Source organism: Micromonospora saelicesensis (genome assembly GCF_900091575.1).
Classification (GTDB): domain Bacteria; phylum Actinomycetota; class Actinomycetes; order Mycobacteriales; family Micromonosporaceae; genus Micromonospora; species Micromonospora saelicesensis.
On the sequence record NZ_FMCR01000001.1, the window covers coordinates 57,672 to 115,122 of the forward strand.

Consider the following 57,451-nt stretch of genomic DNA (forward strand, 5'->3'; position numbering starts at 1 on the left):
GGCCGGGGCGGTCTTCTTGCTGGCCGCCTTCGCCGTGGTCGCCTTGGTGCCCGCCGCCTTGGCGGTGGCCGCCTTGGTGCCGGTCGCCTTGGCCGTGGCGGTGCTGGTGGTGGCCTTCTTAGTCGCCACCGTGGCCTTCGGCACCTTGCCGCTGGCCACCATCTCCTTGAACCCGGCGCCGGGGCGGAAGGTCGGGACTGACGTCTTCTTGACCTTCACCGCCTCGCCGGTACGCGGGTTGCGCGCTGTTCGCGCGCCACGCACACGCTTTTCGAATGCTCCGAATCCGGTGATCGCCACCTTCTCGCCCTTGGTGACCGCCGCCTGGACCTCGGTGAGGACCGCGTCGAGCGCGGCCGTCGCCATCTTCCGGTCCCCCAGGCGAACGGCGAGCGCCTCGATGAGCTCGGCCTTGTTCACGACTTCCTCCCGATTGTGCAACTGACTCGTTGCGAGCCATTCTGCGCGCACGGTATGCCCTGTGCTGTCGGGACACAAACATTCGGTAGAAAAAAGCCCTTGTGTCGTAACGGATTCACCCCCACCGGATGGCCCGATGGGGGTGAAATCCGCTGTGCGAGCGGCCTAACGGCTATGCCACGGAGGGCAGGAACGGCAGTCGCCGGGCCTCGTAGGAGTCGATGTCGGCGGCGTGGCGGAGGGTGAGTCCAATGTCGTCGAGGCCTTCCAGGAGGCGCCAACGGCTGAAGTCGTCCAGCGGGAACGACCAGCTCGCGTCCCCCGCCCGGAGCTGGCGGGCGGTCAGGTCGACGGTCACCGCAGTGGTGGGATCCGCCTCGACCAGGTCCCACAACTCTTCGACGGCTTTCAATTCCAACTCGACCGGCAACAGACCTTCCTTGAGGGCGTTGCCACGGAAGATGTCACCGAAGCGCGGGGCCACCACGGCGCGGAAGCCCCAGTCCCGTAGCGCCCACACGGCGTGCTCCCGGGAGGAGCCGGTGCCGAACTCCGGGCCGGCGATGAGGATCGACGCCCCGGAATAGTTTTCATCGTTGAGCACGAATGCCGGATCTTCCCGCCAGGCGCTGAACAGCCCGTCGGCGAAGCCCGTCCGGGTCACCCGCTTGAGGTACACGGCGGGGATGATCTGATCGGTGTCCACGTTGGACCGGCGCAGCGGCACTGCGGTGCCGGTGTGGGTGGTGAACTTGTCCATCTCGTCGGTCCCTTCTACAGGTCGGCGGGGGCGGCCAGCCGGCCGACCACGGCGGTGGCGGCGGCCACCGGCGGGGAGACCAGGTGGGTACGCCCGCCCCGGCCCTGACGGCCCTCGAAGTTGCGGTTCGAGGTGGAGGCGGAGCGCTCCCCCGGCTTCAGCGTGTCGGGGTTCATCCCCAGACACATGGAGCAGCCGGCGAACCGCCACTCGGCCCCGGCGTCGGCGAAGACCTTGTCCAGCCCCTCGGCCTCGGCGGCCTCGCGCACGGCGGCGGAGCCGGGCACCACGAGCATCCGTACGCCGTCGGCGACCCGGTGGCCACGCAGCACGTCGGCGGCGGCCCGTAGGTCCTCCAGGCGACCGTTGGTGCAGGACCCCACGAAGACGACGTCGATGGGCAACTCCCGCAGCGGGGTGCCGGGGCGCAGGTCCATGTACTCCAGGGCCCGGCGGGCGGCGGTGCGCTCCGAGTCGGTGGTGAACTCCTCAGGGTCCGGCACCGGGGCGCTCAGCGGCGCACCCTGCCCGGGGTTGGTGCCCCAGGTGACGAACGGGGTGATCCGGCTGGCGTCCAGGGTCACCTCGGCGTCGAAGCGCGCGCCCTCGTCGGTGGGCAGCGTCCGCCACCACGCCACCGCCGCGTCCCAGTCCGCGCCCTGCGGCGCGTTCGGTCGACCCTTGAGGTACGCGAAGGTGGTCTCGTCCGGCGCGATCATGCCGGCCTTGGCACCCCACTCGATGGACATGTTGGCGATGGTCATCCGCCCCTCCATGGAGAGGGCGCGGATCGCCTCGCCGCGGTACTCGACGATGTGCCCACGACCTCCACCGGTGCCGACCTGCGTGATCAGCGCGAGCACCAGGTCCTTGGCGGTCACGCCGGGCGCGAGCTGGCCGGTGACGTTCACGGCCATCGTCTTCGGCCGGCTCTGCGGCAGCGTCTGGGTGGCCAGAACGTGCTCCACCTCGCTGGTGCCGATGCCGAAGGCGAGCGCGCCGAAGGCGCCGTGGGTGGCGGTGTGCGAGTCGCCACAAACGATCGTCAGGCCCGGCTGGGTGAGACCGAGCTGCGGGCCGATCACGTGCACGATGCCCTGGTTGTCGTCGCCGAGCGGGTGCAGTCGCACCCCGAACTCGGCGCAGTTGCGGCGCAACGTCTCGATCTGCGTACGCGACGTGGGGTCCGCGATGGTGAGCAGGTCACCACGGCGGAGGCGGAACGCCGGGTCGGCGTACCCGGTCGGGGTGTTGTGGTCCTCGGTCGCGAGGGTCAGGTCGGTACGACGCACCCGGCGCCCGGCGAGCCGCAGCCCGTCGAACGCCTGCGGGCTGGTCACCTCGTGCAGCAGGTGCAGGTCGATGAAGAGCAGGTCCGGCTCACCAGCGGCGGACCGTACGACGTGCGCGTCCCAGACCTTCTCGGCCAGGGTCCTCGGCTCAGGAGTGACTCCCACCATCTGGACATCCTAAATTCTGGGAGGTAAGTTTCGGCTTGTGGGACACAGTATGAGCGGTGTCGGCGTTCTCGACAAGGCGGTGGTCATCCTGGCCGCCTGCGTGGACGGCGCCAGCCTGGCCGAACTCGTCGAACGCACCAAGCTGCCCCGGGCCACAGCACATCGCCTGGCCCAGGCCCTGGAGATCCACCGAATGCTGGTGCGTGACACCCAGGGCAGATGGCGGCCCGGCCCCCGGCTGGGCGAGCTGGCCAACGCCGCACCGGACGTTCTGCTGACCGCCGCCGAGCCGCTGCTGGCCGCGCTGCGCGACGCCACCGGTGAGAGCGCGCAGCTCTACCTGCGCCGCGCCGACGAGCGGATCTGCGTGGCGGCGGCGGAACGCGCCAGCGGTCTACGGGACACCGTTCCGGTCGGCTCGGTGCTGCCGATGACGGCCGGCTCCTCGGCCCAGATCCTGCTCGCCTGGGAGCCGCCGGAGGCGGTGATGCCGCTGCTGCCGCGCAGCAAGTTCACCGGCCGCACCCTCGCCGAGGTACGCCGTCGCGGCTGGGCGCAGAGCGTCGCCGAGCGGGAGGCCGGTGTGGCGAGCGTCTCCGCCCCGATCCGCGACCGCACCGGCCGGGTCATCGCCTCGGTCAGCATCTCCGGCCCGATCGAGCGCCTGGGCCGCCGCCCCGGCGAACGCCACGCCATGGCCGTAGTAAGAGCCGGCCAACGCCTGTCCGGCCTCTAACCCACCCCACCCCACCCCACCCCACCCCCGCCCCCTCCCCCCACCCCCACTCCCCCGCCCACCCTCGCCGACCTCGGTGATCAAGAGCTTTGCGTCACGACGCGCCGAAGCTGGTGACGCAAAGCTCTTGATCACCGGGAGCAGGGGCGAGCAGGGTGGGTGGGGACGGGGTTGGGTTGGGGTGTGGGCAACGAGAAAGGCTCATCTCGCGGGAGCGAGATGAGCCTTTGGTTGTAGCCCCGACCGGATTCGAACCGGCGCTACCGCCTTGAGAGGGCGGCGTCCTGGGCCGCTAGACGACGGGGCCAGAACTTTTCCGTTCACCACCCTCGCGGGCGGTGCGAATGTAGTCTAGCGGCACCGTACCCGGGCACGAGCGCGGGGTGCGCTGTCACCCGAGGGCCCGACGGAGGCCGGAACGGGCCCGGTGGCGGACACGAAACAGCCCGCCTCACGAGGTGAGACGGGCTGTGCACGCTGTAGCCCCGACCGGATTCGAACCGGCGCTACCGCCTTGAGAGGGCGGCGTCCTGGGCCGCTAGACGACGGGGCCAGAACAACTTTTGCTCCCCCACCTTACCGGTGGAGGAGCTGCACTCTACCGAAGACCACCCTCCGCCCCCGAGGGGGCGGAGTCGAACTCCGTCAGAATCCAGCGTCTGGAAATTCTCGCGAATTCCAGCAGCGCTGGGGTACCAGGACTCGAACCTAGACTAACTGAACCAGAATCAGTCGGGCTGCCAATTACCCCATACCCCATTGGCCCCTTGCGGCGCCGGGAGTGAACTTTACCCTCCCGGTGCCGGCAGGCCAAATCCGATCCCCCCGAACCACCCGTGAGCTGCGGAAACAGGGGCATCAGACGGATCAGGCGACGGGCACCACCGGGTTGGTGAGCTCGCCGATGCCGTCGATCCGCACGGTGACGGTATCCCCCTCGACAAGCGGGCTAACCCCGGCTGGAGTGCCGGTGAGAACGACGTCGCCGGGCAGCAGAGTCATGACGTGCGAGATGTACGACACCAGGCCCGGCACGTCGAAGACCATGTCCTTCGTCCGGCCGAGTTGGCGTACCTCCATCTCCTCCGGGTTGCGACCCACCTCACACCGGATCTCGAGGTCGGAGACGTCCAGCCCGGTGGTGATCCACGGGCCGATCGGGCAGAACGAGTCGAAGCCCTTGGCCCGGGTCCACTGCCCGTCCGAACGCTGGAGGTCCCGAGCGGTGACGTCGTTGGCGCAGGTGTAGCCGAAGATGGCGCGTTCGGCGGCGGCGCGGTCGGCGCGGCGCGCACCCGGCGCCCCGATCACGACCGCCAGCTCCGCCTCGTGCTCGACCTGCTTGGAGAAGATCGGCAGCCGGATGGCGTCCCGGGGGCCGATCACCGAGGTGGACGGCTTGAGGAAGAGCAGCGGCTCCTTGGGCACCTCGTTGCCGAGCTCGGCGGCGTGGTCGGCGTAGTTGCGGCCGACACAGACGACCTTGCTGGGCAGGATCGGCGAGAGCAGCCGTACGTCGGAGAGGGCCCAGCGGGCCCCACTGAAGGAGAGATTGCCGAACGGGTGGCCCTCGATCTCGGCGATGGTCAGGCCCTGTGGCCCGGCCTCCGCTTCGCCTTCGACGGCACCGAACGACATTCCCTTGGCATGGGCGAAACGAGCGATACGCACCCGGCCAATCTAGCGCCGCCGGCGCCCCAACCGGCCAGGACCGGCCGCCGGGTGTGCTCAACCCGTCAGCGCGCGGCACCCTACCGGAGCTGGAGGTGACCGGGGCGGACTTCTCGACTTCGTACCCGCACGGAGGCGACCCGCCCCTAGCGTCGGCTCCGGAGGTTCGTTCGTATGCCTGCATCGACACGACACCACAGAGCCCTCGCAGTGTTCGTGCACTGCCTCGGCATCCTCGCCGCCGTGCCGGCCCTGCCGTCGGCGGCTCCGGAGGCGGCGGCCGCGCCACGACCACCGGCCGCCACGCCACAACCAACGGCGGCCGCACCACCACCGGCCGCCACACCAGCACCAGCGGGAACCCGGCCGCCGGTGGCGATGGTCGCGCGCGTGACCGAGCCCACCCCGCCCTCGGCGCCACCGGCGATGGCACCACCGACCCGGGCACCGGCGTCGGCGCCCCCGCAACAGGTCACGGTGGCGGTGGCGACGGAGAGCAGCCCGGCACCGAGGTACCGGATCCAGGTGCGCAACGTGAGCAACTCGCCCCTGGAGACCACAGTGCGTCAGGAACTGCCGCCCGGTGCGTCGACGACCGCGATCAGCGGTGGTGGCCGGTCCACCCCGGCCGGCGGATCGGCCACCGAGGTGACGTGGCGGTTGCGGCTGCCCGCGCACAGCACCACCACCCTGGGCACCGCGCTCGCGGCGACCGCGCCGGGCCGGCCGCTGACCGCGCCGACCTGCGCGTTCACCAGTGACGGCAGCCGGCCGTACGACTGCGCCACGGCCACCTGGCAGGCGGCAGCGGCACCGGCGGCCGAGGTGACCGAGGCACCGCCGTGGCGCCGCTACCCGGTGCTGCTCGGCGGACTGGCGGTCCTGCTGCTGATCAGCGCCGCCCTGGTGTGGGTGTGGCGACGTCGGCGCGGGCGTCGGGTGACGGCTGCCGCGCTCTCCACCGGCGGCGGCGCCGAGGGTGGCCGCGGGACGGTCTACCCCCGCCCGGCAGCCCCGAGTCCGTTGCGGCGTCGGCGTACCCCGCCGGTCTGGATGTTGGTGGGCGCCGCCGTCGTGGTGCTGGCCGGTGTGGTCGGCACCGCGGGTTGGACGGCGACCCGGCAGGTAGCGGCGATCGACACGCAGAAGCAGCCCACCAGCGGCGCGTGGGTGGGCACCGGGGTCACCGGGTCGCTGGGCGTGCCGCTGCGCGAGTCGGCGTTCGAGTTCACCGTGTACCGGATGACCTGCGGTGCGCCCGGCACCGCCGGGAAGACCGACGGCGGCGGTGCCGGGCCGGCCAACGGGCGACGCTGCGAGGCCACAGTAGGTGTGCGCAACGTCACCGGGGACCACCAGCCCTGGCACAGCGAGCTGCAACGGGCGTACCTGCCCGGCGGGCGTTGGGTGAGCGCCGACGAGTCGGCCACCCGGACGGCGAACCTGGGTCGGGACGTCTTCGCCGACCCGATGGCGGCGGGCACCCGGATGGTGCTCCCGCTGGTCTTCACCGTCGACGGGCGGGAACCGCCCCAGCAACTGGAGCTGCGCAGCGGGGTGTTCTCCGCCGGGGTCCGGGTGCAGATGCCCTGACCGGTGTGCGGGCGGCGGTCGTACCCTGGGGTGCGTGACCGCCGCCCTCGCCCCCGCCGTGCTCGACGCGACGCAGTGGCAGGCCCGTCGACGGGCCCACGAGGAGCGGGTGGACGTCTGGCTGACCCCGCACCTGGCCCGGCGGCGACGCGGTGAGCGGCATCCGGTGGCCGACTTCCTGTTCACCTACTACTCGCACCGCCCGGCCCAGCTTCGGCGCTGGCATCCGGGGCCCGGGGTCGAGCTGCGCGACGCCGATCCTGCCGAGTTCGGCCGCGACTACCGCGCCGGCGCCGCGGGGGTCACCCTCGACACCGAGGGGGTACGCGCCCGGCGCGGCGAGTCGATCGCCTGGATCCGCTCCCTGCTGGAGGCGACGCGTGGACGGGCGGCGCACTTCGGCTGCTTCGGGATGCACGAGTGGGCGATGGTCTACCGGCAGACCCGGGAGGAGTTGCGGCACAACGCCTGGCCGCTGCGGCTCAGCGCGGAACGCACCGCCGAGGTCGTCGAGGAGCGGGGCGTGCGGTGCAGCCACTTCGACGCGTTCCGGTTCTTCACCCCGCCGGCCCGCCCGTTGAACCTGCTCACCCCGACCCGGGAGACGCAGCACGCGCACGAGCAGCCGGGCTGCCTGCACGCCAACATGGACCTGTACAAGTGGGCGTACAAGTTGTCGCCGTTGGTGTCCTCTGAGCTGGTGGCCGACGCGTTCGACCTGGCCCGGGACATCCGCACGCTGGACATGCGGGCCAGCCCGTACGACCTGGCGGCACTCGGCTACCCGCCGGTGCGCGTGGAATCCCCGGACGGCCGGGCGGAGTACGCGGTGGCCCAGCGCGGGTTCGCCGAGCGGGCCGCCGTGCTGCGCGACCGGCTGCTCGCCGCCGTGCCGGACTAGTCGCCGTCGGGGATCAGTCGTCGTCGGCGCGGCGGTCCCGCTTGCGCTGGGACTGGCGTTTCTTCTCGGCCAGCCGGCGTTCCTTGGCCCCACGGGACGGGCGGGTCGCTCGGCGGGCCGGCGGCGGGGGCGCGGCGGCCTCCCGCAGCAGGGCGGTCATCCGTGCCCGGGCCGCCTCCCGGTTGGCCAGCTGGGCCCGGTGCTCGCTGGCGGCGATCGTCAGCACCCCGTCGACCAGGCGGTTGGCCAGCCGGGCCAGCGCCCGCGGCCGCAGCCACTCGGGCACGGCCGGCGAGTTCGCCACGTCGTAGCTCAGCTCGACCCGGGAGTCCGCGGTGTTCACACCCTGCCCGCCCGGCCCCGACGAGCGGGAGAAGCGCTCCCGTAGCTCCCCGGCGGGGACGACCCACCGGTCGGTCACCCGCAGTCCGTCGTCCACGCCCCGAGGCTAACCCGCGACGACCCTCCGGGGGTCATCGGTGCGCAGGCTCACTCTGCGTCGGGGACTGGGTGGGCGCCGGCCCGGCGCTCTCCTCGTCGGATCCGACGGCCGCGTACGCCACCGCGCCGAAGAGCAGCACCCCGATCACCGCGGCCTTCACGACGACGCCGCGGATCAGCGACCAGGCGCCCCGGCGGGCACCTGGCACCGATTTCTTGACGGTCTGGTAATCGTTCCACCCGCGTCGTGCCCGGGCGTACGCCGACCCCACTGCACATCCGATGACCAGGCCCACCAGCAGGAGGACCGTGAGAAGAGGACGCTCCACCTCCGCCAGTATCCATACCGAGCGTAATATTTCCATGGTCCGATGCCATCCGGCCGGATATCTGACAGTGGCGGCCCCCGTCAGGGGCGTCCGGGCAGCTCAGCCGCCCTTGCCGATGATCGTGTCGGCGGTCTGCTGCACCTGGTCGATCGGGATGGCGAACCCGATGCCGATCGAGCCGTTCCCGTCGATGGTGGCGATGGCGGTGTTCACCCCGACCACCTCCCCGCGCGCGTTGACCAGTGGCCCACCGGAGTTGCCGGGGTTGATGGACGCGTCGGTCTGCACCGCGCTGTGCCGGTTGTTGCCGAGCCGCACCTCCCGGTCGAGCGCGCTGACGATGCCCGCGGTGACCGTTCCGGCCAGACCGAGCGGCGACCCCACAGCGAGCACCGGCTCACCGACCCGGGTCGCGCCGGGCTTGGCCAGGGGCAGCGGGGTGAGACCGGCCGATGCTGGCACCTTCAGCACCGCCAGGTCGCTGCGCGGCTCCCGTCCGACCACCTCGGCGGAGAACCGGCGGCCGTCCGGCAGCTCCACGGTCACCGGCCCGCCACCCCCCTTGGCCAGGATGTGGTCGTTGGTGATCAGGTGCTGCTGGTCGTCCACGGCGAAGCCGGAGCCGGTCGCGGACCCGCTGGTCGCGCCGCCGGCCAGCACCGACACCACCCCGGGTACGGTCCGCTCGGCCGCGGTGACCAGCTCGGCCGGCACCGGGGCGGCGGACGCCGCAGCCGGGCCCCCAGCCCCGTCCCGGCTGGCCACGACGCCGCCGGCGAGAGCACCGGAGACGGCGGAGACCGCCACCACGGCCAACACGGCGAGCAGCCGCCCGGGCCGTCGCCCGCCCGGGTCGCGCTCGGGCGCGTCCCACCACCCGCGCCCGTCCGGGTCGAGTTCCGGTGAGATGAACCAGGGACCGCGCGGTTCGCCCAGTCCGGTCTGCACTGCCATGCGTACTCCTCACTGTCGACGTCGGTTGTGCGTGGCGGTCAGGGCAGCCGGGAGAACCAGCGCATCGAGCCGGCGGCGGCGCCCATCGCGAACACCAGTCCGAGGCCGATGAACCGGGCCGAGATGTCCTGCCGCTCGGTGCGGTAGCCGACCGAACTGCCGATGTCGTCGTAGACGGCCCGCAGCTCGTCGGTGGTGCTGGCCTCGTGGAACATGCCGCCGGTCTCCTCGGCGACCGCCTTGAGGGTCTGTCCGTCCACCGGCACCTGGATGGGCCGTCCACCTCGGTCGACGAACCCGGACGGGGTGCCGAACGAGATCGAGTGCACCGGCACCTCCGCCTTCACCGCTTCCGCGGCCGCCTCCATCGGGTCCATCCCGGAGGTGTTGGCGCCGTCGGAGAGCAGGATGACCCGGGCGGGTGGGGTCTCCTTCGCGGCCTCGCTGTCCAGGCTCTTGACCGCGCCGAGCGAGGTGTTGATGGCCTCGCCGATCGCGGTGCCCTGGACACCGGTGATCCCCTCGGCGAGCCGGTCGATCCCCTCGTCGAGGGCGTCCCGGTCGGTGCCCGGGGGCACCAGCACGGCGGCGCTGCCGGCGAACGCGACGAGACCCACGTTGAACTCGTCGGGCAGGCCCTCGACGAAGCGCCGGGCGGCCTCCTTCGCCGCGGCCAACCGGTCCGGTTCGACGTCGGTGGCGAGCATCGACGTGGAGACGTCCACCGCCACCATCACCGTGGCCCGTTCCCGGGGCACCCGGACCTCGGCGCTCGGTCGGGCGAAGCCGACCACGAGCAGCGCCAGCATGGCCAGGAAGAGCCCGGCCGGTACGTGCCGACGCCAGGCGGGCCGCTCCGGCGCCACCCGGTCCAGCAGCCGCAGGTTGGTGAAGCGGACCGCGTACCGACTGCGTCGCCGCTGCATCACCAGGTACGCGACGACCAGGGCGAGCACGCCGAGCAGCAGCCAGAGCCGCAGCGGCGACTGCCAGATCACGCGGCACCTCCCCGGGGCCGGCCGACCGGCGCGGCGGCCAGCCGGCGCTGGGCGTGCACGTGCCGGACGATGTCCGCGCTCCAGTCGCCGTCGGTGCGCAGCGGCAGATGGGTGGCCCCGCTGCGGCGCAGCGCCTGGCGGACCTGTTCGCGTTGGGCGGTGGCGGCCTCGGCGTACCGTTCGCGCAGCCCACGGTCCGATGTGCACACCTCACGGTGCCGACCGGTCTCCGGGTCGACGAGCGTGATCAGGCCGACGTCCGGTAGTTCCAGCTCACGCGGGTCGGTCACCTCGATCGCCAGCACCTGGTGCCGGACGGCCAGCCGGCGCATGGTCCGCTCCCAGGGCGCTGTCTGGCCGGGGTCGTCGGGCAGGCCGTCGAGGAAGTCGGAGACCACCACGACCAGCCCACGCCGGTTGGCGATCCGGTGCAGCGCGTCGAGGCCGTCGGCCAGATCGGGCGGTCGAGCCGCCGGCCCGCGCCCCGGCCGATCGGTGGGCGCGGTGGCCCGGGGGGCGGCGAGCAGCGCGCGGAGCAGGGAGAGCAGATGGGTACGCCCGCTGCGGGCCGGGAAGCGGCGTACCCCGTCGGCGCGCAGCACCTGGGCGCCGAGGCGGTTGCCGACGCCCGCGGTCAGGAAGCCGACCGCCGCGACGGCGGCCACCGCCAGTTCCCGTTTGTCCAGCTCGGCGGTGCCGAACTCCATGCTGGCGCTGCCGTCCACGAGCAGCCAGGTGGTCAGCTCCCGGTCGGCGTCGACCTGCCGGACGTGCGGCACGGCGGTCCGGGCGGTCACCGCCCAGTCCATCCGGCGGACCTCGTCCTCGCCCGGCCGGTATTCGCGACTGCCGGAGGGTTCGCTGCCGGGACCGGGCAGCAGACCACGGTACTGGCCGTGCAGCAGGCCGTTGAGTCGACGGGTGACGGTCAGCTCCAGGCGGCGCAGGCGCTGGTCCGGGGCCAGCTCGGCCAGGCCGGGGTCGGCGGGCGCGACGGTGGCGCGTCTCATGCCGCCGCCAGATCCGGTGTCTGCTGCGGGTGTCCGGTGGTGGCCAGCCGGGGCGGCGGCACCGCCTCGACGAGGCGTCGCACCAGGCTCTCGGCCGACACCCCGTCGGCCACCGCGTCGAAGGAGAGCACCAGCCGGTGGGCGAGGACGTCGACGGCGAGCTCACGGACGTCCTCGGGCAGCACGTACTCCCGACCCCGCAGCAGGGCCTGTGCCCGGGCGGCCGCGACCAGGCCCAGGGTGGCCCGGGGGCTGGCCCCGTACGCCAACAGCGGGGCGATCTCCGGCAGCCCGAACCGGCCCGGGTCGCGGGTGGCGAGGATGAGCCGCACCACGTACTCGGCCAACGCGTGGTGGACGAAGACCCGCTCGGCGTGGATCTGGAGGTCCCGCAGCCGTTGCGCGTCGAGCACCTGGCGCGGGGTGGGCCGGTCGGTGCTCATCCGGTAGAGGATGGCCAGTTCGTCGGCGTCGCTGGGGTAGTCGACCACCACCTTCATCAGGAACCGGTCACGCTGTGCCTCCGGGAGCTGGTAGACCCCCTCGGACTCGATCGGGTTCTGAGTGGCCAGCACCAGGAATGGTTCCGGGACCGGCCAGCTGCGCCCGCCGATGGAGACCTGCCGTTCGGCCATCGCCTCCAGCAGCGCCGACTGGACCTTGGCCGGAGCCCGGTTGATCTCGTCGGCCAGCACGAGGTTGGCCATGATCGGGCCCAGCTCGACGTCGAAGGTCTCCTTGGACGCCCGGTAGATCCGGGTGCCGACGATGTCGGAGGGCACCAGGTCCGGGGTGAACTGGATCCGGGAGAAGGTGCCGCCGACCACTGTTGCGAGGGTCTGCGCGGCCAGTGTCTTGGCCACGCCGGGTACCCCCTCCAGGAGGCAGTGTCCGTTGGCGACCAGGGCGGTGAGCAGGCGTTCGACGAGGCGATCCTGCCCGACGATCACGCGTTTGACCTCGAAGAGGGTCTGTTCCAGCTCGATGCCGGTCGGCTCCGGATCGACCGGGCTGGGCATGCTGGCCAGGGTGTCCGAGATGTCCGTCACGGTGCTTGCTTCCCGGGCACACGCTCGGCAAACGTGGGATTGTGCGGCCCGGACCGGCCCGGAGTGGCCGGAATGGGGATGAGCCGCGCGGAAGGGTGACGACCGTCGCGAGCCTGCCGAGGGGCGGACAACTGGCGGGTGACCGACCAGGGAGTGGCCGAGCGGGTACGAACCGGTCGAGGACGGCCCTCGTGGACCACCGACCTCGCGGCGGCGCCCGTCGACCGCGTTGATCCACTGGGGTTTACGGAAGTCGGGGTGTCCGCACGCTCAGGACACCCGGACTCACCGTAAAGCCGAGTGGATCAACGCCCGGACGGGCTGGCCGAGGTGCGGCCGGAGGGTCCGCACGCCGAGCGGACCGGGTCCGGCCCCCGCGCCACAGGCGACGGGGGCCGGATGTCGGGCCGATCAGGCGAGGTGGACGACCAGGTGGAAGCCCAGGTCCGTCGGAGTGCCGGCCGAGGTGCGGGTCTGGACGAAGACCGCGTTGGGCGTGCTGAGCCGGGGCGCGACCGAGATCTCACCGGCCGGCGGAATGCAGCAGGCGTCAGCCCGGCCGATGGTGGCCACGATGACGCCGGCCGTGACGTTGTGACCGAAGATCACCTCGTACTGACCGGTGCCGTACTTGATGACGGTGCCGGTGCCGCGCGCCTTGGTGCCGTTGGAGTTGACGACGACGATGGTGGTGGAGGCGACGAGCGTCGAGTTGGCCTTCAGCGCGGCCTTCGCCGTGCGGGCCGACTCGGCGGTGACCGGCGGTTGGGCGTTGGTGCCACGCGCCGCCGGCTGGACCGTTTCCTGTGGGGCCAACGCCTGCGGCTGGGCGATAGCGATGCCCCCGCCAGCGAGACTGAGCCCCAGGACGGCGAACGTTACCGCCGCCACCTTACGTCGGAAGGATGTGCTCATGACAGGTCCCCCTTGTGTGACCGTGCGAATTCGGCCGACCCGCGGGGCGGGACGGATGACTGCCCATAAATAGGCGTACGACGACAGTTGGGCGGGGGAAAGCTGCCTCACTCACACCCGACGAGATTGATTTCTCAACAATCCGCATCCCCTCTGAGCTGCGGTTACTACTCAGAGTTGCGTCGTTTAAGCCAGATGGAACGTAGCACCGCAAAAAGCCACCAGTCAATAGTTGATCTCGCTTTTCCGGGGTGTCAACCAACTGTCAGATAATTGTGAAATGTGAGCGCATCGCCATTCATGAAATGGGTTCGTCGGACCCGACTACGATCATCGTCGTGATCGTCGACGCTCCACCCGCGCACCGGAACGCTCGGCTCGGCACGGTGCTCTGCTGGCTTGCCGTCGTACCCACCGCCCTCTGGGCGGCAGCCCGACTGCTCGGCCTGGACCGGGGGCCGTTGGTGCAGGCGCTCGCCTTCACGCCGTACGTCGCGGGAGTCAGCGTCCTGGTCCTGGCCCTCGCGCTCGCCCTGCGGCGCTGGTGGCCGGCGGCGCTCGCGGCCCTGGCGGCGGTGGCGTTGCTCGGCACCGTCGCACCTCGGGCGCTGGCCAGCCCGCAGCCGGCGGCGGCCGGGCCGACAGTGCGGCTGCTCACCGCCAATCTGCTCGCCGGCGCCGGCGACGCGCGGACACTGGTGGAGCTGGTCCGGCGACACCAGATCGACGTGCTCACCGTGCAGGAGTTCACGCCGGACGCGCAGGCCGCCCTGGATCAACTCGGCCTGGCAACGCTGCTGCCACACCGGCAGCTCAACCCGGTGATCGGCACCGCCGGTTCCGGGCTCTACTCGCGGTGGCCGATCACCGACGGCGGCGTCCGGCGCAACCTCGACGGTTGGGGCTTCACCCAGGCGTACGCGACGGTCTCCGTCCCCGGCGGGCCCCCGGTCCGCGTCGAGTCGGCCCACCCCTCGGCGCCCTACGCGCTGGACCAGGTCGGCGCCTGGCGTGCCGACCTGACCGCCCAACCACCGGCCACCCCGGACGGTGGCCTGCGAATCCTCGCCGGAGACTTCAACGCGACCCTCGACCACAGTCCACTGCGGGCCCTGCTGCGCAGCGGTTACGTCGACGCCGCCGACGCCACCGGAGCGGGTCTGACCGGCACCTGGGGTCCGTACGACGGCGACCTCATCCCACCCGTCACCATCGACCACGTCCTGGTCGACCACCGGATAGCTGTCCACTCGGTGCAGGTCTTCGCCCTACCCGGCAGCGACCACCGCCCCGTCCAAGCCACCCTCCGCCTCCCCCAGCCCTAACCCCCCACCCCACCCCACCCCACCTCGTCGATCTTGCACTTACCGTCCCGGCATCAGCGACAAAAGCCGCAGACCGTCGACACAAAGCGCAAGATCGCGAGGGTGAGGGGTGGGTGGGCGGGGTTAGACGGAGGTGGGGGCCAGACCGTAGGTGAGGGCGTCTACCAGGGCGTGCCAGCTGGCCTCGACCACGTTGGGGTGGACGCCGACAGTGGTCCAGTCCCGGCCGCCGCCGTCGGAGGTCTCCAGCAGGACCCGGGTGACCGCGCCGGTGCCGTGGCTGCCCTCCAGGATGCGCACCTTGTAGTCGGCCAACTCGAAGTCACGCAGCTGCGGATAGTGCCGCGCCAGCCCCACCCGCAGCGCCTCGTCGAGGGCGTTGACCGGGCCGTTGCCCTCGGCGGTGGCGATCACCCGCTCACCGCGAACCCGGATCTTGACGGTCGCCTCGGAGACCACCGCGCCGTCCTCGCGGTGCTCGACCAGCACCCGGTACGACTCCAGGGTGAACGGTCGGGCCGGGCTGCCCTCCGGCAGCTCGGAGCGGACCAGCAACTCGAAGGACGCATCGGCCGCCTCAAAGGACCAGCCACCGGCCTCCAGCTCCTTGACCCGCTTGGTGACCCGGGTGAGGGCGTCCGGGCTGTCGGCCAGGTCCAGGCCGAGCTCACGACTCTTGAGCTCGACGCTGGCCCGACCGGCCATCTCGGTGACCAGGATCCGCATGTCGTTGCCCACCACCGACGGGTCCACGTGGTTGTAGAGCAACGGGTCGACCTTGATCGCGCTCGCGTGCAACCCCGCCTTGTGGGCGAAGGCAGCGGCCCCGGCGTACGCCTGGTGGGTGTCGGGGGCGATGTTGGCGATCTCGGCGATGGCGTGCGAGACCCGCACCATCTGCGCCAGGCAACCCTCCGGTAGGACGGGCATGCCGAGCTTGAGTTGGAGGTTGGCGACGACCGCGAAGATGTCGGCGTTGCCCGGGCGTTCGCCGTACCCGTTGGCGGTGCCCTGCACGTGGCGGACGCCCGCCTCCACGGCGGCGATCGTGTTGGCCACCGCGCAGGCGGTGTCGTTCTGGGCGTGCATACCGAGCAGCCCGGCGTCGATCCCCAGCCTGTTCGTCAGGTCGTGGATCACGGCGGTCACCTGGGACGGCAGCATGCCGCCGTTGGTGTCGCAGAGCACCATCCGCTCGGCGCCGGCGGCGAGCGCGGTCTGCACCACGGCCGCGCCGTACGCGGGGTCGTGCCGGTAGCCGTCGAAGAAGTGTTCGCCGTCGACGAAGACCCGTCGACCCTCGCGGACGAGGTGGTTGACGGTGTCGTGGATCATCGCGAGGTTCTCCGCGCCGGTGGTGCGCAGCGCGCGTTCGACGTGCCGGGTGTCGGCCTTGGCGACCAGGGCCACGGCCGGGGTCTGCGCGTCCAGCAGGGCGCGCACCTGGGGGTCGTCCGCGACCGCAACGCCGGCCTTGCGGGTGGCGCCGAACGCGACGAGTACGGCGTGCCGCAGGTCCAGCTCGGTGCGGGCGCGGCGGAAGAACTCGGTGTCCTTGGGCACCGCGCCCGGCCAGCCGCCCTCGATGAAGCCGACGCCGAACTCGTCGAGCAGCCGGGCCACGGCCAGCTTGTCGACAACCGAGTAGGTGAGCCCTTCGCGCTGAGCGCCGTCGCGCAACGTGGTGTCGAAGACCTGGAACGTCATCAGGATCCTTTCTCGGAGCAACAAAAAGACCTCCCGCGGATGCGGGAGGTCTGCGCGCTCGGCAGAGGGGAGGGCCGGCGCGCTAGGTCGCAATAATCAGGGCGGTACTGGTCACGATGGTTACTCTGCCACTCCTCCCGCGAATTTGGGAGGAACAAACCACATAGCGGGATGGTGACGGAGGGTTCGTTCGCCAGTGACCACCGCTCGTGATCGGCTTCACAAGCCACCGGGCCACTCATCGGCGGGAACAGCCATGCGGAAGCATCTGGAACGGATCCGATGATGGCCACCGTGCCGTCTGCAAGGAGGACCTGTGCTCACCGTCAGTGACCGCTTACCTGAGCACGGACTCGCCGCCTGCGTATCGCTGGCCGCCAACAACGCGTCCAGGACGATCGGCCACACGTCCCACGAGGGCACGTGGTGTGTGGTCTTCGTCGGGCCGATGGTTTTCACCTCCATCAGCCCGACGGAGATCGCCGACGAGACCCCCGCCGCCGGAGTCTGACCATGGGCCTGGACGCGATCAAGGCAGCCCTGCCGGAGTACGCCAGGGACATCAGGCTCAACCTCGGCTCCACCATCGGTTCCTCGGCGTTGACCCCGGCGCAGACCTGGGGCACCGCGCTGGCCTGCGCGGTGACGGCTCGCAACCCGGTGGTGCTGCGGGAGATCGCAGCCGAGGCGCTCGGGCACCTCGGGCTGGCGGGTGTCGAGGCGGCCAAGGGCGCTGCGGCGATCATGGCGATGAACAACATCTACTACCGGGCCAAGCACCTGATCGGCGACGAGCAGTACGCCTCGATGCCGGCCCGACTGCGGATGCAGATCATCGCGAGGCCGGGGGTGGACAAGGGCGACTTCGAGCTCTGGTGCCTCGCCGTGTCGGCCATCACGGGCTGTGAGGTGTGCCTGGAGTTGCACGAGAAGAAGCTGCGCGGCAGCGGCTTCACCCGGGAGCAGCTGCACGAGGCCCTGCGGATCTCCGCCGTGGTGCACGCCGCGGCGGTCACCCTGGACGCCGAGGCCGCACTGGCCTGAACACGTACGCCCCGACGGGCCGATGCCGCACCTCGCGGCCTCGGCGCCTTGCCGTACCGCGCTTCGCCCTGTCACCGTGCCGCGGCCTGTCACCGTGCCGCGGCCCGTCGCCGTTTCCGGCCCCCGACGGCCGGGTAGCTCCTGCGGGGACGCACCCACCTACGCCGAGACGATCGGCGACAGTCAGGAGTGAACGGCATGGACAGGATCGATCCGCACGCCACCCACGCCGGGCCGGACCCGCTGCGCGGCGGCGACCAGGGCACGGTGCCCGGCGGCGCGCCGGCCGGCACGTTCGACCCCTGGCGCTACCGGGACCAGGCCGGCGTGGCCGACGTCGACCTGGTCGGCTACAAGGTCGAGGCCACCGACGGTGGAATCGGCAAGATCGACAGCGCCAGTCACGAGGTGGGCGGCAGCTACCTGGTCGTGGACACCGGGCCCTGGATCTTCGGCAAGAAGGTGATGTTGCCGGCCGGCACCGTCAACCAGGTCGACCACGACCAGCGCACCGTCTCCGTCGACCGGAGCCGGGACCAGATCAAGGCCGCCCCGGAGTACGACGAGACCAGCCACAGCGACCCGAGCTACCGGGATCAGCTGGGTGGCTACTACGACGAGACGTACGGCGCGCTCCCGCCCGGCACCGCACGGTGACTGTTCGACCGACGGCCGGTGGGGCGTTGTCCCACCGGCCGTTTACCGTGTGAACGTGGACGCCATCGACGACAGCCGACAGATTCCGCTCCCCGCCACCTTCAACTTCCGCGACGCCGGCGGCTACCTCGGGCACGGCGGCCGACCCGTACGTCGTGGTCGGCTCTACCGCTCCGACTCGCTGCACCGCCTCACCGAACAGGACCGGGACGCGTTCGTCGCGATCGGCATCCGCACCGTCATCGACCTGCGCCGCCCCACCGAGGTGGAGCGGGACGGCCGGGTGCCGGCATACCAGGGGCTGACCTACCGGCACATCCACCCGGAGCACGACGACTGGGCGGGCGTGCCGCACGAGGAGGGCGCGAGCCTGGCCCGGTACCTCGCGGACCGGTACGCCGACCTGGCCCAGACCGGCACCGCCGGGCTGGCCGAGGCCGTCGGGCTGATCGCCGACTCCGCCAACGCCCCGGTGGTCGTGCACTGCGTGGCCGGCAAGGACCGCACCGGCATCGTCTGCGCGCTGACCCTCGCCGTGCTCGGCGTCGACGACGCGGACATCACCGCGGACTACGCGCTCAGCAGCGAGGCGTCGGCCCGGTACAGCGCCTGGCTGGCCTCCATCAACCCGGACGGAGTGGAGGTGCCGGCACCGTTTTTGGCCTCACCCGCCGAGGCGATGCAGATCTTCCTCGACGAGCTGCGTGCGGGGCACGGCTCGGTCGAGGCGTACCTGCGCCACGCCGGGGTGACCGACGAGCAGCTCGCCGCGCTCCGCGACCACCTGCTCGACGAGCCCACCAAGGCGGAGCCCACCGACGCGTAGGGCCGACTGCGCCGGCCCGACCGGGTGGACGGGCCGGCGCAGCGACGGAGATCAGAGGACCCGCTGCACCCAGCCGTGCGGGTCGGCCGCCTTGCCCCGCTGGATGTCGACCAGCTGCTGACGCAGGGCCATGGTGACCTGACCGGGCTCGCCACCACCGATCAGGAACTCGCCGTCCGGGGAGCGGACCCCACCGATCGGGGTGACCACCGCGGCGGTGCCGCAGGCGAACACCTCCTTCAGGCGTCCGCTGGCGGCGTCGGCCTGCCAGTCGGTGAAACTGATCGGCCGCTCCTCGACCTGGTGCCCGGCCGCCGCCGCCAGCGTCATGACCGCGTCGCGGGTGATGCCGGGCAGGATCGTGCCGGTTAGCGGTGGGGTGACAACAGTGCCGTCGTCGTAGACGAAGAAGACGTTCATGCCGCCCAACTCGTCGACGAACCGGCGCTCCACCGCGTCCAGGAAGACGACCTGGTCGCAGCCGGCCTCGATGGCCTCCGCCTGGGCCGCGAGCGACGCGGCGTAGTTGCCGCCGCACTTGGCCGCGCCGGTGCCACCGGGCGCGGCCCGGGTGTAGTCCGGAGAGACCCAGACGGTGACCGGCTTGACGCCACCGGTGAAGTACGACCCTGCCGGTGAGGCGATCACCATGTAGAGGTACTCGTTGGCCGGGCGGACGCCGAGGAAGACCTCGCTGGCGAACATGAACGGCCGCAGGTAGAGGCTGCCGTCCTCGTCGGTGGGGATCCATTCCCGGTCGATCTCGATGAGCTTGTGCAGCGAGTCGACGAACACCTCCGGCGGCAGCACCGGCATCGCCATCCGCTGTGCGGAGGTGGCGAATCGGGCCGCGTTGGCGTCCGGCCGGAACATCGTCACGCCACCATCGGCCGTGCGGTACGCCTTGAGCCCCTCGAAGATCTCCTGCGCGTAGTGCAGCACCGCGCTGGCCGGGTCCATCGGGATCGGGGCACGGGCTTCCACCCGGGCGTCGTACCAGCCCTTGCCGTCGGCGTAGCGGACGGTGACCATGTGGTCGGTGAAGACCCGACCGAACCCGGGATTGGTCAGCAGCGCGGCCCGATCGGCGGCGGATACCGGCGCGAGATTCGGACGGATCTCGAAGTCGAGCTTGTCACCACCGCTCATCGCGCTGACCTCCCTGCGGAACAACGGCATGCGGGACCGCACACCGACATGGCTGTGCCAGAAACCTACCCCGAACGGTCGTTAAGCGGGTAGCGCCGGTCGGGCTGCCCGTGGCAGACCGGCCCCGAGGCCGGTCACCACTCGGGCCGGGGTGATCAGGCTACGGCGTGGGCGGCGAGCCGGTCGCCGACCTCTTCGGTACGCAGCGTTGCGCCCGGCACCCGGCTGGCCAGCTCGGCGGCGACGGCCGCATTGACCCGAGCCGCCGACTCGCTGTGCCCGAGCTGCTCCAGCAGCAACGCGGCGGAGAGCACCGCGGCGACCGGGTCGGCGATGCCCTGCCCGGCGATGTCCGGCGCCGAGCCGTGCACCGGCTCGAACATCGAGGGGTATGCCCCCTCGGGGTTGATGCAGCCGCTGGCGGCCAGCCCGATGCCGCCGGTGACGGCCGCGGCGATGTCGGTGAGGATGTCACCGAAGAGGTTGTCGGTGACCACCACGTCGTAGCGCTGCGGCTGGGTGACCAGGAACATGGCCGCCGCGTCGACGTGCTGGTACTCGGTCTCGATGTCCGGGTGCTCGGCGGCGACCGCGTCGAACGTACGCGCCCAGAGCGACCCGGCGTGGGTGAGCACGTTGGTCTTGTGCACGAGGGTGACCTTGCGCCGTTCCCGGCGGCCGGCGCGGGCGAACGCGTCGCGGATCACCCGCTCCACGCCGTGCCGGGTGTTCAGGCTCTCCTCGGTGGCGACCTCGGCCGGGGTGTCCCGGTGCAGGGAACCGCCGGCACCGGCGTAGAGCCCCTCGGTGCCCTCGCGCACCACCACGAGGTCGACCTCGCCCGGCTTCACGTTGCCCAGCGGGCCGGCGACCCCGGGCCAGAGCCGGGACGGGCGCAGGTTGACGTACTGGTCGAAGGCGAAACGGAGCTTGAGCAGCAGCCCTCGCTCCAGCACACCCGGCGGGACCGTCGGGTCACCGACCGCGCCGAGCAGGATCGCGTCGTGCCCGGCCAGCTCGGTCAGCACCGAGTCGGGCAGCACCTCTCCGGTACGGTGCCAGCGGGCGGCACCGAGGTCGTACTCGGTGGCCTGCACGTCGGGCAGCACCGCGTCGAGGACCTTGCGGGCCTGCGCGACCACCTCGGGCCCGATGCCGTCTCCGGCCACCACCGCGATCCGCGCCACGACCGCACTCCTCTGCTCAACGGTTCCGTTCGGGGCAACGGTACGTCGCCGTCCCGCCTCCCGGTACGCTGCGTCCACGATTTGGGATTCGGGAATGCACAGCACCCTCTCAGCTGGGACTCATGGGGCGGTCATCTCCGCTGCCTACGGTAGTGGTCAGTGGGTCGCGGGGGCCCGCTGACCAACGGGGTCGCGATGACGCGGCACCATGTGCGAGGGGGCAGATGCGATGCGCATCGACGAGCAGCCACGGACCCGCTGGCCGGACCCGTCCGCGTTCCGCAACCGCCGACCGGACCTTCGACTCGGCAGCCGCCGGCACCGGATCGACCCGGCCGCGGCCACCGAGGGCCGGATCGCGGTGCAGCACACCGTACGCACCGCGACCGCCGAGTACACCCTGCTGCTCAACGCCCCCGAGTGGCTCGGCCGCCGGGGCGTGGGCGAAGCGCTGCGGGACAGCGTCGCCGAGCTGCGCGCCATCGACCTCACCTACGGCCCCAACCGACCGGAGAGCCTGGTCTCCCGGCTGCGTCGGGGCGAGATCAGCCCCGAGTCGTACCCGCCGCTCGCCGATCTGGTGGACCGCTGCGCCGCGATGCGTGCGGCCACCGACGGGTGGTTCGACGCCTGGGCGGTGCCCGGCGGCTTCGACCCGGGCGGCCTGCTCGGCGGTTGGGCGGTGGAACGCGCCGCGGAGCGACTGCGCTCCGCCGGCATCCACGACTACGCCGTCCTCGCCGGCGCCGACCTCGTCGTCCGGGGCCGCGCGCCGCACGGCGGACCCTGGCGGGTCGCGGTGCACCACCCGACCGCACCCGAGCGGGCGCCGCTGGTGCTGGAGATGACGGCCGGCGCGATCGGCACCTCCGGGGTGACCGGGCGGCAGGGGCACGTGGTGGACCCGCACACCGGCGAGCCGGCCGATCACCTCGTCGCCGCCACCGTGGTGGGCCCCGACCTCGCGATCGCCGACGCCTACGCCACCGCGCTCTACGCCGCCGGCCCAACCGGCCTGGCGTGGTTCCGGGGCAACTCCGACTATCGCGCGCTCTTCGCGCACCGTCGCTGAGCCGGTCGGGCCCGCGATCGGCCCCCACGGTCTCGGCAACGACAGTGGGGGCCGGTCAGCGACGAGTGCGCGTGGCTCGCACAACCGAGGGGTGCGGACCGGTCGGGCCGGACGTCGACCGCGCCACCCGAAGACGGGCCGGCGCCTCGAACTCGGCCAGTGACCGCAGTGCGTACGCTAGCGAATCGACGCAACTCGACGCAAGAGTCTCCACACCGGACCGTCGTCACCGGAGACTGCGGTGATCGATGATTGACCGGCGGCGAGGCAGTTTCGACATGGTGAACGGCGGATGGCACGCTATCCGCCGTGAGTTTCGATCTGAGCGTGTGGGCCCTGGAGGACGGGGCGACGCCCGAGGACGTGCGGACAGCGGTCAACGGTTGCCGGCAAGGGCGACACGTGGACCGCTACCCCGATCCACGGGTGGTCAGCTTCTACCGGGCGATCACCGCCTCCTATCCGGACCGTCACCCCGGCCCGAACAGCCCGTGGGCGGTGGCGCCGCTGCACGCGGCCCACGACCACGTCGAGCTGAACCTGCACCCGACCTGCGCGGACCAGGTGCTACTGGACATCGAACGGCTGGCCGGCGAGCACGGGCTGATGCTCTTCGACCCGCAGGACGGCTCGGTCTACCCGCCGCCGGCGCGGCTGCCCGGCTGACCTGACCGGCGGCACGGACGGGAAATGACGAGGGGCCCGGCGAATCGCCAGGCCCCCCACGGTGTTTGTCGTCTACTACTCGTCGCGCAGGTCGGCGGCGCTGGCCGCCGTGGCGCCGATCGACTCGGCGGCCGAGGTGAGCAGGTCGGCGCCGAGCGCCTGGTCGACGGTGAGCGTCATCAACGTCTCACCGCCCGCCTCCCGACGAGCCACCTGCATGGCGGCGATGTTGATGCCCGACTCGCCGAGCAGGGTACCGACAGTGCCGACCACACCGGGCCGGTCGGCGTAGCGCAGGAAGAGCAGGATGCCCTCCGCGCCGATCTCCACGTCGAAGCCGTCCACCTCGGTCAGCTTCAGCACGTCCCGGGCGCCGGAGTGGGTGACAGTGCCGGAGACACTGACCGTCCGACCGTCCGGCAGCGCGCCGCGCACCGTGACCAGGGTCGGCTGCTCGGCCGTCTCGGCGAGGGTGGCCAGGGTGACCTCGACGCCACGCTCGGCGGCCAGGTGCGGGGCGTTGACGTAGGTGACCTGCTCCTCGACCACGGAGCTGAACAGGCCCTTGGTGGCGGCGAGCTTGAGCACCGACACGTCGTGGCTGACGATCTCACCGCGGACCTCGACAGTGACGCTCGCGGCGACCCCACCGGCGACCGCGGTGAACGCCCGGCCGAGCTTCTCCGCCAGCGGCAGCAGCGGCCGAACGTCCTCGGCGACCACACCGCCGGCCTGCACGTTCACCGCGTCCGGGACGAACTCGCCCTGCAACGCCAGCTTGACGCTCTTGGCCACGGCGAGACCGGCCTTGTCCTGCGCCTCGTGGGTGGAGGCGCCCAGGTGCGGGGTGGCCACCACGTTGTCGAAGGCGAACAGCGGCGACGAGGTGCACGGCTCCTTGCTGTACACGTCGACACCGGCGCCGGCGACCCGGCCCTCGGCGATCGCGTCCGCGAGCGCCTGCTCGTCGACCAGCCCACCACGGGCGGCGTTGATGATGCGAACGCCGGGCTTGACGAGCGTCAGCTCCTTCTCACCGATCAGGCCCACCGTCTCCGGCGTCTTCGGCAGGTGGATGGAGATGAAGTCGCTCTCGCGCAGCAGCTCCTCCAGGCCGACCAGGCGGACGCCGAGCTGCGCCGCACGGGCCGGCTGGATGTACGGGTCGTACGCGATCAGCCGGGTGCCGAACGCGGCGATGCGAGACGCGAAGAGCACCCCGATACGACCGAGCCCCACCACGCCGACCGTCTTGCCCTGGACCTCGACGCCGGTGTACTTCGACCGCTTCCACTCCCCCGCCTTGAGCGCGGAACTGGCGCTCGCGGTGTTACGGGCGACGGCGAGCAGCAGCGCGACGGCCTGCTCGGCGGCGGAGACGATGTTGGAGGTGGGCGCGTTGACGACCATGACGCCCCGCGCGGTGGCGGCCGGCACCTCGACGTTGTCCAGCCCGACGCCCGCCCGGGCGACCACCTTGAGTCGCGGCGCGGCGGCGACCGCCTCGGCGTCGATCTGGGTCGCGCTGCGCACGATGACGGCGTCGGCCTCGGAGAGCGCCGAGAGCAGGGCCGGACGGTCGGTGCCGTCGACGTGACGGACGTCGAAGTCGTGGGCGAGCACCTCGATGGCGGCGGGGGCGAGTTCTTCGGCGATCAGTACGACAGGATTCATCGGTCCTCGTAGAGGTCGTGTTTGCGATCGGCCCGGGCGGCGGGGGGCGCCGCACTGCGCCCTGCGCTGATCCGTGCCGTGGCCGTCAGGTGCCGGCTGCTGCACCTACAGGCGATCGTAGGGGCCCCGCTGGTCGGCGTGTTCCGGTCTTCGGGGTGAGTGCCCTCACACGCCCGGTCGGGCGACGGACATCGGCCGTTCACCGCACCGACACGGTTGCCCGCGCCCGCTACAACCGGAGGCACACCCCTGCGGGAGGATCCGCCCTTGTCGCTCGCCGTGCGCATCACGCTGCTCCGACAGCTGACCCGCGTCGATCTCGCGCGGTTCGGTCCGAAGCTGGCCGAGGCGTTGGTCACCCGGTCCCAACAGGTGAAAATCCGACGCAGCTTCGTGTCCCGGCGCACCGCCGCCGCGGACGAGGCGGTCGCGCTGTACCGGCGGCTGGTCCAGGACCGGCCGGGCCGCCACGAGGTGGGGCTTGCGCGGGCGCTCGTCGCGCAGGGTTCGGTCCCGGACGACCGCACCGTCGAATCCGCGCTCGCGCAGGGCCGGGAGGCGATCGGGTACGTCGAGAACGCGACCGACCGGGACGGCCTCGTCGTCCTGGCCGCAGCGCAGCTGATGGTGTCCACCCAGCTCTGCGCCGATGCTCCCCGCGACGCGATGTCGCTTGCCGAGAAGGCCCGGGAGACCTGGCTACGGTGCGCGCCGCTCGGCGCCCGTGAGCGGATGGAGTTGGCCCGGTCCCTCACCGTGCTCGGCTACTGCCGGACGGTGCTGGGGGAGCCGGCCGAGGCGCTCGCCGCCCGGGAGGAGGCTGTCGAGTTGTTCCGGCGACTTTCCTTCTGGACACGGCTGAAGTACATGCCCGCCCGACTCGAAGCGATGAGCGGGCTGGCGGACTCCCTCGCCTCCCATCGTCGGTTTGCCGAAGCGCTGACGCTGACCACGGGCGCCCGCGAGGACCTGACCTTCATGAGCCGTGTGGAGCCGCTGCGGTTCCGGCCGACGCTCGGCGGACTGTTGTTCGTGATCGCCAGGTGCCACCTGGGGCTCGGCGAACAGGACGCGGCCGCGGCGGCGGCCGAGGAGGCCGTCGGGCACTACCGCTGGCTGGCCGCGCACGCACCCGTTCGGTATCAGCCACGGCTGGTCGTCGCGCTGCGCAGCCAGGCCAGCGTCTTCACGGGCCTCGGCCGGTACGAAAAAGCCGCCTGGGCCACCGCTGAGGCCGAGGCGATGGAAAGCCGCTGACGCGGGGCGCTACGGCCAGCGGCCGGCGACCCGCGCTGGGGAGAGCGCTGGATCGCCGGCCGCCGGTGGACCGCTCTTGGTCGGACGTGTCAGGCGGTCTCGGTGATCGGGCGGTCGACCCAGCTCATCATGCCGCGCAGCTTCCTGCCGGTCTCCTCGATCGGGTGCGCCGCACCCTCGGCCTGCCACTTGGTGAAGTTTGGCCGGCCGGCCTCGTCCTCGGCGACCCACTCGCGGGCGAACTCGCCGGACTGGATCTCACCCAGGATCTTGCGCATCTCGTCCTTGACCCGGGAGTCGATGATGCGCGAGCCACGGGAGAGGTCGCCGTACTCGGCGGTGTCGGAGATGCTGTAGCGCATCTTCGCGATGCCGCCCTCGTACATGAGGTCGACGATCAGCTTCAGCTCGTGCAGGCACTCGAAGTAGGCGACCTCCGGGGCGTAGCCCGCCTCGGTGAGCACCTCGAAACCGGTCTGCACCAGCGCCGAGGCCCCGCCGCAGAGCACCGCCTGCTCGCCGAAGAGGTCGGTCTCGGTCTCCTCGGTGAAGGTGGTCTTGATCGCGCCGGCCCGGGTGCCGCCGATCCCCTTGGCGTACGCGAGGGCGAGCGCGAGCGCGTTGCCGCTGGCGTCCTGCTCGACGGCGACGAGACAGGGCACGCCCTTGCCGTCGCTGTACTGGCGGCGGACCAGGTGGCCGGGGCCCTTGGGCGCGACCATCGCCACGTCCACCTCGGCCGGCGGCTTGATCAGGCCGTACCGGATGTTGAAGCCGTGGCCGAAGAAGATCGCCTTGCCGGGGGCGAGGTGCGGGGCGATCGACTCCGCGTAGATCCCACGCTGGGCGGTGTCCGGTGCGAGCACCATGATCACATCGGCCTCGGCGGCGGCCTGTGCGGGCGTGACCACCCGCAGGCCCTGCTCCTCAGCCTTGGGACGGCTCTTCGAGCCCTCCGGCAGACCGATCACCACGTCGACGCCGGAGTCACGCAGCGACAGCGCGTGGGCGTGGCCCTGGCTGCCGTAACCGATCACCGCGACCTTCTTGGCCTGGATCAGGCCGAGGTCGGCATCGTCGTCGTAGTACACCTCAACGCTCATGAGAACTTCCCTTTCGTACGACGGCCGGGGCGGCCCGTCGTGGTCTGTGCGGATGAATTCCGGGACGGCCGGCGGAGGGCCGACCGGCGGCGGGTCAGGCGGCCCGAAGCGCGGGGCCGGCGGTGATCGAACGCGAGCCGCGCCCGATGGCCACCAGCCCGGACTGGACCATTTCCTTGATGCCGAAGGCCTCGAGGTCGCGTAGCAGCGCATCGAGCTTGTCCGGAGTGCCGGTGGCCTCGATGGTCAGCGTGTCCGGTGCGACGTCGACCACCCGGGCACGGAACAGGTTGACGGTCTCCAGCACCTGCGACCGCGCGGACCGGTCGGCGCGAACCTTCACCAGCAGCAACTCCCGGGCGACCGACACCTGGGGATCCAGCTCAACGATCTTGAGCACGTTGACCAGCTTGTTCAGCTGCTTGGTGACCTGCTCCAGGGGGGACGACTCCGCGTTGACCACGATGGTGATCCGGGAGACGTCCGGGTTCTCGGTCTCGCCGACGGCGAGGCTGTCGATGTTGAACCCGCGCCGGGAGAACAGGCCGGAGACCCGGGCGAGCACGCCCGGCTTGTTCTCCACCAGCACGGACAGGGTGTGCATGGTCATTAAATGTCATCCTCGTCGAAGGCCGGGCGGACGCCACGGGCGAACATGATCTCGTCATTGCTGGTGCCGGCGGCGACCATCGGCCAGACCATCGCGTCCTTGCCGACCACGAAGTCGATCACCACGGGCGCGTCGTTGATCTCCATGGCAGCGGCGATGGTCTTGTCCACGTCATCCGCGCTCTCGCACCGCAGCCCGACACAGCCCAGGGCCTCGGCGAGCTTGACGAAGTCGGGGATGCGGTGCTTGTGGGTGCCGAGCTCGGTGTTGGAGTAGCGCTCGTTGTAGAAGAGCGTCTGCCACTGTCGGACCATGCCGAGATTGCCGTTGTTGATGACGGCGATCTTGACCGGGATGCCCTCCAACGCGCAGGTGGCCAATTCCTGGTTGGTCATCTGGAAGCAGCCGTCCCCGTCCACCGCCCAGACCACAGTGTCCGGCTTGCCGACCTTGGCGCCCATCGCCGCCGGCACCGCGTAGCCCATCGTGCCGAGGCCGCCGGAATTCAACCAGGTGTACGGCTTCTCGTAGGAGATGAACTGCGACGCCCACATCTGGTGCTGGCCCACCCCGGCCACGAAGATCGCGTCCGGGCCGACGATCTCGCCCAGCCGCTTGATCACGTACTGCGGGGACAGGGTCCCGTCGACCGGCTCGTCGTAGCCCAGCGGGTAACGGTTGCGCAGGTCGTCGAGCTGCGTCCACCAGTCACCGAGGTCGGCGGTGCGCCCCGCCGACCGCTCGGCGGTGACCGCGGCGATCAGCTCGTCGATGACGTGCTTGGCGTCGCCGACGATCGGGACGTCCACGTGCCGGTTCTTGCCGATCTCGGCGGGGTCGATGTCCGCGTGCACCACTGCCGCGTCCGGGGCGAACGAGTCCAGTTTGCCGGTGACCCGGTCGTCGAAGCGTGCGCCCAGCGCGACGATCAGATCCGCCTTCTGCAGGCCGTAGACCGCGGCGACAGTGCCGTGCATGCCGGGCATCCCGAGGTGCTGCTGGTGCGAGTCGGGGAACGCGCCGAGCGCCATCAGCGTGGTGACGACCGGGATGCCGGTCAGCTCGGCCAGCCGGCGCAGCCCGTCGGTGGCACCGGCCTTGAGCACCCCGCCGCCCACGTAGAGCACCGGCCGTCGGGCTGCGGCCATCAGCCGCGCCGCCTCCCGGATCTGCTTGCCGTGCGGGTGCAGGGTGGGCCGGTAGCCGGGCAGGTCGAGGGTGGGCGGCCAGGAGAAGGTGGTCGACGCCTGGAGCACGTCCTTGGGGATGTCGACCAGCACCGGGCCGGGTCGCCCGCTGCTGGCCAGGTGGAACGCCTCGGCCAGCACCCGGGGGATCTCCTCGGCGTTCTGCACGAGGAAGTTGTGCTTGGTGATCGGCAGGGTGATGCCCTGGATGTCCGCTTCCTGGAAGCCGTCGGTGCCGATCAACGGGCTGGCCACCTGCCCGGTGATCGCCACCATCGCCACCGAGTCCATGTACGCGTCCGCGATCGGGGTGACCAGGTTCGTCGCGCCCGGCCCAGAGGTGGCGATGCAGACGCCGACCTTGCCGGTGGCCTGCGCGTAGCCGGTCGCCGCGTGCCCCGCGCCCTGCTCGTGCCGCACCAGGATGTGCCGGACCGTCGAGTCGTAGAGCGGGTCGTACGCCGGCAGGATCGCGCCGCCCGGAATGCCGAAGACGACGTCGACCTCGAGCGCCTCAAGAGACCGCACGAGTGAGCTGGCCCCGGAGATCGGGGTCGCGGCGGCGGGCCGTACCGCCGGGACGGCCGGGGTGGCCGTGCGCGTGGCGGCCTGGTCGGCGTCGACGGTCGGGTCGGCGGCCGCGCGGGCCCGGCGGGCGGTGTGGGCGAGGGTCTCGGGCGTGGGTCTCGTCATGGCGGTTCTGGCCTTCGGCTGGAGTGGCTGGTGGCTAGTCAAGCGATGCGACGCGGGCGGGGCCCGCCTCGCCAGGTTCCGATGGCAATAAAAACGGCCCTCGTGCAGATGCACGGGGCCAGCGCACTCTCGGTGAGGGAGAGTGCGCTCAGGTAAGTACTCGCAGCGACCGGTACGACGACATGCGGCTAAGCCTGACGCATCTCACGCGATGAGTCAACTGATCCCACATGTTGGTTAACGGAGGTCGGCGCGTCAGCCGGCGACGCGCCATCGGCAGGCGGGGTGAGCTGCCCGGACCCACCCGGAGCACGGCGTGGCGCGGGCGCCGGAGCGGGACGCGCACCCGGGGACGTGGCCGCCTCCAGCATCGCCTCCAGGTGCTCGGCCGGCACCCCCCAGCCGAAGAGCGCGCCCTGACCGAAGCGGCAACCGGCGGCCACCACCGCGGCCAACTCGGTCGGGGTGGTCACCCCCTCGGCGATCACCTCCAGCCCCAACTGGTGGCCCAGGCGCATGACGATGTCGACCATCGGAGCGAACGCCGGGCCGTCCTGGCCGACCGGGCGGACCGGCTCGTGCTCGGCGACCAGACTGTGGTCGATCTTGAGGATGTCGATCGGCAACCGGCGCAGCTGCCCCAGCGACGAGTAGCCGGCCCCGAAGTCGTCCAGCGCGATCCGGACACCGGTCAACCGCAGCGCGGTGAGCCGCCGGATCAGCTCGTCCAGGTCGGTGGCGACGGCGTGCTCGGTGACCTCCAGCACCAGCCGCTGCGGCGGCACGTGGTGGGCGCGCAGCGCCTCCGCGACCTGGACCACGTACTCCGGGGCGTGCAGCTCGCGCGGGGAGACGTTGACCGACACCCAGACGTCGTGCCCGTCCGCCAGCCACCGGGAGAGCTGGTAGCAGGCCTGATGCAGCACCCAGGCACCGAGCGGGGCGATCATGCCGCACTCCTCGGCGAGCGGGATGAACTCGTCCGGACGCACGTTGCCCAGCTCGGGATGGTGCCAACGGAGCAGCGCCTCGGCGCCGACCGGCCGCACCGACGGCAGCGACGCCACCGGCTGGAACGCCAACCGCAGCTCGTCGCGGTCGATGGCCCCGCGCAGTTCGTGCTCCACCGTCGTACGCCGACGCAGCAGTTTGTCGTACGCGGCGTCGTACCGCTCGATCCGGTTCTTGCCGCGCTGCTTGGCGTAGCGCAACGCCAGGTCGGCGTGGCGCAGCAGCAGCTCCACGTCCGGCTCGTCGGCCCAGTCGGCCACCCCGATGCTCACCGACAGGAAGACCGGCCCCTCCGGCTGGTCGTAGGGCCGGTTGAGCACCCCGAGGAGCCGTTCGGCGACCCGGTCCGCCTCGACCGGCCGGCCCTGCATGAGTACGGCGAACTCGTCGCCACCCAGCCGGGCGGCCACGTCGCCGGGGCGCAGGTTGCCGCGCAGCCGCCGGCCAACCTCGGCCAGCACGGCGTCGCCCACGTCGTGGCCCCGCATGTCGTTGACGTTCTTGAAGCCGTCCAGGTCGAGGCCGAGCAGCACACACGGGTTGTGGTCGGCGGCGTTGCGGTGCAGCGCCCGGAGCAGCCCGCGCCGGTTGGCAAGCGACGTCAGCGGATCGGTGTGCGCCAGCTCCCGGAAGTGCGCCTCCCGCTCGGCCAGGCGGCCCGCGTACCCCCGGACGTCGCGAAGGGTGAGGTACTGCCGTGCCACCAGGGCGAAGCCCTCCACGCTGCCGGCCACGATGCCCGCCGCGGTGAAACGGCCGTCCTGGGCGAGGTGGTACATCGCCGAGGCGGCCATCGCCAGCATCGGGGCGATCGCGTACTCGCCGTCGCTACCGACCAGGTCAAGGTCGATCTGCCCCGGCCGGTCGGCCCGGTACACCGTGAGCGCGACGGTCAGCAGACCGGCGGCGAGCACCGCCGCACCGGTCAGCGCCATGGTCGGCCCGGCCTGGCAGAGCCCGGCGCTGAGACCCAGCCCGCCGCAGGTCACCGCGCTGATACCGGCGCCCAGCGCGGCGAGCCGTCGACGTGGTGTGGCGGCCCGGAAGACGATGATCACGACGAGCCCGGCACCGAGCGCGGCGCTCACCGTGGCCAGCAGGATCGCCGGGCAGGCCATCGGGGTGGCGGCACCGAGCAACCGGGTGGGCTCGGAGAAGAGCACCCAACCGACGAACCACAGCGCCGCCGCCATGACCAACCCGTCCAGGGCGAGCCGGGCCGTTCCGGCCGCGGTGGCGGCCACCCCGGGCAGCCGGAGCAGACCAGCGGCGAAGGCCAGCCCGCTCACCGCCATGCCGATCGCCACCGCTGTCGCCCAACCGGTGCGCTGCCCCTGCTCGTGGGCCCAGTGGTCGGTCGCGCTGAGCGCGGCGACCACCCCGGCAAGGAGGCTGAGCACTGCGACACCGGCGGCCGCCGCGAGCAGCAGGTGCGCCGGTCGACGCGGCATCGTCCGCCGCCGGGCGACGACGGTCAGCAGCACGGCGGCCACCGCGGCGACGAGCCCGCTGAGCGCCGCGACAGCGACCATGCCCGGTGGAAAATGCACGCCTCCAAGAGTGCCGGATGGGCGCACGTCATGGGGGGCTGAGTGTGCATCTGTTGGGACACGGCGGATACCCGGGTGGGCCGGCGCGCCGACGGTGTCATGCTGGTATGCATGCCTGAGCTGCGGTCGAGGACCTCCACACACGGTCGGACGATGGCCGGCGCCCGGGCCCTCTGGCGGGCCACCGGGATGACCGACGACGATTTCGGCAAGCCGATCGTCGCCATCGCCAACAGTTTCACCCAGTTCGTGCCTGGTCACGTACACCTCAAGGACATGGGTGGCCTGGTCGCCGACGCGGTCGCCGAGGCCGGCGGGGTGGGCCGGGAGTTCAACACCATCGCGGTCGACGACGGCATCGCGATGGGCCACGGCGGCATGCTCTACTCGCTGCCCAGCCGCGAGCTGATCGCCGACGCGGTCGAATACATGGTCAACGCGCACTGCGCGGACGCCCTGGTCTGCATCTCCAACTGCGACAAGATCACCCCCGGGATGCTGCTGGCCGCCTTGCGGCTCAACATCCCGACCGTCTTCGTCTCCGGCGGCCCGATGGAGGCCGGCAAGACGATGGCGATCGAGGGCGTCGTGCACAGCAAGATCGACCTGATCGACGCGATGATCGCCTCCTCGAACGAGGCGGTCACCGACGAGCAGCTCGGTGAGATCGAACGCTCCGCCTGCCCGACCTGCGGCTCCTGCTCCGGCATGTTCACCGCCAACTCGATGAACTGCCTCACCGAGGCGATCGGGCTCGCGCTGCCCGGCAACGGTTCCACGCTGGCCACCCACGCCGCCCGCCGGTCGCTCTTCGTCGAGGCCGGCCGGACCGTCGTGGAGATCTCCAAGCGGTGGTACGACGGCGACGACGACTCGGTGCTGCCGCGTACTGTCGCCTCCAAGGCCGCCTTCGAGAACGCCGTCGCCCTGGACGTGGCGATGGGCGGCTCCACCAACACGGTGCTGCACCTGCTCGCCGCCGCCCGCGAGGCGGAGATGGACTTCGGCGTCACCGACATCGACGCGATCTCCCGGCGGGTGCCGTGCCTGGCCAAGGTCGCACCGAACTCGCCGAACTACCACATGGAGGACGTGCACCGGGCCGGCGGCATCCCGGCGATCCTCGGCGAACTGGACCGGGCCGGGCAGCTCAACAGGGACGTGCACGCCGTGCACTCCCCCTCCCTCGCGCAGTGGCTGACCGACTGGGACGTGCGGGGTGGCTCCCCCACCCCGACGGCTGTCGAGCTGTTCCACGCCGCCCCCGGTGGGGTGCGCACCACCCAGCCGTTCTCCACCACCAACCGGTGGTCGTCGCTGGACACCGACGCGGCCGGCGGCTGCATCCGGGACCGCGAGCACGCCTACTCCGCCGACGGTGGGCTGGCCATCCTGCACGGCAACCTGGCACCCGAGGGCAGCGTGGTGAAGACCGCTGGCGTGCCCGACGACTGCCTGACCTTCCGTGGCCCGGCGAAGGTCTACGAGTCGCAGGACGACGCGGTGACCGCGATCCTCGCCAAGCAGGTGGTCGCCGGGGACGTCGTGGTGATCCGGTACGAGGGGCCGAAGGGCGGCCCCGGCATGCAGGAGATGCTCTACCCCACCTCGTTCCTCAAGGGACGCGGGCTGGGCCGCTCCTGTGCGCTGCTCACCGACGGCCGTTTCTCCGGTGGCACCTCCGGGCTCTCCATCGGGCACGTCTCCCCCGAGGCGGCCTCCGGCGGGCTGATCGCCCTGGTCCGCGACGGCGACGAGGTCGTCATCGACATCCCGGGCCGGTCGATCGAGCTGAACGTGCCCGCCGAGGAGCTGGAGGCACGACGGGTGGCCGAGGAGAAGCGCGACAAGCCGTACACCCCGACCGATCGGCAGCGCCCGGTGTCGGCGGCGCTGCGCGCGTACGCCTCGATGGCCACCTCGGCCAGCGACGGCGCCTACCGTCGCGTCCCGGAGTAACCGCCGCTCGCGATCGACAGTGGATCGCCGATGTTGGGGTGTCCCGCCGGCTCGGACACCCCAACATCGACGATGTTGTCGGCGAAACACGGTCCGCGAATGTCGGTCGCGTGGGCTAGCGTGTCGTCGATCAATTCGGGGAGAGCCCGAATTCCTGCGGGAAGAGGCGTGTACGTGTCATTTGGCAAGAAGTCCGTGGCGGTGGCGGTCTCGGCGCTCACCGCGCTCGCTGTCTCCGCGTGCGGCACGACGTCCGGCGGATCCGAGTCGCCGAAACAGCCCAGCGTCCTGGAGCTGCTGGCCAGTGACCTGAAGGGGTCGCTGCAGAAGACCGCCGAGGCCACCGACAAGAGCGACTCGGTGACCGTGACGATGTCAGGCACGGCGGGCGGCGAGAAGGTCTCGATGAAGGGCGTCCTCGACCTCGGCGACCCGGTCAAGGCCGAGATGACGACGACGGACGAGAAGGGCGCCGCGACGGTCGTCCGGATGGTCGGCGCGGTCATCTACGTCGAGATTCCGGCGGAGGACCGCGCGGAGATGGACGGCAAGCGCTGGATGAAGATGGACCTGGGCGCCGCCGGCAAGCAGGCCGGGATGAACTTCGGCAAGCAGTTCGAGGACATCGACCCGACCAAGCAGGTCAAGACGCTGCTCGCCACCGAGGGCACGAAGGTGGTCGGGCAGGAGACGGTGAACGGGACGGCCACCGTCCACTACACCGTCACCACGCCGATGGCGACCTACCTCCAGCAGATCGACGAGAAGCTGCGGGCGGGCGTCGAGCAGCAGATGACCAAGATGGGCGTCAAGGACATCACCACCGACCTGTGGGTCGACGAGCAGTACCGGCCCCGCCGGGCGGCCCTGAAGATGGGCCCGCTTGGTGACCTGGTGATGGACTACACCGACTACGGCAAGGCGGTGACCATCGAGACGCCGCCGACGGCGGAGACTTTCGACTTCGCCGAGATGCTCAAGGGTCTGCAGGGCCTGACCGCCAGCAACTGATCAGGATCGGAAAGCTGCCCGGCCGGCGCGGAGACGCGCCCGCCGGGCAGTGCCGTGTCCGCCCGCTCGTCGCGCTCGGCTGACAGTCGACTCCGGGTCAGCCGAGGTCGCGCAGGTCGAGCGCCTCGGTTCGCATCGAGGCGTTCGTCATGCATGCCCAAGGCGGTGGTGCGGCGGATCTCCTGCGCCAGGTCCGCATCGAGCCTACGACGCTGATCGTCGACCCCACCCGCGAGCTTCGGGCGTTCCGGGTCGCCCAGAGCACGGCGGCGGGAACGAAGCGTGGCGGCGGACAGCGGGCGGCCGTACCGCTCAATCGGCGGGTACGACCGTCGGGTGCCTCGCCGCGGGGAGCGCCACGGTGCGGGCGTACCGGATGGCGGCGGGGGTATCCGGGAAGAGCAATTTCTCTCGACGCAGGTCGTCGGCCACGCCGAGGGTGGCGAGTACCTGGTCGTGGGCGGGGGTGATACCGGAGAGCAGGACGGTGATCCCGCGTCCGCGTAGCCGCCGGATCGCATCGCCGAGGACGTGCGCCCCGGTTGCGTCCATGGTGGTCACCCGGGACATCCGCAGGATGACGACACGGACGTCGGTGACCTCGGAGAGTTCGAGCAGAAAGGTGTGGGCCGCAGCGAAGAAGAGCGGCCCGTCCAGCCGATACGCAACGATATGTTCGGTGAGCAGCGCATACTCCTCCGCGCTGTGTTCACCGGGGTCGAGGGGCACCTGTTCCAGCCGGGCGCTGCGGGCCACCGCGCGCAGGGCGAGCACCACGGCGACGCCGACGCCGACCGCCACGGCGGTGACGAGGTCCCAGATCACGGTGACGGCGAAGGTGAGTACCAGCACGATCGCGTCGCCCCGGGTGGCGCGGGCCAGCGCCCACAGCGAGCCAGCCTCCACCATGCGGATGGTGGTGGCCAGCAGTACGCCGGCAAGAGCGGCGAGCGGGATGCGGCCGACCAACGGCGCGGCGGCCAGCACGATGGCGGCGAGGGCGACGGCGTGGGTGAGGGCCGCCAGCTTCGAGGCCGCTCCGGCGCGGACGTTCACCGCGGTGCGGGCGATGGCGGCAGTCGCCGGGATGCCGCCGAAGAGCGGCGCGGCCAGGTTGGCCAGCCCCTGACCGAAGAGTTCCCGGTCCGGGTTGTGCCGCTCACCGACGGTCATGCCATCGGCGACGGTGGCGGAGAGCAGGCTCTCCAGGGCGGCGAGCGCGGCGACGGCGAGAGCACTGGGCAGCAGCACGCCCAGCGCGCCGAGGTCGAGGAAGCTGAGCGAGGGAACGGGCAGGCCCTGCGGCAGCGCGCCGATTCGGACCAGATTGACCGGGATGACCTCGGCGAGGACGGTGGCGGCCCCCACGCCGAGCAGCGAGAACGGCAGGCCGGGTCGCCACCGGGCACCCAGCAGCATCAGCGCCGCGACGGCGACGGCCACCGCGAGCGCGGCCGGTTGCGGGTGTACGACGAAACGGCTGACCGCGTCGAAGGCGACGGCCCAGACCTTCTCCCCGTGCGCGTCGCTGACGCCGAGTGCGGCGGGCACCTGTTGCAGCGCGATGACCACGGCGATGCCAGCGGTGAAACCCTCCAGCACCGGCGTGGGCAGGTAGCGGACGTACCGGCCCAGGCGGGCCACGGCGAGCGCGATCAGCACCAGGCCGGCCATCGCTCCGACCATGAGCACGCCGGTGGCTCCGAACTGCTGCACCACCGGCACCAGCACCACGGTCATCGCCCCGGTCGGCCCGGATACCTGGAGGTTGGAGCCGCCGAAGACAGCGGCCACCGCACCGGCGATCACGGCGGTGATCAACCCAGCCTGGGCGCCCAGCCCGGAGGTGACACCGAACGCCAGGGCCAGCGGTAGCGCCACCACCGCCACGGTGAGCCCGGCCAACAGGTCCCGGCGCGGCGAGCGGTGCACCGCGGCCCAGTCGGCCCGGCCGGGCAGCAGCCCGAGGAGCCGCTCTCGGACCACCGGGATGGCGCCGCTCACCTGTCCGCGCCGGTGGCGCGCAGCTCCCCGAGGAGGCCGTCCCGGTCGGTGAGGACCGCGCCGAGAATCCGGCGCCCGGCGGCCAGCAGGTCGGCCACGTCCGGGGTGCTGAGCGCGTACATGACGAGGGGGCCGTCACGGTGTGAGGTGACCATTCCGGCGCGGCGCAGCACTCCGAGTTGCTGAGAGAGGTTGGAGGCTTCGACCTCAATGACGGCGAGCAGGTCGCGGACCGGCTTCGGGCCGTCCTGAAGCAGTTCGAGGACCCGGATGCGGACCGGGTGCCCGAGGGTGCGGAAGAGTTCCGCCTTCGCCTGGTACAGCGGGACCGACATGAGCACCCTCCCGATCGATACGAAGACTTTAGCACTTGAAGAAGTCTTCAATCGCTGGCCGCAAGAGCGCGGTAGTCCGCCACGTCGTCAAAGGCGTGAACGTTGCGGCCGGGGCGGAGATCACCAGGTCAGGACGGTGCCCACGGTCCGCTGACGAACTGCCCGTTGCCGACGAACGGGCTGACGTTGGGCACGCAGCCGCCCAGGTCGATGGTCTGGGTCATCATGACCGGGGCCGGCTTGCCGCGACCGCCACACTTCATGTGGGCGAAGCCGAGGAAGTGACCGAACTCGTGATTGATCACGCCGGCGTGGTACTCGTCGATGCTGACCGGGTATCCCGGTGAACCCTGGAGCCAACGCCGCAGGTTGATCATGATCGTCTTGCCGTACTTGCAGGAATAGACCCCCTCGGTGTCGACACCGCTCGCACCGCAGAGCCTGTCCACTGTCCTCGGTGTCGCGAGCCGCACGTCGACGTCGACCTTCGAGGTGCCGACCCGCTGGAAGGACCACGACGCCCGGGTCAGGTTCACCGCGGCGTTGGTGACCGGGTGCTGTGCGGACGTGGCCCACCCGTTCGGTGCGGCCAACACCTGCTCGATGCTCGCGGCGAACCGGTCCGGCTTCCAGGCCGGGATGTCACCCCAGGCGATGCCCTTCTCCACCGAGACGCTGTAGCGCACCCGCTTCTTGCCCTTGCCGATCACGCGACCGGCGCCGGTGGCGGTGGTGAAGGTGCCGGCGGCCCTGGTGGGGATCTGCGCGTCGGTCGGGATCTCCGGAGTCGGACTGGAGGTCGGCGTATCGCCGGGGCTCGGAGCTGAGCTCTGCGTACTCGGGCCGGAGCGTGGGACGTCGGCCTGCCCGGACGCCGGTGCCGACAGGCCACAGGCGGCGGTCGCCAGCACCACTGCCAACGAGATCGGCACGAGCAGCCGTCCGTTGATCCGCACGTCGAAACCTCCAGGAGCAATCACGGGTGAGTGAGGAACACCGGAAGGCTAAGTGACTGCCTGTAAGGAAACCGTCAGGATGATCAGCGGCGGAGGCCGGTCATAGGGTCGCATTTCCGGCGTGCCGAACTGCGGCAGATCACTCTCAGTGATCAGCGCTACCGGTTTGAGCGAGGTCAGGCGGCCGCTACGACGTGGTCGATCACCAGGTGGGCGGCGCCGGTGATACCGAGGTCCTGGCCGGCGGCGACCCGTTCGATGAGCAGGGTCTGGGTGGCCAGCGGGAGGCACCGCTCGTAGAGGGTGGCCCGCATGCTGGCCAGCAGCGGCTCGCAGTCGGCGAGCCGACCACCTATGGCCACCACCTGCGGGTTGAAGAAGTTGACCACCACGGCCAGGATCTCACCGACGGCGCGGCCGGCCTGCCGGGCGAGGGCGGTGGCCTGCCTGTCACCGTCGTCGATCAGGCGGATCACACCGGTCAGGTCGGAGACCGGCACACCCTGCTCCCGGAGCGCGGTGACCAGTGCGGCGCCGCTGGCCACCGCCTCCAGGCAACCGGCGTTGCCACAGGTGCACGGTGGCGCGGGATCGGCCACCACCCGGCAGTGGCTGATGTCCCCGGCCGATCCCTGCGCGCCCCGGTGCAACCGTCCACTGGAGATCACACCGGAGCCGATTCCGGTGCCAGCCTTGATGTAGACGGCGTGGTCCAACTCGGAATGAGCGGTGCGGTGCGCGCCGAGCGCCATCAGGTTGGCGTCGTTGTCCACGATGACCGGCACGTCGACACGGCCGGCGCAGAACGCGGCGACGTCGAAGCCGTTCCAGCCGGGCATCCGCGACGGGCTGACGATCCGCCCGGTGGAGTGCTGCACCGGGCCGGGAATCCCGATGCCGACGCCGCGGAGCGCACCTGTGGCCGAGCCGCCGCGCGAGGTAGCCGGATCGCCGTCCACCAGCGTGGCGACCTCGGCCAGCAGCGCCCCGAGCACCGCCTCCGGGCCGTCCTCGATGCGGACCGGCAGGGTGCGGGCCTGGACCACCCGCCCGGAGAGATCCAGTGCACCGACGCGGGCGTGATGCGCGCCGAGGTCGATGGCGCCGACCACGGCGCCGCCGGTGGGCACGGCGAGTTGGCGGGGTCGCCGCCCACCCCGGGACCGCCCGGCGCCGGCCTCCTCCAGCAACCCCTGGCTGATCAACGCCTCGACCCGCTGCGAGACCGTCGACGGGGAGAGCCCGGAGAGGCGGGACAGGTCGGCCCGACTGACGGCCGCACCGGTGGCCACCCAGCGCAGTAGCTCCCGGGGGCCGCCCCGGAGGGCATCGCGTGGCGCGTCGTCAATCGTCACGTCAGCTTCTTAGCACCCGGAGTTAGTTCAAGCAACCGGTTGACTTAGTTTGCTGGCTACCTTTAGATGACGCTGTTGGTTCGATATGAAGCTGACTTAGTTTTGTAGTCGAAGGAAGTGAGGCCGTCTGGTGGCACCGGAGACGACGGGTGCGAACCGACCGATGGTGTCGGTACGCGGCCTGAACAAGTGGTTCGGTCCGCTGCACGTGCTCAAGGACATCGACCTCACGGTGGCCGCCGGCGAGGTGGTCGTCGTGGTGGGGCCCTCCGGCTCCGGCAAGTCGACGCTGTGCCGCTGCCTCAACCGGCTGGAGACCGTCGGGCAGGGCAGCATCGAGATCGACGGTGAGCCGCTGCCCGCCGAGGGCCGCGCGCTGGCCCGGCTGCGCGCCGATGTCGGCATGGTCTTCCAGTCCTTCAACCTCTTCGGCCACAAGACGGTGCTGGACAACATCACCCTCGGCCCCACCCGGGTCCGCCGGATCGCTCGACCGGAGGCGCGGCAGCAGGCGATGGCCCTGCTGGAGCGCGTCGGTATCGCCGACAAGGCAGACCACCACCCGGCCCAGCTCTCCGGCGGGCAGCAGCAGCGGGCCGCGATCGCCCGAGCCCTGGCGATGCAGCCGAAGGTGCTGCTCTTCGACGAGCCGACCTCGGCCCTCGACCCCGAAATGGTCAACGAGGTGCTCGACGTGATGGTCTCCCTCGCCGCCGAGGGGATGACCATGATCGTGGTGACCCACGAGATGGGCTTCGCCCGTCGCGCAGCCGACCGGGTGGTCTTCATGGACGACGGCCGGATCGTCGAATCCGGCGCACCCGACGACTTCTTCGCAGCTCCGCGCACCGAGCGGGCCCGCGACTTCCTATCCAAGATCCTCCAGCACTAGCCCCCAACGGGAGGGTGTCATGTCAATCCTCAAGATGAGCTTCACCGGGCGGCGGTCGCTCGCCCTCACCGCCACCGCGGTGGCGGTGGCCCTCGCCGCCACCGGCTGCGGCGGCGACAGCGGCGGCAGCGCTCCGACGCTGCCCGGCAACCCCGGCCTGGGCGGCGACGGCGTGGTCGCCCAGTCGGTGTACGACGCCGCCCCGGTGGCCACCGACGCGGACATCCCGGCCGGTTCCACCATGGAGGCGATCCGCAAGCGCGGCTACCTGAACATCGGCGGATCCCTGGACGCGCCGCTGCTCGCCCAGCAGAACCCGGTCAGCGGCACCATCGAGGGCTTCGACGCCGACATGGCGAAGTTGCTGGCGAAGTACATCATCGGCAAGCCCGAGGTGAAGACGACGACAATCGGCACCCAGACCCGGGAGGCCATGCTCCAGGCCAAGTCGGTGGACGCGGTCTTCCAGACGTACACGATCACCCCGCAGCGGGCCACCCAGGTCGCCTTCGCCGGGCCGTACCTCACCTCCGGCCTCGCCGTCGGGGTCCGCAAGGACGACACCTCGATCAAGAGCGTCAAGGACCTCGCCGGCAAGACCGTGATCGTCGGGGCGAACACCCCCGCCGTCACCGCGCTGCCCTCCGCCGCGCCCGGCTCGAAGCAGATCGCCTTCGGCACCGACCCGCAGGCGTTGCAGGCGCTGCTGCAGAAGCGCGGCGACGCGTACGTGCAGGACTTCACGCTGCTCGCCTCGGGCGCCAAGGCGAACCCGGGGATGAAGGTGGTGGGCGAGCCCTTCACCACCGAGGCCTACGGCATCGGCCTCAACAAGGAGGACGCGCAGTTCAAGGAGTTCGTCAACAACTGGCTGAAGAAGATCCAGGCCGACGGCACGTGGGCGAAGGTCTGGGAAGGCACCCTCGGCTCGGTGGTGGAGGGTGGGGCGCCCACCCCGCCCGCCCTCGGTTCCGCCGACGGCTCCTGAGCAGTCTCTCGTACCGATGGAAGCCCTCACCTCCCACCTGAGCGAGCTTGGCCACGGCCTGGTCACGACGGTCGAACTGACCGTCGTGACCACCGTCGGCGCGATGCTGCTGGGCATCGTCGTGGCCACCCTGCGCATCGCCCCCGTTCCGCTGCTGCGCGCCATCGGCACCGCGTACGTGGAGGTGTTCCAGAACCTTCCGCTGCTGGCGCTACTGGTGCTCTTCGTGTTCGCGCTGCCGACCATCGGCATCACGTTCCCGCTGTTCACCTCCGCCGCGATCGTCATCGCGGTGTACGAGGGGGCGTACCTGGCCGAGGCGATCCGCGCCGGGATCAACACTGTCGGTGTGGGCCAGGCTGAGGCAGCCCGAGCCATCGGGCTCACCTTCGGCCAGTCCCTGCGGCACGTGATCCTGCCGCAGGGACTCCGGGCGGTGATCCAGCCGATCGGCAACATCTGCATCGCGCTGCTGATGAACACCTCGCTGGCCGCCGCCGTCGGCGTGGTCGAGCTGACCCAGGCGGCCAACACCGTGAACCTGGTCGAGGCGCAACCGATCGCCGTGTTCACCGGCGCGGGTCTCGCCTACATGCTGCTGGCGCTGATCATCGGTCAGGTCACCGGCCTGCTCGAACGAAGGCTGGCGATCGTCCGATGAACAAGACGCAACAGATCCTCTTCGACGAGCCCGGTCCGCGCGCCCAACGCCGGATCCGGATCGCCACAGTGCTGGGCGCGATCCTCCTGGCCGGCGCCGTGGTCGCGGCCGTGTACCAGTTCGCCAGCCACGGCGAGTTGGCCGCCGCCCGGTGGGAACCGTTCACCACCTGGCCCATCTGGCGGTACCTGCTCAACGGCCTCTGGGCCACGGTGCGCGCCGCCGCCGCGACCGCGGTGCTCAGCGCCGCGCTCGGCCTGTTGCTGGCGCTCGGCCGGCTGTCGACACATCGCCCGTTGCGCTGGCTGGCCGGCGCGTACGTGGAGATCTTCCGGACCGTCCCCACCCTGCTGCTGATCTACGTGACGCTGTTCGCGCTGCCGCAGTACGGGCTGAACTTCCCGCTGTTCTGGAAGCTCGTGGTGCCGCTGGTGGTCTCCAACTCGGCGGCGTTCGCGGAGATCTTCCGGTCCGGCATCCTGGCGCTGGACCGCGGGCAGACCGAGGCCGGCCTCGCGGTCGGGCTGCGCCGCGGGCAGGTGATGGCGCTGGTGGTCCTGCCGCAGGCGCTGCTCCAACTCGCCCCGTCCCTGGTCAGCCAACTGGTCGGGCTGCTCAAGGACACCTCGCTCGGCTTCGTGGTCAGCTACACCGAGCTGCTCTACAGCGGGCAGGTGCTCTCCTCGTACACCCACCTGCTGATCCAGACGTTCCTGGTGGTGGCGCTGATCTACCTGGTGGTCAACGCCTCGCTGTCCAAGTTCGCCCGCGTACTCCAGGCCCGCAACGGCCGCTTCGGAGGCCGGCGCGGACGGCGGACCGCCGAGCTGCCCCCACCACTTCTCGAAGGGAACACCCCCCGGTGACCATCTTCCGCTACGCCGAACTGGCCCGGGTCGTGCGCAACGGCTTCGTCGAGAGCCGGCACTACGGCAGCGTCGTGGTGCTCGCCCCGGACGGGACTGTCGCCCTCGCCGCCGGCGTTCCCGACGAGCCGGTGCTGCCCCGCTCCACCCTCAAGCCGGTGCAGGCACTGGCCTGCCGGATCGCGGCGGGCGACGAGCTGACCGGCCCGGCGCTGGCCCTCGCCGCCGGCAGCCACACCGGCGACGACCGGCACGTCGAGGTGGTTCGGGCGATGCTGGCCGGGGCCGGCCTGACCGAGGACGCGCTCGGCTGCCCGGAGGACTGGCCGGAGGACGAACCGACCAGGGACCGGCTGATCCGCGCCGGCGGGCAGCGCGACCGGATCCGGATGAACTGCTCCGGCAAGCACGCCGCGATGCTCGTCGCCTGCGTCGCCCGCTCCTGGAGCACCCACGACTACCTCGACCCCGACCACCCGCTCCAGCGGGAAACCGCCGCCGCCGTCGCCCGGCTGGCCGGCACGCCGATCGCGCACCACGCGGTCGACGGTTGCGGGGCACCGCTGTTCGGCCTGTCGTTGACCGGCCTGGCCCGCACCTTCCAGGCGTTGGTCACCGCGCCCGCCGGCAGCGACGAGGCGCTGGTCGCGCAGGCCATGCGCCAGCACCCGGAGTACGTCGGCGGCTGGAACGGGCACCCGAACACCGACCTGATGCGAGCGCTGCCCGGCGTCCTCGCCAAGGGCGGGGCCGAAGGCGTGCTCGGGGTGGCCGCACCGGACGGTCACGCGGTGGCAGTGAAGGCGATCGACGGTTCGCCCCGAGCCACCACAGCCATCGCCCTCGCCGCCCTCGACGCCGTGGGCGTACCGGTGGGTGGGGCCGACGCGCTGCGCCAGGTGCCGGTGCTCGGCGGCGGCGTACCCGTTGGTGCCGTCACGGCCGTCATCGACTGGACCACAGCATCGTCTCGGACCGAAGCGGCATCGCCTCGCACGGAAAAGGAAGAATCATGAACACATTCGAGATCTGCATCGACAGCGTCGAGGGAGCGGTCGCCGCCGAGGAGGCCGGCGCCGACCGGGTGGAGTTGTGCTCCGCGCTCTTCGACGGCGGGCTGACCCCCAGCCTGGGCACCATCGAGACGACACTGAGCGCGGTCAGCCGGATCCGGGTACACGTGATCGTCCGTCCCCGGGCCGGTGACTTCATCTATTCGCCGTTCGAGATCGAGGCCATGGAGCGGGACGTGCGGGCCGCGGTGGCGGCCGGAGCGCACGGCATCGTGATCGGCGCGTTGACCGCCGAGGGTGACGTCGACGTGCCGACCACCCGCCGGCTGATCGCCGCCGCGGGCGACGCCAGCATCACCTTCCACCGGGCGTTCGACATGACCCGTGACCCGCACGCGGCGCTTGAGCAGCTGATCGAGCTGGGCGTGCACCGGGTGCTCACCTCGGGTCAGGAGGTCAGCGTGCTGGAGGGTGCTCCGCTCATCGCCGACCTGGTGCGTCGGGCCGCCGGCCGGATCGTCATCATGCCGGGCGGTGGCATCACCCCGCGCAACATCGCCCGGATCGTCGAGGCGACCGGCGCCGACGAGTACCACTTCGCGGCCCTGGTCAGCTCGGACAGCCCGGCCGTGCACCGCAACCCGGCGCCGCTGATGGGTGGCAGCCTGAACCGGCCCGAGTACGAGCGTTCGGGCACCTCGGGCGCCCTGGTCGGCCAGGTGCTCGCCGCCGCCCGCGCCTGACCGACAGATCGCGCCCCCGGGCGTGATGATCGTGCTCGAACATGGAAGTAGTGGCCTCCCCACCGAAAGAGGCCACTACTTCCTGGATCGAGCACGATCATGGGCTGCAAGCCAGCGACCGCACCGGCCGAGGCGACCGCCGGCCGGCGACGCTAGCTCGACGTCAGGTCGTTGACGCAGCGCAGCACCGGGCGGGCGACGAGGGCCGCCTGGTCCAGCGCGGCGTCGGCGCGCACGGTGAACGTCGTCGACTCGCCGGGCAACAGGGTGACCAGGGCTTCGTCCACCTCCGCCGAGGCATCGAGGCGGTCCGGGAAGAGCGTCAGGTCACGCAACACCGTGCGGGCCGTGACCCGGACCCGCTGCCCACCGTCGACCGGCTCGACAGTCGCGTCCCAGGCCGCCGCCGGCCAGTCCACCTCCCGGTCCTCGGCGAAGAACCACAGGGCGCGCTCCGCGGTGCCACCGGCCTCCGCGACCAGCAACTCGCGCCGGGCATCGTCCGGCCGCGCCAGGTCCGTCGGCAGCGCCAGCACCACCGAGGAGTACCCCGGGACGTCGAGGTCGACCGAGGTCTTCGCCCTCGGCTCCCCGGTGAGCGTGAACCGGGTGACAGCGGCTGTCGCGGTCCATGCCTCGGCGGTCTCGTTGACAGCGACCAGGGCCAGGCCGCCGTCACGGGGCTGCACGGTGAGCAGCCGGTCGGCGTACGCGTGGCGCAGCGCGTACCACAGGGGTTTGCGGCGGCCGTCGCCGTCGACTGCCGACCAGGAGGTCACCGGCCAGCAGTCGTTGAGCTGCCAGACGATGGTGCCGGCGCAGACGTCCCGGTGGGAGCGGAAGTGTTCCACCCCGAGCTGGATCGCCCGGGCCTGGTTGAGCTGCGTCAGGTAGTGCCAGTCGTCGAAGTCCGCCGGGGCGGGCAGGTGCGCGTCGAGGCCCCGCTGGAGCTTGGCGTCACCGCCGGCCGCCTTCTGGTGGTGCGCCATGCCCGGTGAGTCGTGGGCCAGGGGTTCGTCGCTCAACGCGCGGCGCAGCGTGGCGTACGCCGGTGGGGCCTGGTAGCCGAACTCGGCCACGAAGCGCGGGACGTACTCCCGATATCTGGTGTAGTCGTCGGTGTTCCACACGTCCCAGATGTGGGTGGTGCCGTGCGCCGGGTCGTTGGGGTGGATCGCCTCGGTGCCCGACCAGGGGCTGCCCGGCCAGTACGGGCGGGTCGGGTCCAGCTCGCCGACGATCCGGGGCAGCACGTCGAGGTAGTAGCCGCGCCCCCAGGTGCGCCCGGCGAGGGCCTGCTGCCAGTCCCAGTCGTGCCAGCCCCAGATGTTTTCGTTGTTGCCGGTCCAGAGCACCAGCGACGGGTACGGCGCGAGCCGGGTCACCTGCTCGGCGGCCTCGGCGGCCACCTCGGTGCCGAACGGCTCCTCCTCCGGGTACGCGGCGCAGGCGAAGAGGAAGTCCTGCTGGACGAGGAGACCGCGCTCGTCGGCGAGGTCGTAGAAGTCCGCCGACTCGTACCGGCCGCCGCCCCAGACCCGCAGCAGGTTGACGTTGGCCGCGACCGCCTGGTCGAAGCGCTCGGCCAGCCGGGCCCGGGTGATCCGGGTGGGGAACACGTCGTCCGGGATCCAGTTGACCCCGCGGACGAAGACCGGGACGTCGTTTACCGACAACGCGAACGGGGTGCCGTGCTCGTCGGGTGTGGTGTCCAGCCGTACCGAGCGGAAGCCGATCCGGTGCGACCAGCTGTCCAGGGTGTCGCCGTCCGGTGCGTGCACTGTCACCTCGATCGGGTGGCGGGCCTGCTCGCCGTACCCCCGGGGCCACCACAGCGCGGGCTCGCGGACGGTGAGGGTCAGCACGGCCGTGCGCTGGCCGGCCGGGACGACCACCTCGGCGCGGGCGCCGGCCACGGCGGCGCGGACGGTCAGCGGGACGTCGGCGACCCGCTCGACCTCGACATGCACCTCGACCCGGCCGTCGCGACCGTCCATGGTGACCAGTGGACGGACGGTGGCCAGTCGGGCGGTCGACCAGGCGTGCAGGCTGATCTCCTGCCAGATGCCGGCGGTGACCAGCGTCGGCCCCCAGTCCCAGCCGAAGTTGCAGGCCATCTTGCGGATGAAGTGGAACGGCTCCGGGTAGGCGTTCGGCCGGTCGCCGAGACGCTCCTGCTGTGCCTCGGCGTAGCGGTACGCGGAGTCGAAGGTGACGACCAGGTCGTTGTTCCCGTCGCGCAGCAGCGCTCGGACGTCGAACCGGTAGCCGCGGTGCATGTTCGCGGTGCGGCCGACCTCCACACCATTGAGGGTGAGCGTGGCGACGGTGTCCAGGCCGGCGCAGACCAGGTCGACGCGCTCGTCGTCGCCCGCCCGGTGGACGAAGGTGGACTGGTAGACCCAGTCGGTGCGCCCGATCCAGGCCACCGCCCGCTCGTTGTCGTCGAGGTAGGGGTCGGGGATCAGCCCGGCGTCGAGCAGATCGGTGTGCACGCAGCCCGGCACGGTCGCCGGCACGGACCGGCCCGCGACCTCCTCGGGCACCTGCGCTCCGGGGGCCGCTCGCACTGTCCAACCGTCGTAGAGTGCCTGTCGGCTCACGATTTCACCGCACCTTCCCGCATCGAAAGATGCCTACTGAACCGGATAAGCTGAGCTACGGTACGGTCCGGAATCCGGGCTGTCAACGGCCAGAGAAGAAGGAGCACGCCGGTGAAGCGGCCGACCATCGCCGACGTCGCCCAACGCGCCGGGGTGTCCAAGGGCGCCGTGTCGTACGCGCTGAACGGGCAGCCCGGCGTCTCCGAGGCCACCCGGCAGCGCATCCTGGCCATCGCCACCGAGATCGGTTTCAGCCGCAGCAGCGCCGCCCGCGCCCTCTCTGCCGCGACCGCCGGGGCGATCGGCCTGGCCCTGTGCCGACCGGCGCGGACCCTCGGCGTCGAGCCGTTCTTCATGGCGCTGATCAGTGGCGTCGAGGCCGAACTCTCCGCCCGCTCGTACGCGCTGACACTCCAGGTGGTGGCCGACCCGGACGCCGAGATCGCTGTCTACCGGCGCTGGTGGGGTGAACGACGGGTGGACGGGGTGCTCGTCTGCGACCTGCGCACCGACGACCGTCGCATCCCCGCACTCGAACAGCTGCAACTGCCGGCGGTGGTGATCGGCGGCCCAGGCGGCACCGGTGAGCTGGCGAGTCTCTGGTCCGACGACGCCGCCGCGCTGACCGAGACGGTGGAGTACCTGGCCGCGCTCGGGCACCGGCGGATCGCCCGGGTCGCCGGCCTGCCCGACCTACGGCACACCGAGATCCGCACCGACGCCTTCGCGGCGGTCTGCCAGCGGCTCGGCCTGGTCGACGCGGTCACCGTCTGGTCCGACTACACCGGCGAGGAGGGCGGCCGGGCCACCCGTCGGTTGCTCAGCTCGGCCGGCCGGCCCACCGCTGTCATCTACGACAACGACGTGATGGCCATCGCCGGGCTCTCCGTCGCCCAGGAGATGGGCCTGACCGTGCCCGGCGACCTGTCCATCGTGGCCTGGGACGACTCGCCGCTGTGCCGGCTGGTGCACCCGCCGCTGACCGCGCTGGGCCGGGACATCCCGGCGTACGGCGCGCACGCCGCCCGACAACTGCTCGCCGTCGTCGCCGGGCAACCGGCCGGGCGGGTGCAGGACGAGACACCCCACCTCACGCCGCGCGGCAGCACCGCACCGCCCCGGGGGAGATGAACCGGTTCAGCGAGACGCTGAGGGAAACTCCTCGAAGTACGCCTCGACCCGCTCGGCCGTCGCCGGCCGGGCCAGCGCGAACCCCTGCCCGTACCGGCAGCCACCCCGGCGCGCCCCCTCGACCTGGGTCGACGACTCCAACTCCTCGGCGACGATCTCGACGCCCAACCGCTCGCCCACGTTGACCACCACGTCGATCAGCGGCGGTTGCCCGTCCGGCCGTGCGCCCACCAACTCCGGGCCCACCTTGAGCAGGTCGATCGGCAGGCGGCGAAGCTGGGCCAGTGAGGCGTGCTCGGCCCGGAAGTCGTCCAACGCGGTGCGTACGCCCAACGACCGGAGTCCGGCCAGCCGAGCCACCACCGTCGACAGATCACCGGCGACCCTCGGCTCGCTCACCTCCACCACCAGCCGCTCCGGTGGCACCCCGTACGCGGCCAGCACGGCAGCGAGCCGCTGGACGAAGTCGGGAGTGGTCAGCTCCCGGGTGGTGACGTTGACCGCCATCCACAGCTCCCGCACACCCACCGACCAGTCGGACAACTGCCGGCAGGCCCGGTCCAGCACCCACCATTCCAACTCGCCGACCAGGTCCAGGTCCTCGGCGACCGGCAGCAACTCGGCCGGAAGCACAGTGCCGAGCACCGGGCTGCGCCACCGCAGCAGCGCCTCCGCGCCCACCGGCTGCCCGTCGGCCAGGTCGACCACGGGCTGGTAGACGAGGTCCAGTTCGCCGCGCGCCACCGCACCGGGCAGCTCGCGTTCCAGGTCGAGCCGGCGCACCAGCTGTTCCTCCAGGAACGCGTCGTACCACTCCACCCGGTCCCGGCCCAGCTGCACGGCCCGTCGTCTCGCCAGCTCGGCCTGCCGGAGCACGTCCGCCGGCCCGGCGCCGCTCACCTCGGCCAGCCCGATGCTCGTCTGCACGCGCAGCATCGCGCCGGCCAGCCGGTAGGGCGGGCTGAGCGCGCTCAACAGTCGGGTGCCCAGCGCGTACGCCAGCACCGGCCCGGCGGCGGTGACCACCGCGAAGCCGGTACCCGTGCACCCGGTGACCAGGTCGTCGGGGGCGATGACCGCGCGGGCCCGGTGCACCGCCTCGGCCAGCACGTCCTCCCGGGCCGTCGGGCCGAACCCCTCGGTGCCGTGCAGGTCCACCAGCAGCAGCGCGCCGGCCGGCGCCGGAACGTCGCCGATCGCGGCCAGGGCGTCCAGCAGGGCAGCCCGGTCGCCGGGAGTGCCGCTCGCCGCCGCCGGTGGCCGGTCGAGCCCCGACCACGCGGAACTGTGATCAGGCGACCAGGTCGAGCCGGCACCGATCGCGGTCGCCGCTCCCTCCCCGACGCCGAGGGCTCGCTCGGGCGGCGGCTCCGGCGTGCCCGGCCAGCGGCCCGGGGCCGCACGGCGGTGCCGCAGCGAACGGCCGGCCGGTCGCCGGTGAGCGGCCCGCCGAACGGACGTGGACACGTCACCGGCGCGCAGCAGCTCGCGCAGCACCAGGGGCGGCACCGCCGCCAGGGCCAACAGCACGCTCGTCCGATCCGGTGCGCGGCCGGCTCCCAGGTGCAGACCCGATGCCAGCAGCAGCACCGCCGCGGGGAGCACCGACCGGGGCCAGGCCGCGGCGACCGGCTCCACCGACTCCCTGTCGTCCGCCGCATCCGCCGCGCCGACCGCGACGAGCAACATCCCGAACACCAACGGGGGTACGGCCAGCAGGGCCACCCGGCCGGCCGGCGCGGACGGCAACGTGGCCAGCAGCACCAGCCCGCCCACTGTGAGCAGGACGCCGCCCCGGCAGAGCGCCGCACCCGAGCGCCGACGTGGCCCCGCGAACGCGTTCAACGCGGCCATGCCCAACCCGCCGAGCGTCAACGCGGCGACCAGCCGAACCGGGACAGGCAGGCCGTCGGAGGGCAGCAGCAACCAGCCGGCGAGGGCCAGACCGAGGGCCGGGCCGGTCGACTCGACCAGCCACCGCAACCGGACCGGGGCCGCCGGCCGCGATCGGCCGGGGAGCCGGTACAGACCGGCCGCCGAGAGGGCCGCGACGACCAGCGACCCGATCAGCACGGCGAGGGTGTGCCCGATGCCGACCAGGGGCAGCACGACGGCGGTGAGACCCGCCGCCACCACCGCCGCGTCGAGGAGCACGCCCGCCGCACGCGGTGTCGGATCGGTGCCGCGTCGGGAGGCCAGCCGGGACAGTCGCAGCCCGGCGAGCGTGGCACCGGCACCGGCGGCCAGCGCGATCACCACCGAGGGCGGGACCAGGTCGACGGAACCGGCGAGGAGGAGCAGCGCCACCGCCACGGACGTGGCGGCCTCCGGTGCCGCACGGCGGGGGACGAGGATGCGGAACGGGTACGCGAGGAGCACGGCGGTCGCCTTCGTGAGGGGGCACGGGGGCGGTGCGGCGGTGCGGGACATCGGACGTTGCGAGTCCGCTACCCACGATTGGCAACGATGGACGGCCGAATTGGTTACTTGCCGGTCACTCAGGGGAGACAACGACCTGTGTCACTGTACGGCGTGCCGCACGCTGCCGGCACCGCCCGCCGCGAGCCGAAACAACCCGGAGTGGGATCATCGGAGGGTGAGTAAGCCCGACACGGTCCGCTTCCGGTACAACCAAGCCATCCTGGTGGCCGCGATCATCGCCTTCGTCGGCGCCCTGCCGCTGGCCAACGCCCGGGACTACCTGCTGCCGGTGCTGCTCGTCCCGCTCGCCGTCGCGGTGTGGGCCTGGCGGGCCGGCACCGACGCCGACGCGCGGGAGCTGCGCATCCGGGCGCTGGTCGGGCAGCGTCGGATCGACTGGGACCAGGTCCTCGAGCTGACCACCGACCAGCGCGGGCGCGCGGTGGCCCGGCTCGACGACGGCCGCCAGGTCACCCTGCCGGCCGTCCGTGGGACGGATCTGCCCCAACTGGTCGCGGCGACCGGCCAGTCGCTGCCGGACGCTCCGGCGGACACCCCCGGTCAGTAGCCGTCGACCACCGTGTTGATCAGCGGTTGCCCGGTGGCGAACCGGCGTACCTGGTCGCCCACCAGCCGGTAGGCCCGTGGCAACAATCCGCGCACCGACCCGCCGACGTGCGGGGTGAGCAGGACGTTCGGCATGACCCAGAGCGGAGAGTCGGCGGGCAGCGGCTCCGGGTCGGTGACGTCCAGAGCCGCCGAGATCCGACCGGTGCCCAGCTCGGCGACGAGCGCCTCGGTGTGAGCCACCGGGCCCCGGGCGGCGTTGACCAGCAGCGCCCCGTCCGGCATCGCGGCCAGGAACGCCTTGTCGATCAGGCCACGGGTCTGGTCGGTGAGCGGTACCAGCACCACCACCACGTCCGCGTCGGGCAGCAGTCGGGGCAGCTCCTCGACGGCGTGCACCCCCTGCTCCGGGCGGGCCGTCCTGGCGACCAGGGTGAAGCTCACGTCGAACGGGGCGAGCCGTTCGCGCACCGCGGCACCGATCGAGCCGGCGCCGATGATGAGCACCCGCTTACCGGTCAGCTCGTCGGTCGGGGTGTTCTCCGCGAACGTCCAACGCCGCTCGGCCTGCGCGCGGACGAACGCCGGGAACGCCCGCAGCTGGGTGAGGATCGCGGTGACGACCCACTCGGCGGTGGACGGGTCGTGCACGCCCCGGGCATCGCAGAGCGTCACAGCCGGCGGTGTCCGGCCCGCCCAGGCGTCCGCCCCGGCGGAGAGCAACTGCACCACGGCCAGGTCGGGCAGCTCCCGCAGCACCGTCGTCGCGTCCGAGCCGCCCAGGAACGGCGGCACCCAGAAGCGGACGTCGGCCGCCTCGGACGGCATCCGATCGGTGTGCTCGAAGACCTCCACTGTCACGTCCGCGGGCAGCTCGCCCAGGAGGTTCAGGCCGGCCTGGTGCGGAATCCATACCTTCACGTCCGCCGACGATAGTCCCCGTCGCCACGGCTGGTGTGGGCACGGCGGGAACCGGCGTCCCGGGCGATGGCGCACGAGGCCGCAGCGGGCGAGACTCAGCACACCGAGGTTCAACCCGGACCCGCGCGAGGTATAAGGAAGGGTCGGAGGGCCGTCCGCCTCCGCCCGGCAGACAGGTGCACGATGACCGACGGCTCCCCCGGCCCCGCCCGGCGTTCGATCGCGCCACCTCCGGTGCTCGGCGACCCGGAGCGGCTGCGCGCGCTCGCCGACACCGGGCTCGACGCCGTCCCGGACGAGGCGTTCGACCGGTTCGCGCGGCTGGTCAGTGACCTGCTGGACGTGCCGGTCGCGCTCGTCTCCCTGGTCTCCGCCGACCGGCAGTTCTTCCCCGGCGCGGTCGGGTTGCCGGAGCCCTGGTCGGAGCGCCGGCAGACACCGCTGAGCCACTCGTTCTGTCAGCACGTGGTGGACATCGAGGTGCCGATGGTGCTGCCGGACGCCCGGCTCTACCCCCGCGTCCGGGACAACCTGGCCATCGACGACCTTGGCGTGGTCGCGTACGCCGGGATGCCGCTGACCGATCTCTCCGGCCGGGTGCTCGGCTCGCTCTGCGCCATCGACAGCAAGCCCCGCGCCTGGACGGCCGCGCAACTGCGGACCCTGGCCGACCTGGCCGCCGCCTGCTCGTCGGAGCTGCGACTGCGGATCGCGCTCGACGGTGCGCAGGAGGCCCGGCGGCGGGTCGTGCAGGCGCACGAGCGGCTGGAGCTGCTGGCCGGAGTGAGCGAGACGCTGGCCGGCACCCTGGACGTGGGCACCGCGCTGCGCCGGCTCGCCGCCACCATGGTGCCGCTGCTCGCCGACTGGTGCCTGCTCACCCTGATCGGGCCGAACGGCCTGCCCCGCGAGGTGGTCTCGGTGCACCGGGACCCGGCCCGCGCGGCGGACGTCGACCGCTTCGGCGATCTGATGCGCACCGGGCTGAGCTCGGAGTCGAGCATCCGGGCGGTGCTCCGGACCGGTCAGCCCCGGCTCGGCAGCGTGGCGTCCCTGGCCGACGTGACGCGAGGCACCACCCACCCGGAGATGGCCTCCATCGCCAGTCGGCTGGGCATCGCCTCCTACCTGAGCGTGCCGGTGCGCGGCGTCGGCGGCACGGTGCTGGGGGCGATCACCCTCGTCAACGGCGGTCAACGTCAGCAGTTCGACGACCGCGACCTGCTCACCGCCGTCGACATCGGCCGCCGCGCCGGCCAGGCCGTCGGCAACAGCTCGATGTACGGCGAGCAACGGCACGTCGCCGAGGTCCTGCAACACAGCATGCTGCCCCGACTGCCGGTGGTGGCGGAGCTGGAGTTGGCGGCCCGCTACCAGCCGGCGGCCGACCGGGTCGAGGTGGGCGGCGACTGGTACGACGCCTTCGTGCAGCCCGACGGCGACGTGATCGCGGCGATCGGGGACGTGGCCGGGCACGACATCGAGGCGGCGGCGACCATGGGCCAGCTACGCAACCTGGTGCGGGGCAACGCCTTCGGCCGGCCGGACGCGGTCGGGTCACTGATGAGCAACCTGGATGGCGCCATCCGTGGCCTGCGGCTGCCGATCGCCGCCACCGCGACGCTGGTGCGCATCTGTCCGCAGCGCGCCGGTGTGCACGAGGTGACCTGGTCCAACGCCGGGCACCCGCCGGCCCTGGTGGTCCGGGTCGGCGGGGCGGTGGAAGCCCTGGAGGCGACGCCGGAGCCGCTGCTCGGCCTGGCCCGCCCGTCGCCCCGGAGCAGCCAGTCGACCATCCTGGCCACCGGCGACACCCTGCTGCTCTACACCGATGGGCTGATCGAACGACGGGACCGCTCCATCGACGAGGGGTTGGCCGAGCTGGTGGGCCGGCTGACCGGCACCGACACGCTGCCCCTCGACGACCTGTGCGACCTGCTGGTCGCCTCGATCAGACACCGTGAGGACGACACCGCGCTGCTGGCCGTACGGGCTCGGTGAGTGGTCCACCGGGGATCATCGGGCGGGTCCATCGGCACCCGTTGCATCTCGACGGGCCCAGCCGGGTCGCGCGGCGGGCTACCCTGGGCCGGGTGAGCGCCCGTCCCCCGTACCCTCGCATCCACCGCCTCCGGGTGGCCCTCGCGGCGTCCTGCGCGGCGCTGCTGTTCACCGCCGGTTGCAGCTTCGGCGAGCCGGAGCCCGACCCGGCCGGCGAACCGCCCAACCTGCCGACCCCCTCCGCGTCGGCGAGCCCCGGCGGTGCCGGCCAGCAGGCGGTGGCGACAGTGCTCGCCAAGGGTCTGCGGGTGCCGTGGGCGATCGCCTTCCTGCCGGAGGGCGGTGCGTTGGTCACCGAGCGGGACAACGGCCGGATCCTCCAGGTCGGGCCCGAGTCCGGGCCGGACGGGCTGCGGGTCCGCCCGGTGCAGACGATCCCCGACGTGGCGGCGGCGGGCGAGGGTGGCCTGCTCGGCATCGCCGTCTCCCCCGACTACGCCCGGGACCGGACGGTGTTCGTCTACTACACCACCGAGCAGGACAACCGGGTCGCCCGGCTGCAACTCGGCGGGCAGCCCACCCCGATCCTCACCGGCATCCCCAAAGCCAATGTGCACAACGGTGGTGGGCTGGGCTTCGGCCCGGACAAGCAGCTCTACGTCAGCACTGGTGACGCCGGTCAGCGCCCCCTCTCCCAGGACGTGAAGAGCCTCGGCGGCAAGATCCTCCGGATCACCCCGGACGGCAAGCCCGCCGCCGGCAATCCGTACCCCAACTCCCCGGTGTGGTCCCTGGGGCACCGCAACGTCCAGGGTCTCGCCTGGGACGCCGCGAAGCGGATGTACGCCGTCGAGTTCGGCCAGAACACCTGGGACGAGATCAACCAGATCACCAAGGGCGGCAACTACGGGTGGCCGGAGGTCGAGGGCCAGGCCCGCGACAAGCGGTTCACCGACCCGATCGCGCAGTGGGCAACGTCGGACGCGTCCTGCTCCGGTCTGGCCGCCACGGACCGGCTGCTGGTCACCGGCTGTCTGCGCGGCAAGCGCCTCTGGGTGATGGAGCTGACCGACACCGGCACCCTGCTCGGTCAGCCCAGTGAGCTGCTCACCAACCGCTACGGTCGGCTGCGTGCGGTGGCCGCGGCACCGGACGGCTCGCTCTGGGTGAGCACCTCCAACCACGACGGCCGGGGCGACCCGGCGGGCGACGATGACCGGCTCCTGCGGGTGGTCTTCGCGGGTGGTGACGGCGGACGCAGCTGATTGCGTCACCATCCGTTCAGGTTTGCCAAGATCTTCCGACGGGCAGGTCAGACTTTCAGCATGGACGGGCAACGCGACGAGGGGCACGACGACGCCGACGACCGGGACGACCCGGTGACCGGCGACGACCGGCCGCGCCCGACGGGTTGGTGGGTCGGCGCGGCCGGACCACTGCGCCGCCTCGGGCTGATCGTCGCCGTCCTCGCCGTGGCCCTGGCCGGGGCGGTGCTCGGGGTGCTGGCCGGTGGCCAGGTGAGCACCGACATCGGCCCGTTCCGGGCCAATCTCAGCATCTCTCCCGCCCGGGACGGCGGCACCACCGTCGACATCCCGCCGCTCGGCGCGCTGCTGCTCGACAGCCACGACGGGCCCACCCATCTCACCGTCCGGCTGGGCGCCCTCGACCAGGGGCGCACCGAGGCGCTGATCGACGATCCGGCCAGCATCAGCCGGGCCAGCCAGAGCGCCGTGGAGGACGTCCGCTCCGGGGTGATGCGCCTCGGCCTGCGTACCCTCGGCGCGTCGGTGCTTGTCACGTTGATCCTGGCCGGGCTGATCTTCCGCGACGTCCGGCGCACCGCCTGGGCGGGTGGGCTGGCGCTGCTGGTCACCGCCAGCAGCCTCGGCACGGCGGCGGCGACCCTCCGTCCGCAGGCCATCGAGGAACCGCGCTACGAGGGGCTGCTGGTCAACGCGCCGGCCATCGTCGGTGACGCCCGCCGGATCGCCAACGACTACACCAAGTACGCGGAGCAGTTGCAGCGCCTGGTTGGCAACGTCAGCCAGCTCTACACCACCGTCTCGGCGCTTCCGCTGTTGGAGCCGACCCCGGGCACGACCCGGGTGCTGCACGTCTCCGACATGCACCTCAACCCGACCGGCTGGCAGCTGATCCGGACGGTCGTGGAGCAGTTCGGCATCGACGTTGTCATCGACACCGGGGACATCACCGACTGGGGCAGCGAACCGGAAGCCTCCTTCGTCGCCTCGATCGGCCTGCTGAAGAAGCCGTACGTCTTCATCCGGGGCAACCACGACTCCGGCAAGACCGCTGCCGCGGTGGCCCGCCAGCCAAACGCGATCGTGTTGAACAACACGACCACGACGGTCGCCGGGCTGACCATCGCCGGCATCGGCGACCCGCGCTTCACCCCGGACAAGAACACCTCCCCGGCCGGCAGCGGGTTGACCCAGCAGGTGGCCGACCAGGTGATCGGGGTCGGCAACCAACTTGCCGCGACGGTCCGCAGCTCACCGCGACCGGTCAACATCGCTCTCGTGCACGACCCGGCGTCGGCCGGGCCGCTCGCCGGCACCTGCCCGCTGGTGCTGGCCGGGCACACCCACTCCCGGCAGGTCTCCGAGCTGCCGCAGGCGCCCGGGCAGCAGCGCACCACGCTGATGGTGGAGGGCTCCACGGGCGGCGCCGGGCTGCGCGGCCTGGAGGGTGAGAAGCCCACCCCGCTGTCGATGAGCGTGCTCTACTTCGACCAGCAGAAGCTGCTCCAGGCGTACGACACCATCACCGTCGGCGGCACCGGGCAGGCCCAGGTCAATCTGGAACGACGCCTGGTGGAGAACCCGGCCGCCGGTGTCCCCGCCACGCCCACTCCCACGCCGAGCGGCGGTGTCCCCACCACACCCACGCCCACGCCGACCGGCTGAGCAGACGTCGACGCCCGCCAGCCCAGCGGACCGGCGGGCGGTCGACGGGTCAGCGGAGGGCGATGGCGGCCAGGGCCGCGTTGACGATGCTGCCGGGCAGCAGGTCGTGCAGTTCGTACAGCTCGGCGACGCTGCCGGA

Annotated in this window: 51 protein-coding genes and 3 tRNA genes (2 of these 54 only partly in view); 24 read left to right on the forward strand and 30 right to left on the reverse strand. The window is 71.8% G+C overall.

Annotated features, from left to right (window positions below):
- The 3 genes from GA0070561_RS00260 to leuC form a co-directional block, all read right to left on the reverse strand.
- A protein-coding gene (locus GA0070561_RS00260) for an HU family DNA-binding protein (protein WP_208603662.1) crosses the window boundary here: on the reverse strand, positions 1-420 show its 5' portion. 249 nt of this gene lie to the left of the window's left edge; only the first 420 of its 669 coding nucleotides appear in the window; its start codon is at positions 418-420; its stop codon lies beyond the left edge, outside the window.
- Positions 421-592: 172 nt separating this feature from the next.
- The gene (gene leuD / locus GA0070561_RS00265) at positions 593-1,180 is read right to left on the reverse strand and encodes a 3-isopropylmalate dehydratase small subunit (protein ID WP_091393128.1); all 588 of its coding nucleotides are present in this window, start codon (positions 1,178-1,180) and stop codon (positions 593-595) included.
- A 14-nt stretch (positions 1,181-1,194) separates the two neighbouring features.
- A complete protein-coding gene (leuC, locus tag GA0070561_RS00270) occupies positions 1,195-2,640 on the reverse strand; it encodes a 3-isopropylmalate dehydratase large subunit (RefSeq protein WP_091393130.1) in 1,446 nt (481 codons plus the stop codon).
- A 49-nt stretch (positions 2,641-2,689) separates the two neighbouring features.
- Between leuC and GA0070561_RS00275 the strand changes: the two genes are divergently transcribed.
- Positions 2,690-3,376 carry an IclR family transcriptional regulator gene (locus GA0070561_RS00275; protein ID WP_091393133.1) on the forward strand — a complete coding sequence of 229 codons (687 nt, stop codon included), beginning with the start codon at positions 2,690-2,692 and terminating at the stop codon, positions 3,374-3,376.
- Between the two features lie 234 nt (positions 3,377-3,610).
- On the opposite strand, the gene GA0070561_RS00280 is transcribed toward GA0070561_RS00275, so the two are convergent.
- The 4 genes from GA0070561_RS00280 to GA0070561_RS00295 form a co-directional block, all read right to left on the reverse strand.
- Positions 3,611-3,683 (reverse strand) — tRNA-Glu (locus GA0070561_RS00280).
- A gap of 173 nt (positions 3,684-3,856) precedes the next feature.
- Positions 3,857-3,929, reverse strand: a tRNA-Glu gene (locus GA0070561_RS00285).
- Between the two features lie 134 nt (positions 3,930-4,063).
- Positions 4,064-4,135 (reverse strand) — tRNA-Gln (locus tag GA0070561_RS00290).
- Between the two features lie 108 nt (positions 4,136-4,243).
- Entirely contained in the window at positions 4,244-5,047 is an 804-nt protein-coding gene (locus GA0070561_RS00295) for a fumarylacetoacetate hydrolase family protein (RefSeq protein ID WP_091393135.1), read from the reverse strand.
- 174 nt (positions 5,048-5,221) lie between these two features.
- Between GA0070561_RS00295 and GA0070561_RS00300 the strand changes: the two genes are divergently transcribed.
- Both GA0070561_RS00300 and GA0070561_RS00305 read left to right on the forward strand, forming a co-directional pair.
- The gene (locus tag GA0070561_RS00300) at positions 5,222-6,640 is read left to right on the forward strand and encodes a hypothetical protein (RefSeq protein WP_091393138.1); all 1,419 of its coding nucleotides are present in this window, start codon (positions 5,222-5,224) and stop codon (positions 6,638-6,640) included.
- A gap of 34 nt (positions 6,641-6,674) precedes the next feature.
- On the forward strand, positions 6,675-7,541 hold the full coding sequence (locus GA0070561_RS00305; protein ID WP_091393142.1) for a 3-methyladenine DNA glycosylase: 867 nt from the start codon (positions 6,675-6,677) through the stop codon (positions 7,539-7,541).
- A 13-nt stretch (positions 7,542-7,554) separates the two neighbouring features.
- Here the strand turns inward: GA0070561_RS00305 and arfB are convergent, their stop codons facing one another.
- The 7 genes from arfB to GA0070561_RS00340 form a co-directional block, all read right to left on the reverse strand.
- On the reverse strand, positions 7,555-7,980 hold the full coding sequence (gene arfB, locus GA0070561_RS00310) for an alternative ribosome rescue aminoacyl-tRNA hydrolase ArfB (protein ID WP_091393146.1): 426 nt from the start codon (positions 7,978-7,980) through the stop codon (positions 7,555-7,557).
- 34 nt (positions 7,981-8,014) lie between these two features.
- Entirely contained in the window at positions 8,015-8,311 is a 297-nt protein-coding gene (locus GA0070561_RS00315) for a hypothetical protein (protein WP_091393149.1), read from the reverse strand.
- A gap of 99 nt (positions 8,312-8,410) precedes the next feature.
- Positions 8,411-9,265 carry a S1C family serine protease gene (locus tag GA0070561_RS00320; protein WP_091393154.1) on the reverse strand — a complete coding sequence of 285 codons (855 nt, stop codon included), beginning with the start codon at positions 9,263-9,265 and terminating at the stop codon, positions 8,411-8,413.
- 38 nt (positions 9,266-9,303) lie between these two features.
- A complete protein-coding gene (locus GA0070561_RS00325; RefSeq protein ID WP_091393157.1) occupies positions 9,304-10,263 on the reverse strand; it encodes a VWA domain-containing protein in 960 nt (319 codons plus the stop codon).
- The gene (locus GA0070561_RS00330; protein WP_091393160.1) at positions 10,260-11,273 is read right to left on the reverse strand and encodes a DUF58 domain-containing protein; all 1,014 of its coding nucleotides are present in this window, start codon (positions 11,271-11,273) and stop codon (positions 10,260-10,262) included. Before GA0070561_RS00330 ends, GA0070561_RS00325 begins: the two co-directional genes overlap by 4 nt.
- Positions 11,270-12,322 (reverse strand): AAA family ATPase, encoded by a 1,053-nt coding sequence (locus tag GA0070561_RS00335; RefSeq protein ID WP_091393163.1) that lies wholly within the window; start codon positions 12,320-12,322, stop codon positions 11,270-11,272. The genes GA0070561_RS00330 and GA0070561_RS00335 overlap by 4 nt, the downstream gene beginning before the upstream one ends.
- A gap of 411 nt (positions 12,323-12,733) precedes the next feature.
- Entirely contained in the window at positions 12,734-13,237 is a 504-nt protein-coding gene (locus tag GA0070561_RS00340; protein ID WP_091393166.1) for a hypothetical protein, read from the reverse strand.
- A 386-nt stretch (positions 13,238-13,623) separates the two neighbouring features.
- Between GA0070561_RS00340 and GA0070561_RS00345 the strand changes: the two genes are divergently transcribed.
- Positions 13,624-14,562, forward strand: a complete 939-nt coding sequence (locus GA0070561_RS00345; RefSeq protein ID WP_244166087.1) for an endonuclease/exonuclease/phosphatase family protein — start codon at positions 13,624-13,626, stop codon at positions 14,560-14,562.
- 123 nt (positions 14,563-14,685) lie between these two features.
- Here the strand turns inward: GA0070561_RS00345 and cimA are convergent, their stop codons facing one another.
- Positions 14,686-16,269, reverse strand: a complete 1,584-nt coding sequence (gene cimA, locus GA0070561_RS00350; protein ID WP_091393172.1) for a citramalate synthase — start codon at positions 16,267-16,269, stop codon at positions 14,686-14,688.
- A gap of 316 nt (positions 16,270-16,585) precedes the next feature.
- Here cimA and GA0070561_RS00355 point away from each other — a divergent pair, with 316 nt between their 5' ends.
- The 4 genes from GA0070561_RS00355 to GA0070561_RS00370 all read left to right on the forward strand — a co-directional run bounded on the left by GA0070561_RS00355 (position 16,586) and on the right by GA0070561_RS00370 (position 18,796).
- Positions 16,586-16,780, forward strand: a complete 195-nt coding sequence (locus tag GA0070561_RS00355; RefSeq protein WP_091393173.1) for a hypothetical protein — start codon at positions 16,586-16,588, stop codon at positions 16,778-16,780.
- 2 nt (positions 16,781-16,782) lie between these two features.
- Entirely contained in the window at positions 16,783-17,313 is a 531-nt protein-coding gene (ahpD, locus tag GA0070561_RS00360; RefSeq protein ID WP_091393176.1) for an alkylhydroperoxidase, AhpD family, read from the forward strand.
- A gap of 198 nt (positions 17,314-17,511) precedes the next feature.
- Positions 17,512-17,970, forward strand: coding sequence for a hypothetical protein (locus tag GA0070561_RS00365; protein WP_091397064.1), 459 nt, complete (start codon positions 17,512-17,514; stop codon positions 17,968-17,970).
- A 55-nt stretch (positions 17,971-18,025) separates the two neighbouring features.
- Entirely contained in the window at positions 18,026-18,796 is a 771-nt protein-coding gene (locus GA0070561_RS00370; protein WP_091397067.1) for a tyrosine-protein phosphatase, read from the forward strand.
- Between the two features lie 51 nt (positions 18,797-18,847).
- On the opposite strand, the gene GA0070561_RS00375 is transcribed toward GA0070561_RS00370, so the two are convergent.
- Together GA0070561_RS00375 and GA0070561_RS00380 are read right to left on the reverse strand one after the other, a co-directional pair.
- Positions 18,848-19,945, reverse strand: a complete 1,098-nt coding sequence (locus GA0070561_RS00375) for a branched-chain amino acid aminotransferase (RefSeq protein WP_091397071.1) — start codon at positions 19,943-19,945, stop codon at positions 18,848-18,850.
- 155 nt (positions 19,946-20,100) lie between these two features.
- Positions 20,101-21,132 carry a 3-isopropylmalate dehydrogenase gene (locus GA0070561_RS00380; RefSeq protein ID WP_091393179.1) on the reverse strand — a complete coding sequence of 344 codons (1,032 nt, stop codon included), beginning with the start codon at positions 21,130-21,132 and terminating at the stop codon, positions 20,101-20,103.
- Between the two features lie 229 nt (positions 21,133-21,361).
- Between GA0070561_RS00380 and GA0070561_RS00385 the strand changes: the two genes are divergently transcribed.
- Positions 21,362-22,204 (forward strand): FAD:protein FMN transferase, encoded by an 843-nt coding sequence (locus tag GA0070561_RS00385; protein WP_091393182.1) that lies wholly within the window; start codon positions 21,362-21,364, stop codon positions 22,202-22,204.
- Between the two features lie 309 nt (positions 22,205-22,513).
- On the forward strand, positions 22,514-22,870 hold the full coding sequence (locus tag GA0070561_RS00390; protein WP_091393184.1) for a hypothetical protein: 357 nt from the start codon (positions 22,514-22,516) through the stop codon (positions 22,868-22,870).
- Positions 22,871-22,945: 75 nt separating this feature from the next.
- On the opposite strand, the gene serA is transcribed toward GA0070561_RS00390, so the two are convergent.
- Positions 22,946-24,544, reverse strand: a complete 1,599-nt coding sequence (gene serA / locus GA0070561_RS00395) for a phosphoglycerate dehydrogenase (RefSeq protein ID WP_091393187.1) — start codon at positions 24,542-24,544, stop codon at positions 22,946-22,948.
- A 267-nt stretch (positions 24,545-24,811) separates the two neighbouring features.
- On the opposite strand from serA, the gene GA0070561_RS00400 reads away from it, so the two are divergent.
- Positions 24,812-25,801, forward strand: a complete 990-nt coding sequence (locus tag GA0070561_RS00400; protein WP_091393191.1) for a hypothetical protein — start codon at positions 24,812-24,814, stop codon at positions 25,799-25,801.
- Between the two features lie 89 nt (positions 25,802-25,890).
- On the opposite strand, the gene ilvC is transcribed toward GA0070561_RS00400, so the two are convergent.
- From ilvC to GA0070561_RS00420, 4 genes are all read right to left on the reverse strand, one after another.
- Positions 25,891-26,904, reverse strand: a complete 1,014-nt coding sequence (ilvC, locus tag GA0070561_RS00405) for a ketol-acid reductoisomerase (protein WP_091393194.1) — start codon at positions 26,902-26,904, stop codon at positions 25,891-25,893.
- Positions 26,905-26,998: 94 nt separating this feature from the next.
- Entirely contained in the window at positions 26,999-27,514 is a 516-nt protein-coding gene (gene ilvN, locus GA0070561_RS00410; RefSeq protein ID WP_088946549.1) for an acetolactate synthase small subunit, read from the reverse strand.
- On the reverse strand, positions 27,514-29,394 hold the full coding sequence (locus GA0070561_RS00415; RefSeq protein ID WP_091393198.1) for an acetolactate synthase large subunit: 1,881 nt from the start codon (positions 29,392-29,394) through the stop codon (positions 27,514-27,516). Before GA0070561_RS00415 ends, ilvN begins: the two co-directional genes overlap by 1 nt.
- Before the next feature lie 188 nt (positions 29,395-29,582).
- Positions 29,583-31,937 carry a putative bifunctional diguanylate cyclase/phosphodiesterase gene (locus tag GA0070561_RS00420; RefSeq protein ID WP_373861565.1) on the reverse strand — a complete coding sequence of 785 codons (2,355 nt, stop codon included), beginning with the start codon at positions 31,935-31,937 and terminating at the stop codon, positions 29,583-29,585.
- A gap of 129 nt (positions 31,938-32,066) precedes the next feature.
- On the opposite strand from GA0070561_RS00420, the gene ilvD reads away from it, so the two are divergent.
- Positions 32,067-33,914 carry a dihydroxy-acid dehydratase gene (gene ilvD / locus GA0070561_RS00425; RefSeq protein WP_091397075.1) on the forward strand — a complete coding sequence of 616 codons (1,848 nt, stop codon included), beginning with the start codon at positions 32,067-32,069 and terminating at the stop codon, positions 33,912-33,914.
- A 174-nt stretch (positions 33,915-34,088) separates the two neighbouring features.
- Positions 34,089-34,925, forward strand: a complete 837-nt coding sequence (locus tag GA0070561_RS00430; RefSeq protein ID WP_141710289.1) for an SCO4651 family lipoprotein — start codon at positions 34,089-34,091, stop codon at positions 34,923-34,925.
- A gap of 312 nt (positions 34,926-35,237) precedes the next feature.
- On the opposite strand, the gene GA0070561_RS00435 is transcribed toward GA0070561_RS00430, so the two are convergent.
- From GA0070561_RS00435 to GA0070561_RS00450, 4 genes are all read right to left on the reverse strand, one after another.
- Positions 35,238-36,929: a SulP family inorganic anion transporter gene (locus tag GA0070561_RS00435; RefSeq protein WP_091393207.1), complete on the reverse strand. Its 1,692-nt coding sequence runs from the start codon at positions 36,927-36,929 to the stop codon at positions 35,238-35,240.
- Positions 36,926-37,264 carry an ArsR/SmtB family transcription factor gene (locus GA0070561_RS00440; RefSeq protein ID WP_091393210.1) on the reverse strand — a complete coding sequence of 113 codons (339 nt, stop codon included), beginning with the start codon at positions 37,262-37,264 and terminating at the stop codon, positions 36,926-36,928. Before GA0070561_RS00440 ends, GA0070561_RS00435 begins: the two co-directional genes overlap by 4 nt.
- A 128-nt stretch (positions 37,265-37,392) precedes the next feature.
- Positions 37,393-38,220: a DUF3152 domain-containing protein gene (locus tag GA0070561_RS00445; RefSeq protein ID WP_167362314.1), complete on the reverse strand. Its 828-nt coding sequence runs from the start codon at positions 38,218-38,220 to the stop codon at positions 37,393-37,395.
- A 176-nt stretch (positions 38,221-38,396) separates the two neighbouring features.
- A complete protein-coding gene (locus GA0070561_RS00450) occupies positions 38,397-39,575 on the reverse strand; it encodes an ROK family transcriptional regulator (RefSeq protein ID WP_208603663.1) in 1,179 nt (392 codons plus the stop codon).
- Between the two features lie 163 nt (positions 39,576-39,738).
- Between GA0070561_RS00450 and GA0070561_RS00455 the strand changes: the two genes are divergently transcribed.
- From GA0070561_RS00455 to GA0070561_RS00480, 6 genes are read left to right on the forward strand one after another with little or no spacing between them, the layout of a single operon-like run.
- Positions 39,739-40,467 (forward strand): amino acid ABC transporter ATP-binding protein, encoded by a 729-nt coding sequence (locus tag GA0070561_RS00455; RefSeq protein ID WP_091397082.1) that lies wholly within the window; start codon positions 39,739-39,741, stop codon positions 40,465-40,467.
- Positions 40,468-40,486: 19 nt separating this feature from the next.
- Entirely contained in the window at positions 40,487-41,455 is a 969-nt protein-coding gene (locus GA0070561_RS00460) for a glutamate ABC transporter substrate-binding protein (RefSeq protein WP_208603664.1), read from the forward strand.
- A gap of 16 nt (positions 41,456-41,471) precedes the next feature.
- Positions 41,472-42,116 (forward strand): amino acid ABC transporter permease, encoded by a 645-nt coding sequence (locus GA0070561_RS00465; protein ID WP_091393215.1) that lies wholly within the window; start codon positions 41,472-41,474, stop codon positions 42,114-42,116.
- Positions 42,113-42,982, forward strand: coding sequence for an amino acid ABC transporter permease (locus GA0070561_RS00470; protein ID WP_091393218.1), 870 nt, complete (start codon positions 42,113-42,115; stop codon positions 42,980-42,982). Before GA0070561_RS00465 ends, GA0070561_RS00470 begins: the two co-directional genes overlap by 4 nt.
- Positions 42,979-43,998, forward strand: a complete 1,020-nt coding sequence (locus tag GA0070561_RS00475; RefSeq protein ID WP_091393219.1) for an asparaginase — start codon at positions 42,979-42,981, stop codon at positions 43,996-43,998. The genes GA0070561_RS00470 and GA0070561_RS00475 overlap by 4 nt, the downstream gene beginning before the upstream one ends.
- Positions 43,995-44,738 carry a copper homeostasis protein CutC gene (locus GA0070561_RS00480; RefSeq protein WP_091393223.1) on the forward strand — a complete coding sequence of 248 codons (744 nt, stop codon included), beginning with the start codon at positions 43,995-43,997 and terminating at the stop codon, positions 44,736-44,738. The genes GA0070561_RS00475 and GA0070561_RS00480 overlap by 4 nt, the downstream gene beginning before the upstream one ends.
- A gap of 152 nt (positions 44,739-44,890) precedes the next feature.
- On the opposite strand, the gene GA0070561_RS00485 is transcribed toward GA0070561_RS00480, so the two are convergent.
- On the reverse strand, positions 44,891-47,341 hold the full coding sequence (locus GA0070561_RS00485) for a glycoside hydrolase family 2 protein (protein ID WP_091393226.1): 2,451 nt from the start codon (positions 47,339-47,341) through the stop codon (positions 44,891-44,893).
- A 111-nt stretch (positions 47,342-47,452) separates the two neighbouring features.
- On the opposite strand from GA0070561_RS00485, the gene GA0070561_RS00490 reads away from it, so the two are divergent.
- Complete coding sequence (locus GA0070561_RS00490) at positions 47,453-48,472, forward strand: LacI family DNA-binding transcriptional regulator (protein ID WP_091393228.1); 1,020 nt, start codon at positions 47,453-47,455, stop codon at positions 48,470-48,472.
- Positions 48,473-48,478: 6 nt separating this feature from the next.
- Here GA0070561_RS00490 and GA0070561_RS00495 read toward each other — a convergent pair whose 3' ends face one another.
- A complete protein-coding gene (locus GA0070561_RS00495; RefSeq protein WP_091397088.1) occupies positions 48,479-50,851 on the reverse strand; it encodes a GGDEF domain-containing phosphodiesterase in 2,373 nt (790 codons plus the stop codon).
- Between the two features lie 217 nt (positions 50,852-51,068).
- On the opposite strand from GA0070561_RS00495, the gene GA0070561_RS00500 reads away from it, so the two are divergent.
- Complete coding sequence (locus tag GA0070561_RS00500; RefSeq protein WP_091393231.1) at positions 51,069-51,461, forward strand: PH domain-containing protein; 393 nt, start codon at positions 51,069-51,071, stop codon at positions 51,459-51,461.
- Here the strand turns inward: GA0070561_RS00500 and GA0070561_RS00505 are convergent.
- Positions 51,455-52,381, reverse strand: a complete 927-nt coding sequence (locus GA0070561_RS00505; RefSeq protein ID WP_091393233.1) for a 2-hydroxyacid dehydrogenase — start codon at positions 52,379-52,381, stop codon at positions 51,455-51,457. The genes GA0070561_RS00500 and GA0070561_RS00505 overlap by 7 nt on opposite strands.
- Before the next feature lie 183 nt (positions 52,382-52,564).
- Between GA0070561_RS00505 and GA0070561_RS00510 the strand changes: the two genes are divergently transcribed.
- From GA0070561_RS00510 to GA0070561_RS00520, 3 genes are all read left to right on the forward strand, one after another.
- The gene (locus GA0070561_RS00510) at positions 52,565-54,382 is read left to right on the forward strand and encodes a SpoIIE family protein phosphatase (RefSeq protein WP_091393236.1); all 1,818 of its coding nucleotides are present in this window, start codon (positions 52,565-52,567) and stop codon (positions 54,380-54,382) included.
- Positions 54,383-54,474: 92 nt separating this feature from the next.
- Positions 54,475-55,647, forward strand: coding sequence for a PQQ-dependent sugar dehydrogenase (locus GA0070561_RS00515; RefSeq protein ID WP_091397091.1), 1,173 nt, complete (start codon positions 54,475-54,477; stop codon positions 55,645-55,647).
- A gap of 60 nt (positions 55,648-55,707) precedes the next feature.
- Positions 55,708-57,312 carry a metallophosphoesterase gene (locus GA0070561_RS00520; protein ID WP_091393239.1) on the forward strand — a complete coding sequence of 535 codons (1,605 nt, stop codon included), beginning with the start codon at positions 55,708-55,710 and terminating at the stop codon, positions 57,310-57,312.
- Between the two features lie 49 nt (positions 57,313-57,361).
- Here the strand turns inward: GA0070561_RS00520 and GA0070561_RS00525 are convergent, their stop codons facing one another.
- Positions 57,362-57,451, reverse strand: partial view of a transketolase-like TK C-terminal-containing protein gene (locus GA0070561_RS00525; RefSeq protein ID WP_091393243.1) — the final stretch only. 2,268 nt of this gene lie beyond the right edge of the window; only the last 90 of its 2,358 coding nucleotides appear in the window; its start codon lies beyond the right edge, outside the window; the stop codon is at positions 57,362-57,364.

What these genes read in the sequence shown, in the direction of transcription:
- leuD (WP_091393128.1), bottom strand. Translation starts at nt 1,180, where the DNA reads ATGGACAAGTTCACCACCCACACCGGCACCGCAGTGCCGCTGCGCCGG.
- leuC (WP_091393130.1), bottom strand. Translation starts at nt 2,640, where the DNA reads ATGGTGGGAGTCACTCCTGAGCCGAGGACCCTGGCCGAGAAGGTCTGG.
- GA0070561_RS00275 (WP_091393133.1), top strand. Translation starts at nt 2,690, where the DNA reads ATGAGCGGTGTCGGCGTTCTCGACAAGGCGGTGGTCATCCTGGCCGCC.
- GA0070561_RS00300 (WP_091393138.1), top strand. Translation starts at nt 5,222, where the DNA reads ATGCCTGCATCGACACGACACCACAGAGCCCTCGCAGTGTTCGTGCAC.
- GA0070561_RS00320 (WP_091393154.1), bottom strand. Translation starts at nt 9,265, where the DNA reads ATGGCAGTGCAGACCGGACTGGGCGAACCGCGCGGTCCCTGGTTCATC.
- GA0070561_RS00330 (WP_091393160.1), bottom strand. Translation starts at nt 11,273, where the DNA reads ATGAGACGCGCCACCGTCGCGCCCGCCGACCCCGGCCTGGCCGAGCTG.
- GA0070561_RS00340 (WP_091393166.1), bottom strand. Translation starts at nt 13,237, where the DNA reads ATGAGCACATCCTTCCGACGTAAGGTGGCGGCGGTAACGTTCGCCGTC.
- cimA (WP_091393172.1), bottom strand. Translation starts at nt 16,269, where the DNA reads ATGACGTTCCAGGTCTTCGACACCACGTTGCGCGACGGCGCTCAGCGC.
- ahpD (WP_091393176.1), top strand. Translation starts at nt 16,783, where the DNA reads ATGGGCCTGGACGCGATCAAGGCAGCCCTGCCGGAGTACGCCAGGGAC.
- GA0070561_RS00365 (WP_091397064.1), top strand. Translation starts at nt 17,512, where the DNA reads ATGGACAGGATCGATCCGCACGCCACCCACGCCGGGCCGGACCCGCTG.
- GA0070561_RS00375 (WP_091397071.1), bottom strand. Translation starts at nt 19,945, where the DNA reads ATGAGCGGTGGTGACAAGCTCGACTTCGAGATCCGTCCGAATCTCGCG.
- GA0070561_RS00385 (WP_091393182.1), top strand. Translation starts at nt 21,362, where the DNA reads ATGCGCATCGACGAGCAGCCACGGACCCGCTGGCCGGACCCGTCCGCG.
- serA (WP_091393187.1), bottom strand. Translation starts at nt 24,544, where the DNA reads ATGAATCCTGTCGTACTGATCGCCGAAGAACTCGCCCCCGCCGCCATC.
- ilvC (WP_091393194.1), bottom strand. Translation starts at nt 26,904, where the DNA reads ATGAGCGTTGAGGTGTACTACGACGACGATGCCGACCTCGGCCTGATC.
- ilvN (WP_088946549.1), bottom strand. Translation starts at nt 27,514, where the DNA reads ATGACCATGCACACCCTGTCCGTGCTGGTGGAGAACAAGCCGGGCGTG.
- GA0070561_RS00415 (WP_091393198.1), bottom strand. Translation starts at nt 29,394, where the DNA reads ATGACGAGACCCACGCCCGAGACCCTCGCCCACACCGCCCGCCGGGCC.
- GA0070561_RS00420 (WP_373861565.1), bottom strand. Translation starts at nt 31,937, where the DNA reads ATGGTCGCTGTCGCGGCGCTCAGCGGGCTCGTCGCCGCGGTGGCCGCC.
- ilvD (WP_091397075.1), top strand. Translation starts at nt 32,067, where the DNA reads ATGCCTGAGCTGCGGTCGAGGACCTCCACACACGGTCGGACGATGGCC.
- GA0070561_RS00440 (WP_091393210.1), bottom strand. Translation starts at nt 37,264, where the DNA reads ATGTCGGTCCCGCTGTACCAGGCGAAGGCGGAACTCTTCCGCACCCTC.
- GA0070561_RS00455 (WP_091397082.1), top strand. Translation starts at nt 39,739, where the DNA reads ATGGTGTCGGTACGCGGCCTGAACAAGTGGTTCGGTCCGCTGCACGTG.
- GA0070561_RS00460 (WP_208603664.1), top strand. Translation starts at nt 40,487, where the DNA reads ATGTCAATCCTCAAGATGAGCTTCACCGGGCGGCGGTCGCTCGCCCTC.
- GA0070561_RS00465 (WP_091393215.1), top strand. Translation starts at nt 41,472, where the DNA reads ATGGAAGCCCTCACCTCCCACCTGAGCGAGCTTGGCCACGGCCTGGTC.
- GA0070561_RS00470 (WP_091393218.1), top strand. Translation starts at nt 42,113, where the DNA reads ATGAACAAGACGCAACAGATCCTCTTCGACGAGCCCGGTCCGCGCGCC.
- GA0070561_RS00480 (WP_091393223.1), top strand. Translation starts at nt 43,995, where the DNA reads ATGAACACATTCGAGATCTGCATCGACAGCGTCGAGGGAGCGGTCGCC.
- GA0070561_RS00510 (WP_091393236.1), top strand. Translation starts at nt 52,565, where the DNA reads ATGACCGACGGCTCCCCCGGCCCCGCCCGGCGTTCGATCGCGCCACCT.
- GA0070561_RS00520 (WP_091393239.1), top strand. Translation starts at nt 55,708, where the DNA reads ATGGACGGGCAACGCGACGAGGGGCACGACGACGCCGACGACCGGGAC.